The organism is Dysgonomonas sp. GY75, from assembly GCF_015234155.1.
Taxonomy (GTDB): domain Bacteria; phylum Bacteroidota; class Bacteroidia; order Bacteroidales; family Dysgonomonadaceae; genus Dysgonomonas; species Dysgonomonas gadei.
The window spans coordinates 569,561-627,231 of record NZ_JADCLQ010000003.1 but is presented as its reverse complement, the minus strand read 5'-3'; the positions used below and the strand labels follow the sequence as shown (position 1 = coordinate 627,231).

The following is a 57,671-nucleotide window of genomic DNA, read 5'->3' as shown; positions in this document are numbered from 1 at the left end:
ATATCATTATCCTGTATGCAGATCATCTTTTCACCGGCATTTTCTATTTCTTCCGTATTGAAGATACGCTCCAATGTTTCATCGGGAAAGCCCAACGACACGACTTCACACGAAAATGCCTTGACAAACTTTTTCTTCAGCCTGAACCCTGGCTTACGTTGCAAGACACGATAGGCTGACTGCTGGTAGGCTTTCCAGAAAATGCCTTCCCTGTAAAGAAAGATCCATGGCTCGAGAAGAGCCCCTTTTGCTAAAATTTCCGCTGTTGATGCCATAAATCATCAGTTTTACCGTTTTTTTTCAAAAATTTTTCGTCTTCGACCGCCTAACGGCGGTATATAGACCATCGGTGCTTTTAAATGCACCGATGGAATAAAGCAAATCAATCGGATACGCTCACTTTCAGTTCGCTTATTCTGCAATACAGCGAACAGCCAAGCCGCCCGCCCGGCTGCCGTTGTCACTTGGGTTCACGTAGCTACTGCTGAAGTCCAAGCCACAACCGTTCGTACCATTCGGTGACGACGACCAATAGCACCCGCCCGTACCCACGTCGTTCAACGCACCTGCGTTGTCATTGCGGCTCCCTGAAGCAGGGAAGAATGGTGTACCTATGGACTTTGACTTACGAACACCGTTCGGGAAGGTAGCAGTGCCACCGACATTAGCCGTTCCAGCTGTTCCAGACCACTCCCAAGCATAATCATCGCTATTGCTTGGAGTAAAATAAGTCGATGATTCTTCGCCCGGAACAACAGAATTGAATTCATTACTTGTAGGCATACGCCATTTTTTACCATATAATGTCCCGCCGTTCAACTCAGTCAGGTATTTACAAATATCGCCCTGGCCGTTAACTATGTTCGCAGGCGTATGGACTGTTTCGGTCAGATACTTCTGATCACGGTTCCCAGAGATACTACCGGGGTCCCAATAAGGGACAGACGACCAAGAAGAAGCAGTGTTAGGTACATAACCACCACTACCGTCAGGCACATAGACAATCGTAGAATTATCCGACCAATTACCCTGCGGTGAAATACCCCATAAACTTCCCCACTTAAAGTAAACACCCTGATAGGTTTCATGAGGAGATGGACCGGAGGTGGAAACATCGTCGAAAGTAAGACTACTACTCGTGCCGTCCCAATAAATATTACTACCCGCCCATTTGACTTGATAGGCCTTCTGATGAACCGATACCACATGAGAAAAGGAACCTGATGTTATTTTTATTATACCGATCCGTTCTGCCACAGTATTCTCGGTGAGTAAAACCGATACTTCTGTTGTCGTATAGCTTGAGCCGGAAGACATATCCACCGACAGCCAGCTGCCGGCAGGTGTTGTACCATCTGCCTCGAAACACTGGATCGTCCAGGCGGCGGTGGATTTAACGGTGATCTTATTGCCCGTGGAGGCGGCAGTAGCCGCTTCGTGGCTAAAATCAAAGTCTGGGGCATTAACCGCCAGGTAGTCCGAAGCATTGTAATAGACATCACTGAAGTCTTCGTCGATAACGAATGCGGAAACGGTTATATTGGTGATGACATCCGTCGAAGCCAGCGCGTCGGCAGCCGAGGCGAATCCCGGCCCGGTGACCTGTGAGATCGTGAATATGTACCGGTGGTTGCGCACCACGGGCATGAAGCTGCCTTTGGTGGTACCGCCAGTGCCGTCGTAGGTGAAATCCACAGGGTAGTAATAATCCACACCGTTGTAGGTACCTTTGATGACGATGCGTGGAGAGGTGGCAATGCTTGCCAAAGACGGCGGGCTTGACTCAAAAACATAGATCTCGCCTTCCAGGATGACCGGTACCGAATTGCATGCCATCGGCGAAGTCACCTTCTGTTCCGTTGTGGGTAAGTTAGGCTGCGCGGGGGAAGCCCCGTATTTTGTATTATCGTTGGCCAGCAGGCCGTTTTTATTGAAGTTGTACAGTATTACCTCTTGCAGGGTGAAAACGGCTGTGGCACCGTTGACGATATCCACGCGCGCCAGCATACGTACCAGCGACAAGCCGCTAAAGGTCTTCGACTGGCCCTGCACTATTTTGATGCCGTTGGTCGTGCCGGCTGCGGCTGTTACTTCACCCGTCATAGGGATATAAGCCGGAGTGGATGTATCCCACTTGCCGTCATGGGTGTACTCGATAGCGGACAGCTCGGACAGGGGGCTGTTTACTGTCAGTGAGCCGACCGCTGCATCAGCATTGGCGACCACCACCAGGCGGCTGTAATCTCCCGCGGGGATGGACAAAGACACCTTGATATTGACATTATCGGCCCCGCCGGATGTGATATCCGATGCTATGGCCACGATCTTCTCCTGAAGCTGTTCGCTGCCGCCGACATCCTTGTAGGCCAGCACGGTAAGCTCGTTCACATAGTTTTCCTGCGCCGCGGTCATGCCGTAGGTCGATGGCATCTTCACGCCCGGAATACGCACCTCAAGCACAACATTCTTTCCCGCAGGCAATAACGGCCCCTGAATATTACTGTTGGTATCTTCCGGGGTGCAGCCTCCAAACAAAGCCAGAAGCACCAACCATAACAGCGGGATACTTATATGTTTATATATTTTACAAATTTCCATTTTTTATTTTATTACTTATTACCGATCTTTTCGGTTAACTTAATAGGCCAAGCAACGAACAGACAAGCCGTACGTATAGGGCGTGATGTTGCCGGGGATTATGGTACTACTGTTGAAGGACAGGAGATAAGAGCTCGTACTATTACCACTCGGTGACGACGACCAATAGAACCCTTGCATACCCACGTAGCCCAACAGACCCGCGCTGCTGCTGCGGTACCCTGAAGCGGGGAAGAACGGTGTACCGATATCATCCGTTTTTCGCTTACCCATGGTATACAACTGCGTACCATCGGCAGATGTAGATGGCGTATCAGAATATGTACCACTGGATGAATAATCACTTGCAGTCTCAAATTCATTCGAAGTAGGCATACGCCATTTTTTACCATATAATGTCCCGCCGTTCAACTCAGTCAGGTATTTACAAATATCGCCCTGGCCGTTAACTATGTTCGCAGGCGTATGGACTGTTTCGGTCAGATACTTCTGATCACGGTTCCCAGAGATATTACCGGGGTCCCAATAAGGGACAGACAACCAAGAAGAAGCAATGCCAGATGTATAACCACCAACATTGTCAGGCACATAGACAATCGTAGAATTATCCGACCAATTACCCTGCGGTGAAATACCCCACAAGCTTCCCCACTTAAAGTAAACACCCTGATATTGTTCATTAAGAGACGAACCGGAGGTGGAAACATCGTCGAAAGTAAGACTACTACTCGTGCCGTCCCAATAGATATTACTACCCGCCCATTTGACTTGATATGCATCCTGGTTCACAGTAACCTTGTAGGTCAGGTTCCCGGCCTGGATATGGATGAAACCGGTCCGGGCGGCTCCTGAATTGTCCGTAACCGAAACCGATACATTTGTCGTGGCATTGGTCGCTCCCGACCGAACGTCGGTGGACAGCCATGAGGAAGCGTCTGCTCCGGCGCCGTCCACGATCTTGGTGACCGTCCATCCGCCGGGGTAATCGGAGAAAACAGAAAAGGTGGCGCTACCGAGTACATCTGTAAAAGCAAATGATCCGGGCAAGACTCTCAGGTGGAAGTTAGGATTTGTGATCACAGACCCGCCACGGTCGTTCCATTGCTGCACGGTGGCGTTGAAGACTGAATTCCCCTTAAAGGCGGCGTCCGGGTTGTCCGGTCCTTCGGTATCTATGTCGTTGATGGTTACGTTATATGAATAATTTCGCTTGACATCATAAAACACGCCGGTTGTATAATCCTTCAGGTCGATACGGTAATAGGACATGGTCCCGTTATACAAGCCTCCGACCACCAGGCAGGTGGCATCGAGCAGGGAAACCCCTGCCTGGGTGATGTTATCGGCCTCGAAGGTATAGATCTTATCCGTAATTTGTTCCGCTGCTGCGGCAAACGGCCCGAACACGGTTCCCTGCGCCATCTGCGCGCCCGTCACAGTAGTCACTGTCGTCACATCGCTGCCGGTCCAGTTATCGGGGATAACGCTCCCTTTCTGGCGGGGATTGTACAGGAAGGCCTCGCTGAGTGTGAAGTCGCCGTCGGTATCACTATTGGTTATATTGATCCTGGCCAGCATGCGGGTCAGGGTGACGTTCAGCGGGCCGGGACTGTACCCGGAGGTTACGGCCTGGTCGGTGATCTCGCCCCACATCGGGATGCCCGTCATCACAGAAGCGTCGAAAGCGGATGACTGCTCCAGCACAAGGCTGCTGATGACACTCGCTTTGGGCGTTCCCGTAGAGATGCTTCCAAGCAGGGTTTCCACCTGTGTGCGGCAGTTGGCAAGCACCACAAACGTCTGGTTGACGTCCAGCTCGGACAGGATAACGGTAAAGCTGTTATCGCCCGCCGTATGCCCTACGGTGGCCCGGTAGAGGAAAGTGCCCTTGTCCACATCAGTAGGATTGGCGGGGTCGGTTTGGAAGCACAGCACATCGATCGTATTAACGGTAGCCTCGTCTGCGGGCATGGCGTAGGTCTGGGTGCCGCCGGGCACGGTCAGCGAAATAGTCACCTGCTTGCTGCTCCCTTTCAGATCATAGGGCTCCTCGTTCCTGCACGAGGCGCAGGCCAGCATGAACAGGAATAATACTCCCAACCATAACAGCGGAATACTTATATGTTTATACATTTTACAAATTCCCATTTAATATTTTTATATCGTATTTTTGTATATTTCAATTTTTTATCACCGATCTTTTCGGTTAACTTAATAGGCCACGCAACGAACTGAAAGGCCAAAGTCGGGATTTAAGTCGATATTTATGTTTATAAAATTCTCACGAACGCGAAATAAAGCACCACTTGTGTTCGTAAAGCCTGCGCTAGAGGTCCAGTAATCCCCTGCATCGCCGTAGTACCCGATCGAGCCATTAGTCGCGTACCGATAGCCTGACGCAGGAAACCAGGGTTGGCCCAGCGCAAGGCTTTTTCTGACCCCGTTCGGAATCAGATCGATGCCATCAGGAGACATCGCACCCGAAGCTGATGAGCTCCAAGACGACCATACGTACTCAGTATTGTCCGAGGGCGAAATAGAGTTTAATGAACTATCTCCCGGCTTGAAGTCATTTGCGGTCGGAAGGCGCCAGCGTCGACCATGTAATGTCCCGCCGTTCAACTCGGTCAGATATTTACATATATCGCCGTAGCCGTTAGCTATGTTCGCGGCCGTATGGACTACATCTGTGATATAATGCTCGTCAGGGTCCGATATTAAGCCGCCTCGTACCCAATAAGGGACAGACGACCAAGAAGAAGCAATGTCAGATGTATAACCATTACCGTCAGGCACATAGACAACCGTAGAATTATCCGACCAATTACCCTGCGGTGAAATACCCCATAAACTTCCCCACTTAAAGTAAACACCCTGATAGGTCTCATGAGGGGATGGACCGGAGGTGGAAACATCGTCGAAAGTAAGACTCGTACCGTCCCAATAAATATTACTGCCTGCCCATTTGGCTTGATAGGCGTCCTGGTTCACAGTAACCTTGTAGGTCAGGTTCCCGGCTATAATATGGATGAAACCCTTCCGGGCGGCTCCATTATAGTCCGCAACCGAAACCGATACACTAGTCGTGGCATTGGTCGCTCCCGACCGAACGTCGGTGGACAGCCATGAGGAAGCGTCTGCTCCGGCGCCATCCACGATCTTGTCGACCGTCCATCCGCCGGGGTAATCGGTGTAAACGGAAAGTGTGGCGGTGTTGGCGAGTGAAGTAAAATCAAAGATGCCGGCCGAGACCCTCAGGTGGTTCTGTCCTCCGGTCACATCAGCATTACGGTCGTTCCATGCCGTCACTGTAGCTTTGATGATGGCTTTCCCCTTATAGGCGTCGTCCGGGTTGTCCGGTCCTTCGGTATCTATGTCGTTGATGGTTACGTTATATGAATAATTTCGCTTGACATCATAAAACACACCGGAGGCATAATCCTTCAGGTCGATACGGTAATAGGACTTGGTCACGCTACCGTTATACAAGCCTCCGACCACCAGGCAGGTGGCATCGAGCAGGGAAACCCCTGCCTGGGTGATGTTATCGGCCTCGAAGGTATAGATCTTATCCGTAATTTGTTCCGTTGTGGTGGTAAACGGCCCGAACTTGGTACCCTGCGCCATCTGCGCGCCCGTCACGGTAGTCACTGTCGTCACATCGGTACCGGTCCAGTTATCGGGGATAACGCTCCCTTTCTGGCGGGGATTGTACAGGTAGGCCTCCTGCAGGTTGAAGTCCGTCTCGGCATTGGTTATATTGATCCTGGCCAGCATGCGGGTCAGGGTGACGTTCAGCGGGCCGGGACTGTACCCGGAGGTTACGGCCTGATTGGTGATCTCGCCCCACATCGGGATGCCCGTCATCACAGAAGCGTCGAAAAAGGTTGGCTGAGACAGCAAAAGGCTGCTGATGACACTCGCTTTGGGCGTTCCCGTAGAGATGCTTCCAAGCAGGGTTTCCACCTCTGTGCGGCAGTTGGCAAGCACCACAAGCGTCTGGTTGACGGCCGGGCTGACGTCCAGCTCGGACAGGATAACGGTAAAGCTGTTATCGCCCGCCCTATGCCCTACGGTGGCCCGGTAGAGGAAGGTTCCCTTGTCCACATCAGTAGGATTGGAGGGGTCGGTTTGGAAGCACAGCACATCGATCGTATTAACGGTAGCCTCGTCTGCGGGCATGGCGTAGGTCTGGGTGCCGCCGGGCACGGTCAGTGAAATAGTCACCTGCTTGCTGCTCCCTTTCAGGTCATAGGGCTCCTCGTTCCTGCACGAGGAGCAGGCCAGCATGAACAGGAATAATACTCCCAACCATAACAGCGGGATACTTATATGTTTATACATTTTACAAATTCCCATTTAATATTTTTATATCGTATTTTTGTATATTTCAATTTTTTATTACCGATCTTTCCGGTTAGCTTAATAGTCTACTACGCAACGAACAGAGAAGCCTAGGCCCCTGTCGTTGGAGGCGTTTGAGATAATGCTAAAACTGGAAAAGCGCAAGCTAAAACCAGAGGAACCCGCCGATGTTGACGACCAATAATACCCGAACGAACCCGAGCCGTACCAGCCACCCGCCCTGAGATCGCGCTGCCCTGAAGCGGGGAAGAACGGTGTACCGATACTATTAGCATTTGTTTTGCGGATACCCATGGTATACGGCTGCGTACCATCGGCAGATGTAGATTCCGCATTAGTATATGTACCACTGGATGAATAATTACTTGCAGCCTCAAATTCATTCGAAGTAGGCATACGCCATTTTTTACCATATAATGTCCCGCCGGGAGCCAACTCGGTCAAATATTGACAAATATCGCCGTAGCCGTTAGCTATGTTCGCAGGCGTATGGACTGTTTTGGTCAGATACTTCTCGTCACGGCTCTGGTATACAGTACCGGGGTTCCAATAAAGGACAGACGACCAAGAAGAAGCAATGCCAGATGTATAACCACCAACATTGTCAGGCACATAGACAATCGTAGAATTATCCGACCAATTACCCTGCGGTGAAATACCCCACAAGCTTCCCCACTTAAAGTAAACACCCTGATAGGTTTCATGAAGGGATGGACCGGAGGTGGAAACATCGTCGAAAGTAAGACTCGTACCGTCCCAATAAATATTACTGCCTGCCCATATAACTATATAGGCCTTCTGATGAACTGATACCACATGCGAAAAGCCTTTGGCTGTGATTTTGATCTTTCCGTTCCGCTCGGCTATAGGATTATTTTCCGAAACCAAAACCGATACTTCTGTTGTCGTACCGGCTGAGCCGGAAGACATATCCACCGACAGCCAGCTGCCGGCAGGTGTTGTACCATCTGCCTCGAAACACTGGATCGTCCAGGCGGCGGTGGATTTAACGGTGATCTTATTGCCCGTGGAGGCGACAGTAGCCGCTTCGTGGCTAAAATCAAAGTCTGGGGCATTGACCGCCAGGCAGTCCGAAGCACTGTAATAGACATCCCTGAAGTCTTCGTCGATAACGAACGCGGTAGCGGTTATATTGGTGAAGACAGCCGTCGAAGACAGCGCGTCGATAGCCGAGGCGAAACCCGGCCCGGTGACCTGTGAGATCGTGAATATGTACCGGTGGTTGCGCACCACGGGCATGAAGCTGCCTTTGGTGGTACCGCTCACAGCGCCGTCGTAGGTGAAATCCACAGGGTAGTAATAATCCGCACCGTTGTAGGTACCTTTGATGACGATGCGGGGAGAGGTGGCAATGCTTGCCAAAGACGGCGGGCTTGACTCAAAAACATAGATCTCGCCTTCCAGGGTGGCCGGTACCGAATTGTATTGTATCGGGGAAGTCACCTTCTGTTCCGTTGTGGGTAAGTTAGGCTGCGCGGGGGAAGCCCCGTATTTTGTATTATCGTTGGCCAGCAGGCCGTTTTTATTGAAGTTGTACAGCATTACGTCTTTCAGGGTGAAAGCGCCTGTGGCACCGTTGACGATATCCACGCGCGCCAGCATACGTACCAGCGACAAGCCGCTAAAGGTCTTCGACTGGCCCTGCACTATTTTGATGCCGTTGGTCGTGCCGGCTGCGGCTGTTACTTCACCCGTCATAGGGATATAAGCCGGAGTGGATGCGGATGCATCCCACTTGCCGTCATAGGTGTATTCGATAGCGGACAGCTCGGACAGGGGGCTGTTTACTGTCAGTGAGCCGACCGCTGCATCAGCATTGGCGACCACCACCAGGCGGCTGTAATCTCCCGCGGGGATGGACAAAGACACCTTGATATTGACATTATCGGCCCCGCCGGATGTGATATCCGATGCTATGGCCACGATCTTCTCCTGAAGCTGTTCGCTGCCGCCGACATCCTTGTAGGCCAGCACGGTAAGCTCGTTCACATTGTTTTCCTGCGCTGCGGTCATGCCGTAGGTCGATGGCATCTTCACGCCCGGAATACGCACCTCAAGCACAACATTCTTTCCCGCAGGCAATAATGGCCCCTGAATATTACTGTTGGCATCTTCCGGGGTGCAGCCTCCAAACAAAGCCAGAAGCACCACCAAAGCGCAGGATATGAGGTTAGTCAATTTCATTTTATTGTGTTCCACTCTTTTAATTGTAATTTGTAATTGAATGCCGCTGTATTAAAGTTTACCGGGACTCACAGGGATATTACCCCAGTTATCGATCGGAGTGACGATAACCGTATTCCCTTCGAAGGATATGAGCACAGGTATGGTTACCTCTTTGCCATCGGCGATGACGATATTGTTGTCCTCTATGAACTGTTGCAGGTTAACGGTATGGAGGACCGTATTGTCCGTGCTGTTGTCCAGCACGTCTATCGTGACCGGGTTAACCGCGCCGAAGCGCAGCACGTTACAGAGGGCCTGCGCCAGTTTGTTGCCTGTATCTACCGTTAACGGCGGATAGTATGTTGTTGGGCTACCGTGGGTAACCATATTATAGTCGTATGCAGGTACAAGGTTGTTCACCCTGATATAGGGATAGCCGGAAGACGGCTCACTTTTGGCTGTGCTTGCCAGCCCTTTGATTTGTATGACGAACCGGATATAAGCCGGTGTGAATGCCACTGTTTCGCTACTGGCTGCGTCTTGTTTGACCGTAAAGGTATGTATGCCGTAATACAGGGCATCGTTGGTAGGTATGCGCGCAGAATTAAAGTAACCGGGATGGGCCACTTCCTGCTCATTGAGGCCGGCGCCCATGGACAGCCCGTTGATTTGGGTATTGTCAAAAGCGTTTGCCCAGCAGACAGCTGTATAATCACCTGCCGGCAGGTATAACCTGACACCCTGGAAAGCATCCAGATCGGCTTTTTCTACTTGCACCGTCTCCGCCAGCTTCCCGTTTTGATCGTATATCGCGACCGTCACCCGGCTGATCTTGTCTGAAAAGTTCAGGCTGGTAAACGCGAGCGTCAGATTCTGGTCCGGTAGGCAATCACTCAGGTCTTCACCGATACATCCGGTGAAAAATACGGACGCAACTAGCAGGATTAATGTCTTCAGCTGTTTCATAATGTGAATAATTCATTTTTGCAAGGCAATAAGCCTCTTATCTGTTGGCTTTATTTTTTTTATTTTGTCGTATCGGTTATTATACCGTTACAGTATCCGTATCCGGCAAGATGCTATGAACCGTTTTATAAACCTCCCGGGACAGGGCAGGCCCCGGTCCGTTACCCGGAACCCTTTCCCCATCCCTTATGAAGGTTTTTGATTGGTTTCCCGGAATTGGCCGAGCAGCGTATGCCGGTTCCTTCCGGGAAATGTTAATAGCTGTTAGTTAAAATTCAGGTGTAACAGTCTCTTCCGTCCATACAGTTACAGTAGCTGTTACAGAGATTTCCTCAGAGGCATTTGTCTCCGGTTTAGCAGATAAATTTTCACCTCCTATCGCAATGTTGGCGATGCTGTATACTTTTCCGGGTGCCAGCTCTGTTAACGATGTAGCACCTACTTTCAGGTCCTTGATAGTAACATAAGCAAGACTAGGAATAATATGACCGATAGCAGTCGCATTCTCTATTTTTAATACGATATGTGGAATCACAGATTGAGGTACACCGCCGATCGTTGTTCCCTCCCCAGCTGACGCTTTTACAGGCATCAGATAATAAGACCATAGATCGGTCGGTGCATACGATGTAGCTCCGCTAAATGTAGTAAACTCATCGCTGAAACGTGCAGGGTAAGAATTGTTGGTCCAAATGGCATTAGTCGCGTCATAGTTCAGGATATCACCAAACGGAGCCGGCGTGGTTACATAGTCCGTACCTAGCTTTGTGTAGGTATTGTTGATATAGATCCCTGTTAGGTCGAAACTATCCAACACGATGTTTGCAGCGGGGTTTGCACTTACCTGGGCAATCTCGTAACGTGAGATAGCAGGAGTCAGTATTACATTGGCTGTATATGCACCGGAGGTTCCGGTGATAGCAGCGCTGCCGAATAGGTTAACAGCTGTATCCGGATCAGTCTGATTGGCCTGTACGAACATCAGCTCGTTCAGTTTCGATAAAGGATTATACTGACTTATTGTGTTGATAGCATCATCCGTTGCTACCGTCGCAGCGTTAGCGACAATAATCACGTCGGTTGTGGCTCCCGGCACATTGGTAAATGTTTTAGCCGATCCCACTTCAGCGGTAGTCATAGTACCAACCTCCTGGATAATGCCGGCCCCGACGAAGAATACTGTCACATCAGTGACATCAGGCATCACTCCTACCGCTGAAGCCTCATCGGCATAGGTCGACGGTGCAGAGATACTGATGGTTACATTTTTAGGTGAATTGTCCACTTTCGGACCGCTCTCGTCATCACTCGAACAGCTACTGAAACCTAATAGCAAGGCTGTAGCTGCCATAATTGCATTTTTGAAATTTGTTTTCATTCTTTTTGTTTTAAAAATTTAATAAAATAAATAATCGTCTGTTTTTTCTTAATTATTAATCTAACTGTGTTTAAATGTTTCTACTCTATTACTGTCCCTTTCTTTAATTGGTTAATACTAATTATTTTATTACGTTGTTTTATTTTCATTATCCGGTATTCCTGTGAAGACCATTCGATTGCCTTCGATTGCCAGGTTTAATTGCTATGCCGCCAGGCCAAAGCCTCTTAGCGTTCCCCATATTTCGCGCTGTGCGCCGGGGTACAACGTACGCGCCGTTTTTTTAGGGAAGGGTTACCGGCTTTTATACCGTTCCATTTTCTTGTCATCGGCCCGTTTGACTTCTACTTCCTCCAGGTTGTGAGCCGCTTCCTTGCTGCCGGCTGTTTTCGCCCGGTTGAACAGGGCTCCGGCTTCATCCAGTTCCCCGGCCAGCAGGGCGATAACGCCCCGGTTGTTCAGTATGGTCGGATGGCCTGCACCACCAACTGTGGCTGCCTTGTCCAGCAGGCGCCCGGCGGTATTCAACTCTCCGTTCTCAATCAGGACAGCCGCCGCATTGACGTTTGCCGTCACATCGTCCGGATAATATTGGGGTATTGTCGCTATCAATATATCTGCATACTCTTTCGAGCCTTCGCCGTAACTTTGAGCCAGGTTGTAAAGTTCCAACTGCGATAAGTCTTCCGGCTTCCGGCTAAACAGCGATTTGCTCTCTTCTATCGTATAATCCCTGACCGTATAGTCGATCCGGTATTCCACCCTGCGGAGTTCCGGGAACATCTCGCGGAGCATCTGCCGGTAAGGTTCGCCCTGTGCCAGGCGCATCAGGGCGCCTTCACGCCCGGCCATGATCCCTGTGGTGGCAATAATATCCAGTATCCGGTCCTTGTATTCTATATTGGAGGCCAGTACCAGGGCGGCAAGACCGTCCCAGTCCTCGGCCACATGGCTTAGCCTGAAGAGGCCCTGGTCAAGGCCGAACTTGTTTTTCAGGTAATCCATCAGCGCCGCGGCACGTTCTTTCGATATGCGTTCGTTGGTGGCGTACAAACCTTCGGGTGACGTGTAGCCTTCAATTAAGAAGGCTGTAATTTTCACATCGGGGTTATCCCTTAAAACTGACATAACCGAGTCAAGCCTGGCCAATTCCTGTGAGTTTTGCCGGAAACCGGGATCAATGACAGTCTTGCTCGTCCGGAAGCCAATGAAATCCTTGACGGCGGATGTACGCGTCTTAATCTCTTCAGTGGGTACCAGGAAGGATACCAGGGGACGGACCGTATAAGGTTCGAAGGCTCCAACTTCCACCCGGTCACATAAGGCCAGCGGGGAGGGACGCGATCCCGGACGGCAGATCATCTGCGGGTAGAGCAACGAACGGGCGGAATCCATCCAGGACTCGTAAGGGATACGCGTCTCATAGACAAGCACCGTATCGGTGGATGGTATAATAGTTATCTCCATCAGCGGATGGTTACCGGTGAACGAGACGCCCTGTTTAGGCTTATCCGCGCCCGCAAGGGCGAAATAGCGTTCGTTCAGCTTCGGGCGGCTGTCCCCGTTGATCAGGATATAGGGGAAAAGCAGGGCTTTGCCGCCGGTGTTGTGCCCGGCCCTCAGCTCGGGTACCAGCATCATCGATTCGCAGCCCGATACGGCTTTGCCTTGTACGCGCACCGCGAAACGAAAGGACAGGCTGTCGCCCTCCTGTTTGAGCCCGGCCCTTTCGACCGACAGGCCTTTATGGGTATTTCCCTCCTGTGCCGGCAGGCTGAGCGACAACGGCAGAAGGAATAAAACCAATAGTAATATATGAGAAATAATAGGTCGTTTCATTTACTGTCCCTTTCTTTGTTTTACTTGATTATATAGATGAATGATATACCCGCCTTTGTCGGTCCGAAATAATGCTTGTTCCCGCTATCCAGCAGCTTGCCGCAGGTCTTGCACTCATACCTGTCATAATCCGTATATACATACCCGACACCGATAGTGGCTTCAAGGTTCCAGCGGGGGGAGAGCATCCAGTGGTAACCGTAGGAGATACCGGCCCCATAAAGGTTACCCCGGTAACGGCCCGTTTCCAGGCCGGGGAAAATATCCAGCGGCAGCTTGATATTCCCGGTATTGTAATTGGCATAGAGCGCGTGGACACCGATGAAATGACCGTAGAACGGCTCGCAACTCCAATAGCGGAGCTCCGGTTGCACCAGTATATGCTTCAGCTTCCTGTTGCCGCTATAGGTGAAAGGGTTGTAATTAACCGAAAGGTCCAATGTATAGCGGTTCTTCAGCCTGACTTCCAGCCCCAGGTTCAAGGTGGTGGTAGCATCGTACAGCAGATTGGTCTTGACGGCCAGGCGCGGTGCGGCCAGGGGCAGATAGCTCGCCTTATCCTGCCCCCGTGCGGGAAACAGGCATATCATCAGCAACAGCACAGTAAATACGGATTGTTTCATATAAATATTGTAGTGTATTATTTGTTTGACTTTGTTCGTTGATTATAGCTTAGCTTATTTGTTCACTGGTGCAGGATGCTTATTTCCGCACGGTCCATCCACTCCTCGTAATCCAGGGATATAAGGTAGGGGTAATCGATAACAGCCCCACCCGCTGCCTTCAACAGCTTTTTTATATGGTAAGCGCGCAGGATGCCCCTGCCCAGGCCCCATAAAGCGAGCCGCATGGACCGGTAACGCGACCGCCCGGCAACCAGAACTACGGGCAACTCCCGCCTCCTCTGCCCATCGGTTAAGACAGGGATGAACCAGTACGCCTGGTCGGCTGTTACCGTACGACAGGCAAAATGCATGTCCAGGCCGATATAAAACCGCCCGGACTGCCGCTCCGTTATTATCGGGGAATACTCTATCCTGCACATTCTTTGTATCGTTTTTGTTAAACTTTCTATCTATTATCGTCGTTCTGCTCTCCTTACACTGCTTACGCCAAACCATCCCCAGAATAAACCTGAGAAAAGAGCTTCGGATCGCAAGCCCATAACATATACCCGTTAATGCATTTACACACATTCTCTAGACTGACACTTACCAAGTGTCGGATAAGCCCGGAAATTATTTTTAACACATTAATTATTAACGCATTAACTGATATAAAATAAAAATTGAGGTAGGCTTATGACACAACTTATTAAACATGTGTGGCCTCCACCGAAAGAAAAATAGGAAGGCGGGTAGCTTTAACTGATTGGCAACCAATCGTTTCTTAGGCTTGAAACTGGCTTTACATAGCAAAAGCATCCTTAAACATAGATTAAACATACTTAAAACCAATTGAATATGAAATTATTACACCTTAGCGAACACGTAGCCTGCCACACTTGTCTGAACAGCGACAAAGGCGCAAATCCGTCCATTGAAATGAAAGAAGCCGGCAAAGGCATCCTGCTCGCTGAGCAGTCCGTGCAGCATATCATTATCTTCCTGCTTGAGGGGGAAGTCATCTATTCCTTCGGAATGTACCATGACCGCAGGATGCACAGCGGGCAGGTGCTTTACCTGCCGGTAGGTTATAACCTGAGTTACAGGGCCGAAGCCGGAGCCCGCCTCCTGTTCATACGCCTTGACTGCAAGCTGCAGTTCTGCGACCGTTACAGGCTGGAGGACCTGGTAGACGGGGCACGGGAAGTACAAACGCCTTTGGACACGAGAATGAATTCCCCCTGGCTGTTGAAAATGAACGGGGCGCTGAAGGCTTATGCGGATATGCTGGTGTACTGTATATCCAAAGAGCTGTGTTGCAGGTATTATAATGAGATAAAAATAAGTGAGCTGCTCTACCTGTTTGGGGAGTTTTACTCGCAGGAGGAGCTTGGATTGTTTTTCCGCGAAGCCCTCAGCCGCGACGCGGCATTCTCACATTTTGTGATGAACAATTGTCACAAGTACAATTCCCTTACCGCGCTGGCAACCGCTATGAATATGACCCTGTCAGGTATAGAGAAGCGTTTCAGGAAGGTGTTCAATACTTCCGGATATAAATGGATGAACGACCATAAGGCAAAAAAGATATACCATGCCCTCTGCACGGGCGACCATAACCTTAAAGTATTAAGCGCTGAATTCGGCTTTGCTTCTGATACCGCTTTCATCCGCTTTTGTAAGCAACATTTAGGTCAGACGCCGGGACAAATACGAAAAAAACACACTTAATTCAAAATTGATAGTAAAAGGGTAAAAATGGGTAGTGTTATTTTGTTAAATAACGTTTACCTTTGCATCTGTTTACATGTGTTAAGTAGGTAGATTCCGACACTTGGTAAGTGTCAGATGTTAAGACTAAACAGTAAAATTAACGCAAAATGTTCGGTTTTGTGTGATCCGGTTCCAAATTAGCCCCTCTTTTCCGCTTTTCAGTTAAAATATGATTGCAAATATAGAATATTTATTTTATATTCAGGTAGACACTAAAAAATATTTGCCACTATATGATATAGCAGCCAGTTTTATTTGATAAGATGCATAGCTTTTGTTTGTCAAAGCGTATAAACCGGGTTCAGCCCTACAGAGGGGCGAAGTCGACTGTCACAGCCGGCGGTGCTAACAGGGCCAGTGCGATCTGCTCGTTGGCCCGGTCCAGGGTCGAGCGGTCGAAGGAGGCCAGGTAGGTATAGGTCATCTTCTCCGAGGAGTGGCCCAGTCCCTCGCTGATCACCCACAGCGGCAGGTTCTGTTTCTTGCCGGTGGTAGCCCAGCTGTGGCGAGAGACATGGGTCGATAACTTCTCTCCGATACCCGCTAAAGCGGACAGCTTTTTCAGGCGTTTATTCTGCAGGCGCAGGCCATTCTCGTATTGCAGGCGCGCGGGTCTGCCCGCATCCCGGATGATGGGGAAAAGGTAGGGGCTGTGGCGGACCTCGCCGCTGAAGCTGTCGATCAGCCGCTGTAAGGACGGGGTGAGCGTTACCTCGATCTTCTGGCCAGTCTTTTTGCGGTAGTAGCTGATCACGCCCTGGCGAATATTTTCCTTGCGCAGGTAAGCCATATCGACAAAGCTCATCCCACGGGCATGGAAACAAAAGAAAAAGTAGCGCCACGAGGTATAAAGGCCGCTGTCTACAGCTTTATCCTCCTGCGGGGCTGCTTTGGGCTGCTTACCCGTATTTACGGGAGGCAGGGCCTGCTGTTCCAGCAAAGTGGAAAAATCAAGGCTGTTCAGCGCGCGGAGACTCTCGATATCCAACGCCCTTTTGCGGGTTTGCTGGAAGCCCGTGAATACATTTTCAAAAGGATTGTCACGTTTGGGTTCGGCCACTTTCTCCCTGATGGCCTTCCAATAGATAGCGCGCAGCACGCGCATATAGTAAGAGATCGTATTCATCGCCTTGCCACGTTCCTTCAGGTAGGTCTCGAACTCTTTCATCATACAGGCGTTGATATGGCTTAAGGGGAGGTCATGCCCCTTATTGAAGCGGATAAGACCGCGGCTGACGGTGCGGTAAGCACGCGCGGTACGCTCCTGACCGCTACGAAGCAGCTGACGGGCCTGCTGGTCGGCGAAGCCGTAAAGGTTACCCGGGCTATGGCCGCAACGGTAGTTATGCAGGATGTCATCAACCGTATAACGCCCCGCTTTCTCCAGCCGCCCGGCTATTTCTTTGAACTCCTGATGATAATTATTCAGCCTGTCGGCGGCCTTGCTTAAATACGGGTAACGCTCCGCGCTGTGATCGGGCAGCCGGATTTGTTGGGACTCTTCATCCCATTCATGGAGGTGAAGGCTGATGGGTACGGTCAGTACCTTGACCCTGCGTGAATGGATGATACGCACGCAAAGGCTACCGCAATGGGAGCTCCCACGGGTGGAATGCCGTAAGATGAATTTTAATGTTGCCATAATTGGTTGGTATTTGTTTTTATCGACACGAGTCTGTTTATATTTTATAGCAATAATTTTTCATATCTGTTTTTAGATAGATATTTTTCTTGAAGATTCAGCGGGCCGAATCAATAGGAAAAAGATTAAAATAAGCCAAAAAGAGCATAAAAAAAGTTTCCAGGAATTATTTGCCGGAACCTCTAATACTATTTTCGCTATAATTTAAACAAGCTCTTAATCGTTATCAGTACAAATGTAAAAACACCTGTCAAACTTTCAATAAAATAACTATCCGAAAATAACGAATAAAGGCAAGATATAACATTTACCGGAAAAAAGCTATCTGTAATCAGTTGAAAACGATTATACCTAGACACTCCCCGGTTAATGAAAACGTAAAAAAGCAGTCCCCCACCGAGATCTTCGGTTTGATAACCCGTTGCTTATATATCCGGATATTACCGCCAGATACAGTAAACAAATAAAAAAACGCGTCACCCTCAGTAATCGGGTTAAGCCAAGAGGTAAAAATGAAAAAGAAGTCCAAAAGAGCCAAATAGAGGATGACAAAGATGAAAATAGTTACTATAAAAATAGAATTGATAAATTTAGAATCTGTTTAAATTTTTCAAGAATATGATTTTGAAGGATAAAATTTCTGACAAGATAAGAGCCGTTTTAGATTCAAAATGCTTCATTGACTAAAATTTAAACAGTTTCTTAAACAGGCTCTTATATTTTACAAAAGTATATCCAAACAGTAGTTATCCTCGCTAGACCGTTGCTTTTCATTAGTACAAAGCCAAACCATTCCATTCCAACGCCACTCACTACCAGCTAATTACTATGTAAAACAAAGACATTCTTATCTGCCTATTTTCGTCCTGCATTCGTATTGATGCAATAATTAAACGACTGATTATGGACGAAAAATTAAAAAACAAAGAAACGCTTTTGGTCGTCAATAAGAGTGACGGCAACAAAGTAAAAGTAGTAAAAGGTGTGGACGACACGGGTAATCTCGATACTGTCGATGCAACAAAAGCCAATCAGGGACAATTCATCCGGATTGATGAGAAAGCAGGTGTTTTGGAGAATTTTTTCTCCAATCTCAAACGGGAATTTCAAGACCCTACCCATTTCAATTTCTTCCGTTCCCCGATTGAAAAAATCGAGAACATTGCTTCTGCTTTAAAGGAGATGTTTAAGGATGAAGCCGGGAATACCGCCTTTTTATCCCAAAGCCGTGTCAATCCGGAGGATTTTAACAAACAACAAAAAACACAAGACCAGTCTCAGGAGTATAAGCCTGTGGATGAAAGCCGTATCAATTGGAGGCAATTGGAGAAACTCGGCGTTACCCGCGAGATGCTGGAAGCACAGGGGAACCTCAAAGCTATGCTCAACTGGCATAAATCACCGAATCTGATACAAGTAAATCCCACTTACGAAGGAATTGCATTTCAGGTACAGGCACGATTATCCTTTGATGAAAATCCCGACGGCAGTATCCGGCTGAAAGCGGACAGCTACCAGCCTGCCTCGACTTTGGATATTCCTTTTCATGGAGCCACATTGACGGAAGAAGACAAAAAGAATCTGCTTGAAACATCCAATGCCGGAAGAATCATTGAGCTTACAGGAGACAAAGGGGAGAAAATACCCTCTTTCGTATCTCTTGATAAAGTAACAAACCGTCTGGAAGCAATACCTGTAGCCAATGTTGCTTTTAAGGATACCCTCAAAGAAGCCCCCCTTTCCTCTGAACAATTACAGTCATTGTATGAAGGTAAAAAGACGCTAGTCGAAGGTATGACATCAAAGAATGGAAAACCTTTCGATGGCTATGTCCAATTCAATGCGGCAAAAGGCTCTCTTGACTTCTCTTATGACGGATTGGACCGGAATAAATACAGGCAGGAAAACCAACAATCCCAAAATCAGGAGCCGCAGCAGAAAGTCCGTATTCCTACAAAATTGTTAGGAGTAGATCTGGATGAGAAACAACAAAGCTCACTTGGCGAAGGAAAAGCCATATATGTTCAGGGCATGATGAAAGACGGCCAGGATCAGCCTTTCAATGCTTATGTAAAGGTAAATGAAGAAAAAGGCAAACTCGACTTTTTCAAATGGAATCCCGACAAAGCCAAATCTCAGGGAGCCGAGGTAAAACCTGCCGAAGCAAATAAGACACAAGTTGCCGTCAATTCAGAAGGTAAGACCAGCGAGAGCCTGAAAAATGTAAAAGATCCGATAAAGCAGGGGCAAAGTTCACCGACAGAGAAACAGGCGGAAAAGCAAAAGGAAACGCAGCGTCCGGCCCGTACCGTCAAGAAAAGCGGTGGCGTGAAAATGTAGATCGTTCCGGTTATTTCATTTAACAGAATAATCCCCTGTTGTCGTAACTATTGTATAACAAAAGAGGCTGCGCCTCAAAATCCATAATAAAAATGAAAGTAATCATAGCAGAAAAGCCGTCGGTAGCCCGTGACATAGCGGCTATCGTTGGAGCCACCAGCCGTAAGGACGGCTATCTGGAAGGTAATAACTATGCAGTAACCTGGGCATTCGGTCATCTGATCGGACTTGCCATGCCTGAAGAGTACGGTATCAAAGGTTTTCAAAAAGAGAACCTGCCCATCCTGCCGGAAGATTTTAAGCTTATCCCCCGCCATATAAAAGAAGGGAAAGAATACAAACCCGATCCGAGAGCAATGAAGCAACTCAAAGTCATCCGTGAGTTATTCAATAAGAGCGAACGTATCATTGTCGCTACCGATGCGGGACGCGAAGGCGAGTTGATATTCAGGTATATCTATAATTATCTGTCATGCAGCAAGCCTTTCGACCGCCTTTGGATCAGTTCACTCACCGACCAGGCTATCCGTGGAGGGCTGGAGAACCTTCGTCCGGGTACACAATACGATACACTTTATCTCTCCGCCAAAGCACGGAGCCAGGCAGACTGGCTTGTGGGTATCAATGCATCACAAGCTTTGTCCATATCCGCCGGATCTGGCGTCTGGTCTTTAGGACGTGTCCAAACCCCGACTTTGGCAATGATCTGTTCCCGTTATCTGGAGAACAAAGATTTTGTGCCGCAGAAATACTGGCAGCACAAACTCAATCTATCAAAAGACGGTAATGTATTAACCCCTGTCTCCGAGGATAAATATAATGACCGTATAGATGCGGACAAGGTTACGCAAGATATATCACAAAACGGAATCGCAACTGTAAAATCCATAGAGAAGAAAACGGTAAAACAGGAACCTCCACTTCTCTATGACCTGACAGCTTTACAGAAGGAAGCCAACGGCAAACATTCTTTTTCCGCCGATAAGACCTTATCTATTGCACAAAAGCTATATGAAGGAAAACTGATAACCTATCCCCGTACCGGAAGCCGTTATCTTTCTGAAGATGTTTTCGAAACCGTTCCCGAACTACTCTCTGGTTTCAATGAACATACTTTATATGGTGAATCCGTGAAACGATTGAACGACCTGAATAAACGAAGTATCAACGATGCGAAAGTAACAGACCACCATGCCATCATTGTAACGGGAAATAAGCCGGGCAGCCTTCCAGGCGACGAGAAGCTGATCTTCGAAATGATCCTCTGCCGTATGCTGGAAGCTTTCTCTACCACCTGCATTAAAGAACAGACAACTGTCCGCTTCGAGGTACAGGAAAAAATATTCCTAGTCAAAGGAGCCATCATCAACCAGATAGGGTGGAGATCGGTCAGCGGAGTAATGGCAGATGAGAACGAGAAGGATGAAAACAGTACCCTGCCTCCTCTCAATGAAGGTGACCGGTGGAATGTCGACTCGACCGATACGCTCGAAAAGCAAACCAAGCCCCGTCCGTTACACACGGAGGCCAGTTTACTCTCTGTAATGGAAATACCGTGCCAACGAGAGCAGAGCCGAACTCGTTCGGATGTGGCGAGTGCAGCCGGTATTGGACAAAGCCAAACCTGCGGAAAGGAGCTTGCCGATGAAGCCGAACGCGAAGCTCTTAAAGAATCAGGTATTGGCACACCTGCTACCCGTGCGGCTATCATTGAAACGCTTTTCTCCCGAGAATATATTGTCAGGGATAAAAAAGCCCTTGTTCCTACCAATAAAGGATTAGTCGTCTATCTGGCTGTCAAAGACAAGAAGATTGCCGATGTCGCCATGACCGGATCATGGGAGAATGCCCTGAACAAGATAGCGACAGGAGAAATGAATGCTGCCGACTTCCATAAAGGTATTGAGGTCTATGCTGGACAGATCACAGCCGAACTTTTGACTATGCATTTGGAGCATAAAGACGAGAAAGCCGGATATCCCTGCCCCAAGTGTGGAAAAGAAAGAGTTGTTTTATATCCAAAGGTCGCTAAATGTAGAGATGAAGATTGCGGCTATGTTATTTTCCGCAATAAGAGCGGAAAAGACCTGAGCGATAAACACCTCATAGACCTGCTGACCAAAGGTAAAACCTCCCTGATAAAAGGCTTTAAAAGCAAAGCCGAAAAAACCTTTGATGCATTTTTACGGCTGGATGATACGTTAAAACCCGTATTTGAGTTTGATAATACAGGCAAAAAGAAGGGCGGGAAGGGATAAACCGATGTGCATATTGTTATCGACTTTTTGTAAATAACATTATCTTTGCCACTAAGAATCTTAGTCATTACGGAATTGTTTTTTGTTTTACTATGGATTTTTAGTGGTGCACTCGGAGAGGGATCTCCGGGTGCTTTGCGTTTCGACCCCTTCTCTTTATTGTAAACTACCATTATTTCCTCTTACATTTTTTGTAATCAACGATTTTGTATAACAAGAGGGGCTATGCCCCAAAATCCATAAACATATGAAACAAGAACAATCTCAGGGCTTGTCTTATTACAGGCTATCCCTGCTTTCTTTCCTGAAAGAATCACATCCCGAATTATTATCCGATTTTGATCTAATCACATCCCGAAGCGATTCTGCTGCCGAAGCCTATAGCGAAGCGATAAAGTCAGGACTTAGCCACATCCATGCAGAAGAAGTGGCCAATAATGTCCTTTATGAAGGCTTGCACTTTTCCCTGCTCGACACATTAATAACTATCCTGTGGAATGAGTTTTCCACAGAGATTCCCGAAGGTCAGGCCAGAGAGTTCGCCCTGCTATTATTGCCGCGCTGTTACGATCTACAGGAAAAGTATGCGTTATCCGACGACTTTTTAAACTCTCCCGATTTTGATCTGCTCTACACCGAATTAACCGGTTTTGTCTCACTCTATATCGAAGAAAATGGCTTACAATAAGAAAGAACGCCTGAAAGCCAATATAGATGCGATCAAAACCGCATTCATATTGGAAAAGGAGGGACGTCAGCCAACGAAAGAGGAGCAATTTTTATTGAAGCAATATGCGGGATTCGGGGGACTTAAATGTGTCCTGAATCCTGCAAACTCGCTGGCTGATACAGCGTATTGGGCAAAATCAGAACTGGAATTATTTCCTTTAGTGGCAGAGTTACACCGTGTTCTCAAAGAAAATACTGCAAATGAGAATGAATATAAACGCTATTTGAACAGTATCAAAAATTCTGTATTGACAGCGTTTTATACCCCAAAAGAAATTGTAAATGTACTGGTAAATGTTTTAAGTGATAGCGGAATCACCCCCTCCCGAATACTGGACCCTTCAGCCGGTACGGGAGAGTTCGCCAATGCCTTCCAACAGCAATCCGTAGAAGGAAAGAATGTTATTGCATTTGAGAAAGATTTATTGACCGGAAAAATATTATCTGCTCTTTCCCCTGATACAAAAGTCAATATCGAAGGCTTTGAAACCATCGAAAGCCGTTATAATAACTATTTCGATGTTGTATCAAGTAATATCCCATTCGGCGAGATGAATGTTTTTGATGCAGCCTTTATGAAGCAAGACCAACTGCATAAGGACTCTACCCGTGCCATACACAACTATTTCTTTATAAAAGGAGTGGAATCGCTTCGGGAGGGTGGAATTCTTGCCTTTATCACGTCACAAGGTGTGATGAACTCTCCGAACAATACACCGGTACGCAAATGGCTGATGGAGAATACGAATCTGGTATCGGCTATCCGCCTGCCCAATAACCTGTTTACCGATTATGCAGGAACAGAAGTCGGAAGTGACCTAATTATATTGCAGAAAAATACGGGTAAAGATCCGAAACTAAACTTCTGGGAGAATCTCTTTGTCGGCACAAGCCAATCCGAATTGACGGGCATCTATACGAATGATTACTTTTATAATAATGGAAGAGTAGTACATACCAAGGCATCCATCGGCACTGATCCATACGGCAAGCCTGCACAGGTTTTTGTCCATGAAGGCAGAGTTGAAGGGATGGCCGCCGATCTGAAAAAGATGCTGGAAAGCGATTTTAAAAGCTATCTGAATCCGGATTTATACAACAATCGTGTTATTACCCCAAAACAAACGAAACCTCAAACAGAAATATTATTCAATGCGGCTGTAAAAGAAGAGGTAAAGGAAAACAAACCTAAGTATTCCTTACAGGAGAAAGAAGTTTATCCGGACGATCTTGATCCATTTTGGCAAGCTGTCGAAGATCATTTCTTCCCCGAAGAAAAAGAATTTTGGAATAAGGAAGCGGAAACCATCTCCAAAGAACAAGCTAGTGAAAGTGCTTTGAATGTAGAGAAACTACAACCTGCTACACAAGCACCTGTGATGAGTTTATATGACCTGTTCGGTTTTACCGAACAAGAACGCTCACAAGTAAAACCTGTTCGGGGAGGAAAGAAAAAAAATACACCACCCCAAGGAAAACCCGTACAGCTTAGTATGTTTTCCAAAGGCAGCCCCCTAAATTTCTCAAGGGAGACTTCAAGTTCTACCACGGAGAAGCAACATACAGGAGAACAGGATAGAGCAATAAGCCCCTCCTCCGGAGGGGTTGGGGAGGCCCCCTTTGAGCTTCGCCCTTTTACGGGCGAACTCAAAGAATACCATAAGCAAGGATCATTGATCGAAGATCAGGGACAAATCGGCTACCTGAAGGAGCGTTATCGGGACGGAGCCGAATTCCAACCTCTGGACTTACCATTTGCCCAACGATCTAAAATCAGCCGTTATATAGAGCTCAGAGACTTTTACCATGAATTGTATAACCATGAGGCGAAACACCTGACGGTACATGAATCTCTGAGGAGTAATCTCAATCTTGTCTATGACAATTTTGTCCGTCGCTTCGGTAACCTGAACGACAAGAAAAATCTGGATGTCATCAAAATGGATGCGGGAGGAACTGAAATCCTTTCCCTTGAACGAGCCATTGACGGCAAACTGCAAAAAGCCGACATCTTTCACGGACCTGTCGCTTTCAATCCCAACGAACTGAAAGTTGCCGGGACTTCCGACGAAGCCCTGATTGCATCCCTGAATAAGTATGGAGAAGTCCGTTTAGATTATATGGTGTCCCTGATGACGGATAAAGGCAGGGAAGAGATGATCACCGACCTGCATGGACGTATCTTTTTCAATCCGCTTATTCAGAACTATGAGGTACAAGACCGTTTTATTGCAGGGAATGTCGTAGAAAAAGCGGAAGCTGTTGAAAGGTATTTACAGAATCATCCCGACGACTTGCCCGCACAGGAATCGCTGAAAGCCTTGCAGGAAGCTACTCCCGAGCCGATCAGATATGAGCAGCTCGACTTCAATTTTGGAGAAAGATGGATTGATATGTCCCTTTATGAGGACTATATCAGTAGACTGTTCGAAGCAAATGTTACCATAGATTATTATGCTTCCCGTGATGATTTTACGGTAAAAGCGGATAAGAGTAACCTGATAATCAACGAAAAGTTTGCCGTACAGGGTGAAAGCAAGCTCTATACAGGTATGCACCTGTTAAAGCATGCTTTGCTGAATACAACTCCCAATATTACCAAGACAATTCAAGTAAACGATCCCGAGACGGGAGAAGCCAGAGACGTCAAAGTACCGGACGGTCAGGCTATCCAAATGGCAAATACCAAGATCGATGAAATCAGGAGCGGCTTTAGCGATTGGCTCGATCAGCAATCCCCCGAATTTAAGAACAATCTGGCAGAAAAGTATAACCGGAGATTCAACTGCTTTGTGCGTCCGCAGTACGACGGATCGCACCAGTCTTTTCCAGGACTGGATTTAAAAGCACTCGGTATTCCCGATCTGTACCAGTCGCAGAAAGATTGTATCTGGATGATCAAGCAGAACGGTGGCGGGATCGGAGATCACGAGGTGGGGGCAGGCAAAACCCTTGTTATGTGTTGTGCCGCCTATGAAATGAAACGCCTGGGGATGGCAAACAAGCCGATGATTGTCGGGTTAAAAGCGAACGTCCATGAAATTGCGGCGACATTCAGGACTGCTTACCCCAACGCCAAGATATTATATCCCGGCAAGGAAGATTTTACGCCTAAAAAGCGGGTAAAGATCTTCAATGATATAAAGAATAACTCTTGGGACGCTGTTATTTTAACACACGACCAATTTGGTAAGATACCACAATCACCCGAAATGCAGCAACAGATATTCGAGGCGGAACTCGAATCTGTGGAAGCAAATCTTGATGTATTACGCAGTCAGGGAAAAGAAGTGTCCAGAAGGATGCTCAGGGGCTTGGAAATTCGCAAACAAAATTTGGAAGTCAAGCTGGATAATCTGGCCGACCAGATAAAAAACCGCACGGATGATGTGGTGGATTTTAAGATGATGGGTATTGACCACCTGCTCGTAGACGAGAGTCACCAGTTCAAAAACTTAATGTTTACCACCCGTCACGACCGTGTGGCAGGGCTTGGAAACCCCGAAGGAAGCCAACGGGCACTCAATATGCTCTTTGCCCTACGCACCATTCAGGAACGCAGCGGCAAAGATCTGGGAGCAACTTTTTTGTCAGGTACAACCATATCCAATTCCTTAACGGAACTATACCTCTTGTTCAAATACCTACGCCCCAAAGCGTTGGAAAAGCAGGGTATTAACACCTTTGATGCCTGGGCTGCCGTATTTGCAAAGAAGAGTACCGACTATGAATTTTCCGTTACCAATCAAATTGTAATGAAAGAACGCTTCCGATACTTTATCAAAGTGCCGGAACTAGCCGCATTCTATTCGGAAATAACAGACTTCAGGACAGCGAAGGATATCGGTATAGACCGTCCCGAAAAGAATGAAATCCTGTACAATATTCCGCCAACACCACAGCAGGAAGTGTTTATTGAGAAACTGATGAGATTCGCTGAGACAGGAGACGCTACTCTTTTGGGTAGAAGTAAACTGACGGAAAAAGAGGAAAAGGCAAAGATGTTGATCGCAACCGATTATGCCCGTAAGATGTCGCTCGATATGCGGATGATCAACATGGCATACGGCGACCATGTCGATAACAAAGCATCCCATTGTGCGGCTAAGATTGCAGAGTATTATAATAAATATGATTTTCAGAAGGGAACGCAGTTCGTATTCTCAGACTTGGGGACATACAAACCCGGAGAATGGAATCCGTATAGCGAGATAAAACGTAAACTGGTAGAAGATCATAAGATACCTGCCCATGAGATACGCTTTATACAGGAGGCTAAGACCGATAATGCAAGAAAGGCCCTGATCGCCGGAATGAACGAAGGACGTATCCGTGTTATATTCGGCTCGACATCTATGTTGGGAACAGGAGTAAATGCACAAAAAAGAGCTGTTGCCATTCATCATTTAGATACCCCCTGGGTGCGACACGAAGTCGCGTAAATGATTGTTTGAAGTTACTCCAAAGAGTTGGAGAACGCTCAAACCTGCTGTTCCGTCAGCAGTAGCCTACAACCAGATGCACCAAATAGTGATATAATGTATCGAGCTGGTTGGACAATGTACTCCTCCCGCAAGGGGCAGATAGAACCGTGAGGGGAAAATCAATGGCTGTTAGTATCATACAGTCGGGAGGCTAGGCTGAGTAGTATGGTTAGCATAATGCAAACTGTTGTGTAAACATCGTAATGTCGTAAAGGAGCGTAAGATACTATTTCAAGCTCCACCCAAAATGGGAAGCAGTCGGTTAATCCCCTCCACGGTGGGATTACACGGATATTAGCACTGCCGGTGGATGAGACAGAACCTAACCTACTCGTAAGTCATTCTACGTGGAACGTGGTAAGCCTGTATTTCTCCTGTCATCGTGACAGGTAAGCAAGCCGTAAGGTAAGCCGAATGGGATGCAGGTATAAGATTGCAGAAAAAGCGAATGTCGCCTTGTAATGAGGAGGATACGGATTGAGCCCTGTTTATGAATTGGACAGGACAACATCATCCGACACGAAAGTGGGCAGACTTCTGCGTTAGGTAATTCTTTACAATTAACTTTTAGAACTTTTGAAAGTGGAAAAGCAAATGAACGAAATTCAAACATCGTGTGCACCTGCTGATAATCAGCAAGTATCTTGGGACAGTATCAACTGGCTCAAGTGTGAACTGGCTATCAAAAAGCTACAAGCACGAATTGTAAAGGCTCAAAAAGAGGGCAGACATGGTAAAGTGAAAACTTTGCAATGGACGCTTACTCACTCGTTCTATGCCAAAGCGTTGGCAGTAAGAAGAGTAACTTCTAATAGCGGCAGTAAAACCGCAGGAGTCGACCATGTAACATGGGAAGACTCCGAAACAAAGTTTCAAGCAATAGGAATGCTCAAAAGACGTGGCTACCAACCACAACCTCTAAGACGGATTCATATTAAGAAAAGTAATGGTAAACTTCGGCCGTTGGGAATACCAACTATAAAAGACAGAGCCATGCAAGCCCTTTACCTAATGGCGTTGGAGCCTGTGGCAGAGACAACAGCAGATACCCGTTCGTATGGATTCCGCAAGGAACGCTGTACGATGGATGCTGTCGGGCAATGTCACAATGTTCTACGCAAAGGATATTCTCCCGAATGGATTTTGGAGGGAGATATAAAAGGATGCTTCGACCATATCAGCCATGAATGGTTGATGAACAATATCCCGATGGATAAAGTAATGCTCCACAAATGGTTGAAATGTGGCTTTGTATTTAATAAACAGTTGTTTCCGACAGAAGAAGGAACACCTCAGGGTGGTATTATTTCGCCTACTTTGGCTAATATGACCTTGGATGGTTTGCAGAAGATTCTTGCTGATAAGTATAAAAGAAGAACAATCAAAGGCAAACATTATTCACCGATGGTAAATCTAGTTCGCTATGCTGATGATTTTATTATTACGTCAGAGAACAGAGAGGTATTGGAAACAGAAATAAGACCATTGGTTACTGAATTTTTAGCCGAAAGAGGACTAACTCTCTCGGAAGAGAAAACAGTAATAACCAATATCAACGATGGTTTTGATTTTCTTGGATTCAATATCAGAAAGTACAAGAATCAGATATTGACAAAACCATCCAAGCCTGCACAAAAACGTTTTCTTGCTAAGGTTAGAAAGACCATCAAAAGCAATAAAGCATGCAAGCAAGAGTCATTGATACGGCTACTGAATCCGATGATAACAGGTTGGTGTAACTACTACAGGCATGGGGCTACGAGAGATGCATTCCACTGGGCAGACCATCAAATTTTCAAAGCAGTATGGCAATGGGCTAAACGCAGGCACTCTAAAAAGGGCAAGCGTTGGGTAGCTGATAGATATTGGCATGTGGCTAAAGGAAATGGGTGGCATTTTACATCGTACTTTAAGAAAGTAAATGGAAAACAGGATAGTTTGACTTTAAAACATCCGTCTAGTTTCCGCTATATGGATTATACACAAATTAAAGGAGATGCTAATCCGTTTGATCCAGAGCATGATAAATACTTCGATCAAAGGGAAACCCAGAAAATGCTTGTTACACTGAAGGGGAGAAATTCTTTGCTTTACTTATGGAAAAAGCAAGATAGGAAATGTCCTTTATGCGGTACGCCGATTGACCGTATTTTACCATGGAATGTAACCGAAAAAGTTATAAATGGCAGAATACAAAGGTCTTTGGTGCATGATAAATGTTACAAACAGTTTAGAAAACAACAAAATTAGAAGTTATGAGTCGGTTTCAATATACAAATAGAAACTTAGAATTGCTTGAGCCGTATGAGTGGAAACGCTCACGTACGGTTCTTAGGGGGGAAAGCTCCTGTAAGGGAGCTGACCTACCCGATCGGCCTTCAGACCTGAACCAGCGGGACGGAAGAGCCATTCGCAAAGGGAATGAAATAGCTAAATTATATGCTGATAATAAAGTTGATGTGTTGATTTATGCTGTAGAGAAAAGCCTTGATTCCTATAAATTCAACCTGCTACAAAATAAGCAGTTATTTATTAATCAGTTAAAGACAAACAATATGGCGACACGAACCATTGACGAGGGCAGTATGGACGAAGGTTCAGGGATGAATTTCTCAGAATATGTTGCTATTCTTTCGGGCAACACTGATTTATTGGAAAAAGCCAAGCTGGAAAAGAAGGTTACTGCTCTGGAGAGTGAACGGCAGGCTTTTAACCGTGGTAAGTCATCAGCTATCTATAAATACGAGGATGCTACCCGTACTATTGACAGTAATAACGAGATGATCTCCCGTATGTCGAGAGACCTTACGGCATTTAACGGGAAGGTACAGGTCGATAAAGAAGGTAATAAGTTAAATCCGATCCGTTTGGATAATTTAGATAGTAAAGACCCGAAGGTTATCGGAGAGAAGCTAAACCAACTTTCGGATAATGCACGAACGAACGGTGAGTATTTCAAGATAGGGGAACTATACGGCTTTAGAATCCTTGTTAAGACGGAAGAGAGCCAGAAAGAAGACTCTATGTTCAAAGACAACCGTTTCTTCATTGAAGGGGAGGGTAATATTAAGTACAGCTATAACAATGGGCATATTGCTGTCGATCCGCTTCTGGCATCGAAGAATTTCATCAATGCTTTGGAGAAAATACCGAACCTGATGGAGAAATATCAGGTGGATAATCAAAAACTGGAAAAGGATATACCCGTACTCAAAGAGGTAATCGATTCGACTTTTAAGAAGGAGCCGGAACTAAGGGAACTCAAATCGGAGTTGGATTCTTTAAACAGGCAAATCAACCTCACGCTGGCAAATAAAGATAAGCAGCCGGAGGAAGTTCTAAACAAAGAAATTGATCCTGTCGAAGTAAATCCACCTCAGAATAATACTCTTCCTTTAGAAACAATATCGAATGAACGCTCCGGACGCCCTATGAGTATAAAAGAGATTATAGATGCGAATAAAGACCGTATTATAATCGCTTCGGTGAGTAAACCAAAGGTAAATGAGGATACGGGTGACATTAAAAAGAAAGTATCCAAAGGAATAAAAATGTAGTAAAAACCCCGCCTTGTTATCACAACAAAACGGGGTGCAATGAAAAAATGGAAGACATAAACAGATAACAAATCAACCAAATATCAACTATCAACAGTCTCTTCTTCTAAATCTAAATTATCCGAATCGTTTCCTTTATCCTTACTGAAATTTAAGCGTATAAAATTGCTTACATCCGACTCTTTATAAAATGTTTTCTGATATAGAGTGTGGTATGGCAATTCACCCGAAGATCGGTATCGTTGCAATGTCCGTTTGCTGATATTAAGCAATTTACACAGATCATAATTGTCATAAAGCAATTCACCGTCAAGGTAACAACGCTGCTTTGCCATGCTTACCAGCGTTTTGTCTATTTTATCCAAACGCTTGATGATATACTGCATCTTTTTTTCAAAAAGTTCTCTTTCTATAAACATAATATTAGGCTTTAAAATGCGAAGTAATACCTCTATTCCCGGAATCTCAACGAATAGTTTCTTTTAAAATCGTCTATTGTAACAGGATCAGATTTGATAATCCGTTCATCCAGGCAACGCTCTATTTCTGAGAGCCTGTATAAACATCTGCCACGAAGCATAGAATAGCTTATAATATTCTCTTTTCGTAGACGTTGCAATGTCCGGGTACTGATGCGTAATAATTCAGCTACTTCATTACTATCCATCCAGATATCGTTATCTGAATCTTTGCCTTTGGATTGTTCTGCCTTTACAACAAAACTTGCAATCCTGTCTATTTTTGCTACCAGCTTCTTGAAAGCTTCACTGTCGATTGTTATAACTTCCATATTCTATTAATTTTGTTTCATACTGCAAATATGGAATGATTTGAAAAGCTAATTTTCATACTCGCTAGCGACTCGCCTAATTTTTTTTGAAAATGTTTGTTTAGCTTAACTATATCAAGGAAAAAGAAAGAAAAGTGATTTAAGACTTGTGTAATTAAAAAAAAGAGACTAATTTTGAACCCGAAAAGAAAAACAGGTTGCCAGAGGACGCTTGTATGACAATTTAAGACAGAAATAAGTAACTAAATCGCTACTTAGTCTTTAAGTTAATTTGGAAAAACGTTTATCTTCAACAATATAGCGAATAAGGGTTAAAGTCCCGTCTTTCGCTCATAATCTGAAAGTATCAGATAGAAAATAAGAATACTTTCCAATCTTTTGATCTGGAAGGTATTTTTTTTGATGCCTATTTTAATGTATAGGTTGAAGGCTCCTTTTGATCTATTTTAATTTTTATGAGAATCCTCTGCTTTTCTGTAGTAAGCAGGTGTCCAATGAATACTTAAAGGGGGTAGGAGTATGTATGGATTCAAATGTACCTGAGTTTTTTAGAGAAAACGACCATTTCATAAAACCAAATCCCAATTTAAATAAGCTATAAGTTTGCTATCAAAAAATATAAAATTTATATTTGATTACAAATAGCGTTGACTTATGTGTCTTTATATATACAACATATAATCTAAATATTCAGAAAACACAAAAGTCTGATTCTGATTACTAAAGTAATCATAGTAAGACTATAAATTTGATTGAGGATGTCTCAGGATTCATTTACACAAATAACCTCTGCTGAATTTGGAAAGTTATTTGAACAGTATAAGTCACAATTTGTGATAGTTGCTCGTTCATATGTCCGGGATGCTATGGTTGCAGAAGATTTGGTTATGGATTGCTTCATTTCTTTCTGGGAAAACAGAAACAAAACAGAAATAGTTCACAATATACCTTCATATATATTAATTTCGATAAAACGTCGCTGTCTAAACTGGTTGCGGGATCAGAGTATACATTTAAAAGCGCAAGAAGATATCCATTCAACGGCATTACGCGTAATATCGTCGCGTATAGCGACTATTGAGACAAACGATCCAAATGGCCTTTATGTGGATGAAATAGCTGCTATTATAAAGCAGGAATTGACAAACATGCCTAAACAAACACGTAAGGTATTCCTTGCCAATCGCTTTGATAATATGACTTATAAAGAAATCGGAGAAAAATTTGGCTTGTCTTTTAATCAGGTCAATTTTGAAATCCGGAAAGCAACCCAAATTCTTAGGTTATCATTGAGAGATTATCTACCATTACTTATGGTGCTGGGTATTAGACAGTTCTTTTTATAAAATCTTCGTAAAATAAAAAAATCTCTTTTTAATTGCAAACAACCAACCATTAAGTGTCTTTATTATAGTATGGAAAAAGAATTACTTATAAAGTTTTTAAAATGTGAAACGACACCGGAAGAAGAAAAGCTTTTGGTTGATTGGCTGGAAGCAGATCCTGAACATCGTAAGGAATTAGATTCGATGCAATTGATAATGGAGGGCATGGCCTTGTGTGTTCCAGAATTGCAGAATATGGATTCAGACAAAACTTCACATCGTGTTTCGCTATTTACAAAACTTACAAAAATATCTGTAGCTGCTTCAATAGCAATAATTATTGCAGCAGGTATAGGCTATAGTTACATTTCAGATAAATTGGATAACCTGTCTAACCAAAAGACAATGGTAGAAGTACCCGGAGGACAACGGATATGTATAACATTAGGTGATGGCACTGAAGTTTGGCTTAATTCGAGTGCAAAGCTGGAATACCCATCTGTTTTTTCAGGTAATCAGCGCATTGTAAAATTATCAGGTGAGGCAATGTTCAATGTTAAACACGATGAGAAACATCCTTTTATAGTAGAAACTTACGCTTGTAATATTGAGGTGCTTGGCACAAGATTTAATGTTAATGCCAATGAATCATTAAACAGTTTTTCTACCGCACTAATGGCTGGTTCAATAAAACTAACGAACAAGCTTAATCCTGAGAGTTCTATTATAATGAAGGTTAATGAAGAAGTAACCCTTAAAGACGGATACTTACAACTGGAAAACATTAAAAATCACGATGAATACCTTTGGCCTGAGGGAATTATAAGTATCCATGATACAACATTTGAAGAGCTTATGGCCAAATTTGAACAAATCTTTAATGTCCAGATAGAAATACGAAGTAAAAAAATCCCGAGTATTAATTATAATCGTGGTAAAATTCGAGTTTCTGATGGGATCGATCATGCTTTAAAAATATTACAATTGTCATCAGACTTTACTTATAAAAGAGATACGGAGACAGGGGTAATAACAATTCTATAATGATTTTATCAACAAAACCTTAATATGCCTATGGAATAAAAAAGAGAAACCTAACCAGAATCTGCCATTTACATAATAAAAACCTGCCAATGCTGTAACATCGACAGGTCTCGTGGATCGCAGTTAATTAACTTTAAAGTTCTAACTACTAATGATTCTTATTTCACAAAGTTATGGATAAAAAAAGTATTCAGCAAAAAAAATGGATTTTTACCACAATCTTAGCCATTTGTTTTTTTCTGATCAATCAACAATCTATTCTTGCACAAAATATCCGGGTGACTATAAATATGCAGAATGTCCCGATGGAAAGTGTAATGAATGAAATCGAAAAACAAACCAAATACCTCTTTATATCAGATAAAGAAGTAGATATCAAACAAAATGTAAGCGTTAACACGCAAAATAAGCCACTTAGTGAAGCTCTGTCGCAAATGGTAAAAGGAACAGATATTACTTATAAAATAAGTAGCTCTAACATCCTTTTATCTAAGCAAGTCGTCCCGGTTGATAAAGTTGAAACTCTATCAGGGATTGTATATGATGAGTACGGAGAACCCGTTATCGGAGCCTCTGTTGCAATAGACGGCACTACAAACGGGACTCTGACAGATATAGATGGTGCTTTCTCCTTACGGGCTTCCATTTCCCGAAACACATCCCTGCGAGTTTCTTTTGTAGGTTATGAACCTGTTATAGTATCAGTTGGTAATAAAACTCAGTTCAACGTTACACTTCAGGGAAAGGATAATATTTTAGATGCTGTAGTTGTCACAGCTTTGGGTATCAAGCGTTCGGAAAAAGCGTTGAGTTACAATGTAACGCAGATAGATGCCGAGTCCGCGTTGACTGTGAAAAGTGCCAATTTTATCAACTCTCTGAGTGGTAAAGTTGCCGGTTTGAACATCAATGCGTCCTCTTCCGGTATTGGCGGTGCCAGTAAGGTTGTGATGCGCGGTTCTCGTGGAATCGAGCAGTCTAGCAATGCTCTTTATGTAATAGATGGCATCCCTATGTACAATCTTAGTGCCGCAGGAGGAAGCGAGGAATTCCAATCGCAAGGATCCAGTGAAGCCATCGCCGATATCAATCCCGAAGATATTGAATCCATGTCTGTTTTGTCGGGTGCAGCTGCTGCAGCTCTTTATGGTAGCAATGCTTCGAATGGAGCTATCCTTATTACAACAAAAAAAGGGCATATAGGCCGTACTACAGTTACTGTATCAAGCAATACAGAGATGTTGAATCCTTTTGTCATGCATAAGTTTCAGGATAGGTACGGAACTTCCGGCACTGAAGCCAGTTGGGGCGCACGCCTGAACGCAGGCAACTACTATGGATACAACCCGAAAGATGATTATTTCCAAACAGGCCTTATTGGCACGGAAACAGTTACGCTGTCCACAGGTTCTCAGCAAAATCAGACTTATCTGTCAGTTGCTGCTGTAAATTCACGGGGAATAGTGCCTAATAATAAATACGATCGTTATAATTTCACATTCCGTAATACGACATCTTTCCTGAATGATAAAATGAAACTTGATGTGGGTATGCAGTATATCATACAGAAAGACGATAATATGGTGAACCAGGGAGTATATGCCAATCCGCTGGCATCTGCTTATTTGTTTCCGCGGGGAAACGACTGGGAAGAATATAAAATGTTCGAACGTTTCGACCCTGCCCGTAATTTATATACTCAGTATTGGCCTCAGGGCGGCGGTTCGTTTCGTTTGCAAAACCCATATTGGATAAATTATCGCAACTTGCGTGAGAATGATAAAGACCGTTACATGCTTAGTGCCGCACTGTCTTATGATATTCTAAGTTGGTTAAATGTATCCGGACGGGTTCGCGTGGATAACTCTACAAATACATATAAACAGAAATATTATGCCAGTACCGAACCTGTTATCGCCGAAGGTTCGCAAAACGGTTACTATGGTGTAACCAATACGGGTGACAAACAAACATATGCAGATATCCTAATGAATGTCAACAAGCATTTTGGAGAAGATTGGTCATTAACAGCGAATGTCGGTGCTTCATACTCCGATAATCGCTCAGATGCTCTCTCTGTTTCGGGGCCTATACCTGCAGATGGACTTGCCAATTATTTCACTATTGCCCAGCTAGACAAAGCGACAACTAAACGGTCGGAAAACGGTTACCATGAACAAACTCAATCTGTTTTTGCTTCGGCTGAAGTCGGTTACCAGAGTACATATTATCTGACGCTCACCGGACGTAACGATTGGCCTTCACAGCTTGCCGGTCCCCGTTCTGCGCAAAAATCGTTCTTCTACCCATCTGTAGGAGGCTCGATTATTTTATCTGAACTTTTGACCTTACCTCAAGATATATCCTATCTGAAACTACGCAGTTCATGGGCATCGGTAGGTCTTCCGTTTGCACGTTTTCTGGCTTATCCTACTTTTTCGTGGGATGATTCAAAAGGGGGCTTTACTTCACAATCAGCTTATCCGTTGTATAACCTGAAACCGGAACGGACGAATTCCTGGGAGATAGGTCTTACCACCCATTTCTTTAAGAATTTTAATCTGGATGTGTCATATTATAATACAAAAACCTATAATCAAACAATGAATGCTAATTTATCTCCTACAGGTGGTTATAGTACATTCTATGCGCAAACTGGTGATGTAAGCAATCATGGTATAGAACTTTCTTTGGGTTACAAAAACACATGGAATAAATTTACCTGGAGTTCCAACTATACTTTTAGCGCCAATAAGAACAATATTAATAACCTGATAGATGGATACATACATCCGTTGACCGGAGAAACAATCACTAAAGAAGAAATGAATGTAGGCGGTTTGTCTAAAGCACGCTTCATTTTGAAGAAAGGTGGTTCGTTAGGAGATTTATATTCTATGGCCGATTTGAAACGTGATGCAAACAACAATATTTATGTAGATGCAAACGGTGCTGTAAAGGTGAATGACCTGGCAGAAGGTATCTATCTGGGTTCTGTCTTTCCTAAATCAAATATGGCATGGCGCAATGACTTCTCGTTGGGCAATTTCGGATTAGGATTCCTCGTTTCAGCGCGTTTTGGAGGCGTTGTTTATTCAGCGACACAAGCTGTACTTGACTCTTACGGGGTATCTGAAGCAACAGGAAATGCCCGCGACAACGGGGGGGTAGTTATCAATGGTAATGATGTATTGGATGCACAACAATGGTACTCATTAATTGGTGCCGACAGTGGCATTCCTTTATTCTACACTTATAGCGCTACGAATATACGTTTACAGGAAGCTTCTTTCAGCTATACGATCCCTCGTGCAAAGATTAATAATATTGCAGATGTTACACTTTCATTGGTAGGTCGCAACCTGTTTATGTTCTATTGCAAGGCTCCGTTCGATCCTGAGGCTGTTGCCACCACCGGTAATTACTATCAGGGTATTGACTATTTTATGATGCCAAGTTTGCGCAGCATAGGACTCAATGTAAAACTTAAATTCTAAAACTCAGAAAGTATGGAATTACATAAAACCATAGCAAAGTTTATCATGATCGGCGCAATCCTTTTTGGTATAGCCGCTTGCACATCGAATTTCGAAGATTATAATAAGAATCCTTATGAACCGGATGTTGACGATATGATGGCAGACGGGTACTTAGTCAGAGCACTTGTATTGAATATGCAGGATGTGATGATGCCCGAGAATGAGAATTTCTCTCAATATGTAGACTGTCTGATGCCAGGTGGATTTTCCGGATATATAGCCGATTCTAATCTGGGTACCGGCTGGTCAGGACGTTTTGCGACTTACAACCCATCGGAAAACTGGTCGAGAGTTCCTTTTGGAGATTTCTATGAAAAGTTCTATCCTGATTATTTTCAGTTAGTAAACCAGAGCGAAGATGAACTTTTTCTTTCATTGGCCGAATTGTATCGCATTGCTGTAATGCTTCGCGTAACTGATACTTACGGCCCTATCCCTTACTCAAAAGTGGGTGTCGACAATGCTATTAAGTCTCCTTACGATTCGCAAAAAGACATATATACGAAAATGTTCGAAGACCTGGATAATACCATTACAGTACTCACCAGATTGTCCACCCAACAGTTCAATGCAGGAGCAGACCGCATCTTTGGAGGTAATATCGCTTCCTGGGCAAAGTTTGCGAATTCGCTGAAACTTCGTATGGCTATGCGTATCGTGTACGCTGATGCAGCCTTGGCAAAAACAAAAGCAGAAGAAGCTGTAAATTCTGAATTGGGTGTAATGACAGTATCTACTGATGGTGCTTTCCGCAAAGTAGCCGATCATAATCCGTGGGAACGCTTCATGCCTAACTGGTCTGATGCCCGTATTTCCGCCGATTTGGTTTGCTACATGAATGGATTTAACGATCCTCGTCGTACGGTATATTATAACAAGTCGACCTTTGGTACGACTTCGAATGGAGGTTACACCGATGCGGAAGATTATGTGGGTTTGCGTCGTGGTATCAGGCAGGGAGAATTTAATTCATGGTCTCATGGCTATTCTTGCATGAATGTTACCACCGAAGATGACATCCTTGTTTTTCCGGCATCCGAAGCCACTTTTTTGCGTGCTGAAGGTGCTCTTCGAGGATGGAATATGGGAGGTACTGCACAGGCTCTCTACGAGGAAGGTATCCGTATGTCGTTCGCTGAACGGAATGCTACAGGGGTTGATGCTTATATCGCAAATGCTACGGGAAAAGTAACAGCATACAGAGACCCTCTAGCCAGAAAATCCGGACAAATCTATGATTATTCCGGCTCTATAGTGTCCAATGTGACTGTTGCATGGGATGAGAGCTTTGATTTTGAGACAAAACTGGAGAAAATAATTACCCAAAAATGGATAGCTATATTCCCTAATTGTATGGAAGCCTGGTCGGAATACCGCCGTACAGGATATCCTAAGTTGATGCCGATGGCAGTCAACCTGAGCGGAGGAATCGTCAATGATGCTGAAGGGATAGCCCGTCTGGCTTATCCTACGAATGAGTATCGGGAAAACAGGGAAAATGTAGAAGCTGCGGTTAGCTTGTTGACAAAGGAATCGAACAACAAAAAGGGAGATTCCATGGCTACCCGTGTATGGTGGGATTGCAAACCTGGTAAATAATCCGTTTTAATTAAGAATAATTATGAAAAAATATAAGAAAAGTAATATTTCTCTAATGCTGTTATCCATACTGGCAGCCATACTGATGGTATCCTGCGATGATTGGACAGAGGTAGAAACAATCGATCTCAATAAGGCGGATGTAGCAGAAGAGAACCCGGAGCTTTATGCCCAATACCTGGAAAACCTGAGAGAGTATAAAGAATCAGATCATGTTTTGGTATATGCCTGGGTTGATAACAGTGAAAAGAAACCTTACACCCGGGCACATCACATCATCGACCTTCCCGACAGCGTAGATATAATTGGGCTTATGCATCCCGACAAACTCGCCAGCTGGGAGTTGGAAGATATAAACAAAGTGCGTAGCGAGAAGGGAACAAAGGTTATCTACACGATAGACTTTGAAACAATCAAAGCCGCATATAACGCCAAGCTTGAATTAGCCACCGAAGAAGAACCTGTTGCATTGGAATTTCTTGACTTTCTGACCGATTCTTTGGAATATTCGCTTAGTCTGGTGAATAAATACAACTATGATGGTATTTGTATCGGTTATGCCGGAAAATCACGGATTCATATGCGTCCTGATGAATTGAAACAATATATCGAAAACGAAACCGCTTTCATCAATATTATGAGGGATTGGAAAAGACGTAATCCGGGGAAAATAACAATATACGAAGGAAAGCCTCAAAACCTGATAGATTCTTCATTACTCGATGATTGCCTGTCTATCCTTATTTCAGGAAAAACGGCGACAGCAAAGGATGAATTGACTTATACGTTGCTACTTGCCAACATAGATAATATTGCAAAAGATCGCTTTGGAATGGTAGTAATGGCTATCGACCTGAATGATCCGAACAAAACTATTGGATATTTTGCTGATGGAACAGTGACGATGGAAGGACTCGCCGATTGGGCACCGGTTTCGCACGGAGGAATAAAAGTAAATGCTGTGGGTGTTTACAATGTATCTACCGATTACCATACCACTGTAAAGGATTATTACTACCTGAGAAAAATTATTTCGAGCGTTAATCCATCCGTAAAATAAAAGAAGAAATGATTATGAAAAACAGAATCAATAATTTAGTACTTTCATTTTTTGTAGCGTTCTTGGCTTGCGGTGCATTGACATCCTGCGGAGACGATGCGGAAAATTATGATAATAAAGCTTTTACCACTTCGGAGAAAGTTGGTTCTATACTGCAGATGGGAACTAATGAAACAGAGAGCAGAACCATTCAGACTTCTATTGCCAAGCCTGAAGGATCTGATATTGTGGTGACCTATAAAGTGGATGAGTCTTTGGTGAGCCAATATAATATGACATATGTAGATAATGCCATTATCCTTCCCGGTGAATATTATGAACTTACAGAGGCAGTATCCACCATCGCAGCTGGTACGGTGAAAGGTAATGATGTGGAAATAAGTTTCAAAAATCTTTCCGGCTTAGATCGTGATTTAGTTTATGTATTACCAATAACCGTAGCTAACTCAAATATTGAATTCCTGAAAAGCGCCCGTAATACTTACTTTGTAATTAGAGGTGCTGCCCTGATTAATACTGTAGCCGATATTACAGAAAATTACCTTTCGTTACAGAATCCGGGAACTTCTTCCCTGAAAGGTATGAATGAAGTATCCATAGAAGCATTGTTATATATAAATAAGTTTGGTAAACTAATTAGTACAGTGATGGGTATAGAAGGAAGTTTCCTCTTCCGTGTTGGTGATGCGGGGCTTCCTGACAATCAGCTCCAGTTAGCTACTTCCAGTGGAAATATTACAGATGCAGCCTGGCAGTTGCCGACCAATGTATGGGTACATCTCGCCGCTACTTACAACTCGGCCGATGGTGCAGTGAATGTTTATATCAATGGCGTCAAAAAAGGGGATACTAAAACAACAAATTATCGGAACAGCGTGAACTGGGCTACATCAAGTTTCTTTGTCGGAAAATCGTATGACGACAATCGTTACATGGAAGGAACTATATCTGAGTGCCGGGTGTGGAGCCGTGTGCTTACTGCAGATGAAATTCAAGGGAAAGATCATTTCTATGTGGTAGCGACTGACAGTCCGGGTTTAGCAGCATACTGGAAGTTCAACGAAGGGAGCGGACAGATAATAGCCGATCATACGGGTAATGAGAATACCATAGTTGCAAATAAGACAATTACATGGATGCCGGTTTCGTTGCCTAAATAACAGTTTTATAACTTTTAAGGAAAAAAATATGAAATATTTAAAATCTAAATATTGGATTGCAGCCTTTATACTGGCAGGCGGTCTGCTCACAGCCTGCTCCGAAGATATTACTGTAGGAACTCTCGATGAAAACAGATATTCTACAGGGGACGGTTCTGTAATGGGCTACATTAATGACAACAACGGGAAGCGGATGTTCTCCAATGTAGAGTTCCGCGATGCAGGCGATATGTACCTGCAACTGAAGACGACAGCGAAACTTGTCTCGGAAGCTACAGTAACCGTAAGCTATGACGAAACTGTACTTACCGCATATAATAATACCTACGGTACTACATACGAGGCTTTTCCTCAGGCAAAAGTGACATTGGCTGATGGTGGAACCATTAATCTGAATAAAGGTTCGGAGCAATCAGCCGCCATGAAGGTATCATATACTTCTGATGGTAGCCTTTCTACAGACAAAAGCTATGTTATTCCTTTGCGTATGAAGGTTACTTCGGGAGATTTTAAATTGGCGGAAGCCGATCAAACCCGAATGATATTCGTAAAAGACCTGACCGGAATTCCTGACTGTACCAAATACATAGATGGCGCCCCGGGTGTTAAGGTATTCAGCTGTATGGAGGTTAATGATACCAATCCGCTAAATAATCTTAGCTTTACGTTGGCCAGTAACGGTAAACCATTAGTAGATGCTTTGATTATTTTCTCCGCGAATATCAACTATAACGAAGAAACCGGACGGGTATATATCTTCAACAATGAAAATGTAAAAGCCATTCTGGATAACCGTGAGAAATACCTGAAGCCATTACAGGAAAGAGGTATAAAGATTATATTAGGGCTTTTAGGAAACCATGACCGGTCAGGTATTGCAAATATGAGTAAAGAAACAGCTCAGGAGTTTGCCAGGGAAGTAAAAGCAATGTGTGATGCTTACCAGCTGGATGGAATTTTTGTAGATGATGAATATTCAAAATATGAGACTAGTAATATAACTCCCGGATTTGTATATCCAGGCAAGGAGCCGGCAGCACGCCTCTGCTATGAGGTAAAGAAAATACAACCCGAGCGATGGGTGGTTGCCTATGCTTATAGCACAACATACGGCCTGCCCGCTATTGATGGTATGAATTCCGGCGAATTTGTTGATTATGCATTACATGATTATGGTGGTTCTTCGGATTTAACCTCTTATTTCCCAGGAATGCCTAAAGCTAATATGGGCCTGTATTCACAAGAGTTTTCGCAAGGACGTACAGCAAGCGAAACCAACCTGAAAAGAATGCGCGACAATGGGTATTTGTCACATATGATCTTTGCTATGGATCCTAACCGTTCCAACTTTAACTCATCACAGCTACCCGCAATGCAAAGAATGGCAAGAGCATTCTATGACGATGAACTGGTATTCGATGGTATTAAATATCCGAAAGACTGGAGATAGGAAACCGTACTAATCATTTAAATGTAAAATGAATTATGAAAACCATAAATAAAATAATACAGATGTTGCTCGTAGTCGTGTTGTTACCCATTGGGTTTGCAGGATGCAGCGACGACGATGAAACGATAAATCCCGGAGGTGAAACCGAAGTTCCCACATTTACACTTGGACAGGAATCCATCCGGGTAAAAGTAGGCGCTGAAAATAAAATAACTGTGGATGTAAAAGAAGGAGGAGGAGAATACGATGCATTTATATTGAATGCAGATATAGCCAAGGCTGAGACTGTAGACGGAGTAGTGAAAGTAGAAGGAGTTGCTAATGGGCAGACCTCATTGATCGTTTCTGATAAGTATAACCGCTATCGTAAAGTACCGGTTAGTGTGTACACCACCGATAAGCTCCAGCTAAGCCATGAAACTTTTGACTTGACAACTGTATTGGGTAATTCGAAAACTCTGACAGCTAATGTAGTGTTAGGCAACGGCGGATACGAAGTGGCATCAGACAATCCAGCCGTAACAGTCAGTGTGAATGAAGAAGGGGTTATCAGTATGACTGCCGTTTCCAAGAAAATAGAATTTACAGCTATAGTTACAGTAACGGACTGTACCGGGTTGTCGGAGGATATCGCGGTTACAGTAACGGCATCTATGAATCCTTTTACGGATGCAGAGTTGGAAACTATCATGCTTGACAATACCCGACGTTATTTTTATAACGGTTCTAGAACGGATTCCTCATATTATACATATCTGAATGAAGTAACCAGCCAAGGTAAGCAAAGATATGGCTGGGATTACTATTCATATTATTGGTATAAACTGGAATTTAAGGGCGGTAAGGATGTAGGAACCAAAGAAGACGCTGTGTTTGATTATTACTATTATAGTACCGGCTCTGTCAGTGCTCCTGTCGCAATGAAAATCATCAAAAACGATGGAGTCAATATTTGGGGAGTATTCTCATACGTAAATGACGAGCAGGAGAAATTATATACAGGATACTTCTGTTCACCTATATAAAAAGGGTAATCTAAAGTATTATAAACAATAAAGAGCCGCACAGGCGAAGGAGGATAACCTTTGTCCGTGCGGCTTCCTTTAGATAATAAAACTATCGAATCCATGAAATGTTTTTTGTGGCCTGTAGGTCTTATACCTTAACCAATCTGAAAAGGAAACATAATAAATTGCTATAAACGCTATTTTGTATTGTACATCAGGAGTTCGATAGCTTTATTTTAAAACTCATTTGAATGACATGAAATATTCTATATCTAAGGCTGGATCTCCTCTGTTTTGGGTTCCTACGGTTTATTTTGGAATGGGCTTACCGTTCGTTATGGTACAGCTTGTGTCGGTAATCATGTTTTCCGAAATGGGGATATCTGACGCCACAGTTGCTTTCTGGACATCGCTCGTTATACTTCCGTGGAGTTTGAAACCTTTATGGAGTCCTTTTCTGGAAATGTTTAAAACAAAGAAATACTTTGTGGTCGGCACCCAACTGATCACCGGGCTTTGTTTTGCCTTGGTAGCTCTGAGTCTTCCTCTGCCCGATTTCTTTACCTATACCATTGCTCTGATGGGAATGATCGCATTTAGCGGGGCTACACACGATATAGCTACCGATGGGGTATATATGACAGAGTTGGATACAAAGACTCAGGCTAAATATATCGGATGGCAGGGTGCTTTCTTCAATATAGCAAAGGTTGTAGCTAACGGAGGATTGGTATTCCTTGCCGGAACACTGAAAAATACAATGGGGGTTGTCAATGCGTGGATGCTTATAATGGGAGTAGTTGCTGCCATAATGATTCTTTTGAGCTTGTGGCATAGTCGTATGCTTCCGTCCGGAGGAGTTTCTGCAACTAAAATTAATTCAGTCAGAGAGGGATGGAATTCTTTTAAGAATGTATTTGTAACATTCTTCCAGAAGAAGAACATTGTTTATTATATCATATTTATCATATTATACAGGCTGGGCGAAGGTCTGGCTATTAAGATATTACCACTCTTTCTGAAAGCTCCTGTAGAAAATGGAGGTCTGGGCCTTGAAGTAAGCCGGATAGGGCTTATAAACGGTACATTCGGAACGGTGGCATTTATTCTGGGTTCGATACTTGCAGGGTATTACATCTCCCGTAAAGGATTACAAAAAACATTATTCATACTTTGTTGTGCTATTAATTTGCCATTCCTTATTTATTTGCTGTTGGCCATATTCCAACCTTCAAATATATTCCTCATAGGCTCGGCCGTTATATGTGAATACTTTGGCTATGGTTTTGGTTTTGTTGGCCTCACTCTGTTTATGATGCAACAGGTAGCACCGGGAGCGCACAAAATGGCGCATTATGCTTTTGCATCGGGAGTAATGAACCTTGGGTACATGTGTGCCGGGATGGTCAGCGGTATATTAAGCGACTGGTTGGGATACAAGCAATTCTTTGTGATTGTAGCCGTTGCAATGGTACCGGCTTTGGTTATTTCCCGCATAATTCCGTTTAAATACCCGGATAGAAAGGAAAGTGAGGGCGAAATATTAACAGAAGAATAAATCTACGATAAAATAATAATACAATTATGTCAAGTGAATTAAAAATAGAAGGTCAATCTTTACCCGGTATGCCTTGGGAAGAACGTCCGGCAGGATGTAAAGATGTGATGTGGCGTTATTCTGCCAACCCGATTATTGGCCGTGATGCCCTTAGTACGTCGAACAGTATTTTCAATAGCGCCGTTGTGCCTTTCGGCGATGGTTATGCCGGAGTATTCCGTTGCGATGATACTAATCGCCGGATGAGGCTTCATGCCGGGTTCAGTAAAGACGGGATCAATTGGGACATTAAAGAAGAAGATATCGCATTTACCGGAGCCGATGTCGAGATTGGTGAATGGGTTTATGGCTACGATCCTCGCGTGGTCTGGATCGAAGACCGTTATTATGTGACATGGTGTAACGGCTATCACGGGCCTACTATTGGTTGTGCATGGACGAAAGATTTCAAAACATTTCACCAACTGGAGAATGCTTTTATACCATTCAACCGCAATGGGGTAATGTTTCCGCGTAAGATAAACGGACGTTTTGCCATGCTTAGCCGTCCGAGCGATAACGGGCACACAGCTTTCGGCGATATATTCTACAGCGAATCTCCCGACATGGAGTTCTGGGGACGTCACAGGCATGTTATGTCACCCGCCGCATTCGAACACAGTGCCTGGCAGTGTATGAAAATAGGAGCCGGTCCTATTCCTATCGAAACATCAGAGGGCTGGCTGATGATATATCATGGTGTGTTGCGTTCGTGTAACGGCTATGTTTACAGCTTTGGGTCAGCATTATTGGATAAGGATGAGCCGTGGAAAGTAATCGCCCGTAGCGGCGCATACCTTATTGCTCCACGGGAATTGTACGAATTGACAGGCGATGTGCCTAATGTTACATTCCCTTGTGCAGCATTGCACGACTCCGAGACCAGGCGCATTGCTGTATATTACGGATGTGCTGATACCGTTACCGGGCTGGCATTTGGCTATATAGACGGAATAATAGAATTTACGAAACAAACAAATATTCTATAATATTGTAATGAAAAGACGTGTCACTCTAATAATAATATTCACCATTGTCGCAGCTTCCTTATATCCACAGGAAAAACAGCCTGTCGATTGGGTCGATCCCTTCATTGGAACAACAAATTTCGGCGCTACCAATCCCGGGGCTGTTGTTCCCAATGGAATGATGTCAGTTGTACCTTTCAATGTAATGGGTAGTAAAGACAATGCATTCGATAAAGATACACGCTGGTGGTCGACTCCGTATGAATATAACAATGTTTTTTTTACAGGCTACTCACATGTAAACCTGAGTGGGGTAGGTTGTCCCGATTTAGGATCATTATTGATAATGCCAACAATGGGGGAGTTGGATGTGGATTATCATCATTATGGTAGTCGCTACATCAGGGAGGAAGCTACACCGGGATATTATTCCAATCGGTTGACAAAATATGATATTCTAACAGAAGTTACATCTACAACCCGTGTGGGCGTACACCGTTATACATTTCCAAAAGGGCAAGCGAATATATTACTCAATCTGGGGCAGGGACTAACCAATGAATCAGGAGCTTTTGTCCGTTTCAATGGGAGTGACGAAGTAGAAGGAATGAAAATGTTGGGTACATTCTGCTATAATTCGCAAGCTGTTTTTCCTGTCTATTTTGTGATGCGTATTGCAAAAACTCCTTCTCAAAGCGGATTATGGAAAAAACAACGTCTGATGGACGGAGTTAAAGCCCAATGGGACCCTGATCATGGGAGGTACAAAATATATGATGGATACCAAAAGGATATTGCAGGAGATGATGTCGGTGCATGGTTTAGTTTCGATTTACCGGAAGAAGAACAAATAGAAGTACAAATAGGTGTTTCATTTGTCAGTATAGAAAATGCCCGGCTTAATCTTGATAAGGAGACTAAAGATAAAAATTTTGATACCATATATGCCGGAGCCAGAGAGAAATGGAATAATGATTTGTCTCGCATTCTGGTTGAAGGCGGGACAGATGAACAAAAGACAGTTTTTTACACAGCCCTTTATCATACGTTGATACATCCGAATGTGCTGAACGATGTGAATGGAGAATATCCCGCTATGGAGGGTAATAAGATACTGAAGACTGATAATACCCGTTATACGGTTTTTTCTCTTTGGGATACCTACCGCAACCTGCACCAACTGATGACTCTTGTCTGGCCTGACCGCCAGATGGATATGGTACGGTCTATGATAGATATGTACAAAGAATGGGGGTGGATGCCAAAATGGGAACTATACGGGCGTGAGACCTGGACGATGGAAGGAGACCCTTCAATTCCTGTTATCACAGACACATGGCTGAAAGGGTTACGTGATTTTGAGATTGAAACAGCATACAAAGCATTTTATAAATCGGCAACTATGGAGGGTATATCTTATTCTACCGATACAATACGGAAAGGAGGGGCACTACCTGATTCTTACTATGCATCATTAAAAGGAGATTTTAATCGTATGCGCCCCGATAATAGTGATTATATGCGGTTAGGGTATGTTCCTCTACGAAGTGAGTTTGACAATTCGGTATCCCATGCCTTGGAATATTATGTAGCCGATCATTCGCTGTCCCGTTTGGCTGAAGCCCTTGACAAAAAGGAAGATGCTGACCTCTTCAGACAACGTTCTTTAGGCTACAAGAACTATTACTCATCCGAATATGGAACTTTCCGTCCTAAGCTTGTGAATGAGACTTTCTTATATCCTTTCAATCCTGATCAGGGTATGAATTTTGAGGAAAATCCGGGCTTCCATGAAGGAAGCGCATGGAATTATACTTTTTATGTACCGTATGATGTAGAAGGGCTTGCAAAACTTATGGGCGGAAAAAGAAAGTTTATAGATAAACTTGAAATGGTCTTTGATAAAGGTTATTACGATCCTGCTAATGAGCCGGACATTGCATACCCTTATCTTTTCAGTTATTTTAAAGGAGAGGAGTGGCGCACACAACGTCATGTGCATCGCCTGTTAGATAAACACTATACCACTAAGCCCGACGGGATTCCGGGAAATGACGATGCCGGCACCATGTCTGCGTGGGCGGTGTTTAGTATGATGGGTTTTTATCCGGACTGTCCAGGCGAGCCTTCTTATACACTGACAAGTCCTGTGTTTGACAGGATAACAATAAAGCTTGACGAACGCTACTGGAAGCAGGGAGAGCTGGTTATAGAATCGAATCGCAATAATGAGTCAGCTATATATATAAAGAATATAGCTGTAGGAGGAAAACCATTTGGAAATTACCGTATATCTCATCAGGAACTCATAAATGCGGGGAAAATTACTCTTAACCTGAAGCAAGAAAAATAAATAAAAAAAATCAGATCAGAAAATGAAAGGAAATCATATTCAGATAAAGAAGTTTGGAGTATTAGGCTATGTATTGTTTGGTTTGGCTGTGCTTGCCTCTTCCTGTAAAAATATAGATCAACACATTGAAGAAAATGATTTTGCAAAATATGTTGATCAGCGTATTGGCACTGGCGGGCACGGCCATGTTTTTATGGGGGCGAATGTCCCTTTCGGATTGGTACAATTGGGACCGATAAGTATTCCTCAAACATGGGACTGGACATCCGGTTATCATATATCCGACACAACGGTTATCGGATTCAGCCATTTGCATCTGAGTGGTACCGGTATAGGAGACCTGAGTGATATCGTACTGATGCCTGCAACAGGCACAGTAAATCATAACCGTGGCACACATGATAGTTATGATACGGGAATGTGGTCTTACTTCAGTCATGCTAATGAACGTTTTGCTCCCGGTTATTACGCCACATTCCTTGATCGCTACAATGTAAATGTAGAGCTGACAGCGACTCAAAGAGTGGGATTCCACAAATATACTTTTGAAGAGGGAACCAATAATGCCCGTATTGTCATAGATATGGAAAACGGGACATGCTGGGATAGCCCGGTAGAAGGAAACCTGACAGTATTAAATAATAGCACCGTTGCCGGATATCGGTATTCGAAAGGCTGGGCTAATGATCAGCGGATATACTTTGTTGTGGAATTTTCCCGCCCTTTTAATAAATTCCAACTCTATGATAAAAATGTACTGAAAGAAGATAAATCATTTACCTCGAAGCAAGTATATGGGGAAGCAATGTATGGAAATATAGGTTCAGAACCACTTTTTGTTAAAGTGGCTTTATCTCCGGTAAGTATCGAGAATGCAATGCTGAATATGAAGGCTGAACTTCCTGCATGGGATTTCGACCAAGTAAAACAAAATGCCTATAATACATGGAACGGTGAATTGTCGAAAATAAAGATAAAAAACGAAGATGAGAATGTAAAGAAGATATTTTATACTGCGTTTTACCATACAATGATTGCCCCGTCGATTTTTAATGATGTAAATGGTGATTACCGCGGAGCTGATGGTAAATCTCATCGGGATGCCGGATTTACCAATTATACTACCTTTTCGTTGTGGGATACATACCGTGCGGCACATCCGTTGATGACAATAATCCATCCTGAAAAAGTGCCTGATATAATAAATACGATGCTACATATATATAAACAACAGGGCAAGCTTCCGGTTTGGCATCTGATGGGATGCGAAACTAACTGTATGGTTGGCAATCCGGCTATTCCAGTTGTTGCAGATGCTATATTAAAGAATTTTACCGGATTTGATCACGATCTGGCATATGACGCCATGAAGATATCGGCCACGTTGGATGAACGGGGATTGGACTTATACAAAAAGTATGGTTATATCCCGTTTGATAAATACAATGAATCGGTAGCGACATGTCTCGAATATGCATTGGCTGACTGGTCCTTAGCTCAGGTGGCACAAAAAAATGATAAGAAAATGGACTACCAATACTTTAATAACAGAAGCAAAGCATATCGGTATTATTTTGATACGCAAAGTCATTTTTTAAGAGGACTTTCTTCTGATGGTAAATGGCGTACTCCATTCAATCCTATTCATTCTACCCATAGGGAAGACGACTATACCGAAGGTAATGCATGGCAGTATACATGGCTGGTACCTCACGACATAGAGGGACTTGCCGGACTATTCGGCTCTCGTGAGAATTTTCATCAGAAACTCGATTCTTTGTTTATCATCGAAGGGGATATGGGAGAAGAAGCATCCCCCGATATCAGTGGACTAATAGGACAATATGCCCATGGTAACGAACCTAGCCATCATGTGCTTTACCTATATACAATGACAGGACAACCATGGAAAACAGCCGATTTAGTAAGACGGGTACTGGCGGAACTTTACCATAATCAACCGGATGGATTATCTGGGAATGAGGATGTGGGTCAAATGTCGGCTTGGTATATCTTATCTGCTCTCGGATTTTATCAGGTCGAACCTGCCGGTGGTCGTTATTATTTTGGGTCGCCAATAGTTGATGAGGCTATATTGAATGTAGGAAAGGATAGATCGTTTACCATTATCGCCCATAATAACTCAACAGAAAATAAATATATTCAATCTTTGAAACTTAATGGAAAGCCATATCGGTTGCCATATATTAATTTTTCCGACATATCGAATGGAGGAAAACTGGAATTTGAAATGGGTACAAAACCTGCTGTATGGTTTGAGTAACAGGGAAATTAACTATAAATAAACAGACAAAATGAACCCGAGACTATTTATATTATTTTTATTGTTTTCAACATTAGGAGCTCTTTCATTAAAGGCTCAAATTTCATCTGATTATGTTTCTCAACGGAAACCATTGGAAAAGAGGTTTTTCACATCACAGGCGATAGAGGATGAAATAATCCGGATAACAAATTTATTAACCAATCCTAAGTTGAGATGGATGTTTGAGAACTGTTTTCCCAATACACTGGAGACTACAGTTCATTTCCGGATGACAGACAGTATACCCGACACATTTGTGTATACAGGCGACATTCATGCTATGTGGCTACGTGATTCGGGGGCTCAGGTATGGCCTTATGTACAATTTGCCAACCGTGACCCGAAACTTAAACAGATGCTTGCCGGGGTTATCAACCGCCAGTTTATTTGCCTTACTATAGATCCATATGCTAATGCTTTCAACGATGGTCCGGTGAAAAACAGCCGTTGGGCAAGCGATGTAACTAACGAACCGGCAAACCCTCTTGTTTACGAACGTAAATGGGAGATAGACTCACACTGTTATCCTATCCGCTTAGCCTATGAGTACTGGAAAACCACAGGAGATACAGATATTTTCGGTGAGACTTGGATAAGGGCAATGGAAAATGTATTGAAAACAATGAAAGAACAGCAGCGCAAAGAAGATCCTGGAGAATATTTCTTTTTACGAATAACCGACCGTCAGCTCGATACTAAGAACAACCGGGGTTGGGGAAATCCGGTAAAACCTGTTGGACTGATCGCTTCATCTTTTCGTCCGTCAGACGATGCCACATCTTATGAGTTTCTTATTCCATCCAATTTTATGGCGGTAACAACATTACGTAGAGCAGCCGAGATACTTGTATCTGTAAACAAGAATAGCGATCTGGCTGGGCAATGTAAAGCCTTGGCTGACGAAGTTGAAACTGCATTGGAAAAATATGCCGTATATGAACATCCGAAATATGGACCGATATATGCGTATGAAGTAGATGGTTTTGGAAATTATAGCCTTATGGATGATCCGAATGTCCCAAGCCTGTTGGCAATGCCCTATCTTGGCGATGTAGATATCAATGATCCTGTTTATCAGAATACCCGCCGTTTTATATGGAGTGATGATAATCCATATTTTTTCAAAGGAAGAGCCGGGGAAGGAATCGGTAGTCCACATATAGGACGATATGACATGATATGGCCCATGAGCATTATGATGAAAGCCTTCACCTCTCGGGATGATATGGAAATTAAGATGTGTATAGAATCTCTCCTGAATACAGATGCCGGAAAAGGATTTATACACGAATCGTTCCATAAAGATGATCCTAATGAATTTACCCGTGAATGGTTCGCCTGGCAGAATACACTTTTTGGGGAACTAATTATAAAAATTATTAACGATGGAAAACTTGATATTCTCAACTCAATAGATTAATTATTCAAAGAAAATATTCTGTATATATTATTGGTTATTGTATATAAATGTATCTTGTATTAAAACAATAAATATAGAATAAGAAAGAAGATACCTGCCTGATAATACATGTACTAACGGAGATATCCCGGATAATTTCTGTAATAGGGATGCTTCTTTCTATTTACGAAATACTATAGAGCATTTAAGCGATCTGTTAGTGAACGTTAATATGAGTCTTGGAAAGATATTTAATGTCAATATTCAATTATAATCCTTTAACATCTGAGATATAATAACATACATCCATTACGCCTGAATAAATACTCTATAGCTGAATTAAATTAAATTCTTATAAGGATGTGGATAGTCACTACCCATTGCCTTTTTATATTCCGTAATAAAAGCTTGATATCTGATCCGGGCTTCGTCATTCATTTTTAGTTTCTGTAAGGCTTTAGTCTGGTAGACTAGCGCTTCGTCATTCAATGGATCTATAGAGAATAAGATATCTGTAAGGTCGATCGTTACCTGATAGGTTTCTGCTATGAAACTTTTTTCTACCTCTCTTAACAATGCAGGCTCTAGCTTTTGTTCCATTTCTACTTTAAATGGATCAAACACGGCCTCATCCGAAGATTTCAAAAACTTTCCACGTGTTAATATGGCTATCAGTTCTTCCCTGTTCTCATCTATTTTATTTGCTGAAATGATATCAAAACACTTTACAAAATCACAATAGCATTCCTGCTCTAATACGATTTTGAAAGAACCTTTATCATGAATAAATTCAATACCATCAAGTTCTCCCAGAGCTTTGCGTAAATGATTAATAGTCACATTTCTGGAGTTTTTAACCTTATCCTTGGGTCTGTCGGGCCATAATATATCGCTGAGTCGCTGCGATGTGATACCACCTTCCATACTATATTGGAGAATCAGGCAAAACATTTGTTTCAGCCGTACCGAAAACATGTAGGTTATATCCTTACCCGATCTGTCCCGTACAGTAAAATCACCGAACAGGTAAATCGAATTAGGCCGAAGGATTGTTTGTCCTGCTTTCTTATTATTGGGCTGATGTTTTATATTGTGTACTTTTTTATAAGATTTTCGCTTAAAAAACAGAATTGTAATAGTTATAATTACCACACAGGATATAACGATTATAAGTATTGCACTTTTTTCAGTATAATGATTATAACTGACCAGATCTTCAGCTGTTATAGGCGGAAATGCAAGAGAATAAACCTTCAGGTCGGAAACAATATCATCATCAAATTCCTGAACAATGGCATACAGGCAATTGAGTTGCTTGTCATAATACAGGTTGGCATTTGTGGTAATACGGTCCGAATGTATTGGGATTGAATTACCGAGAATCTTATAACTCCCGTCTTTCAGTGAGAACTGATAAAGCCTGAGGTATGAGTCGGAAAAATGTTCCGGATAACATAATGTATAAAAACAGGAATCATTGAGTATTACCATTCCCCTCACAGGGACCACGTTATCTTCAGTCCATGGTATTTCCCAGCGCTTTATAACCCGGTTTGTGGTCAGGTTAATCTCATGCAGATCATAAAAATATTTCCGCCCTACGACTTGTTCCCCGGATTCATTTCCCATACCTCCGAATATATATATGGAATTTGTTTTCTCCAGATATCCAAGTGATGAGAAATACCGTGGAAAGATAGTATCTCCTTTAAAATCTTCAAGTATTTCCCATTTTCTGGAATTTAAATCGAAAGAATAAAAATTCTTACTATAATGCATATTACCGAATCCCCCGAATATTGTATACCGGGAAGTGGAAGGATCTAAATAAGAATCATGATGATGTAGCTGAGACAGAAGTTCGTCTGTAGATTCAGTTTCCCAGTTTTCAAGATTGGTTAAATCTACGCTCGCCATGGTCACCTCCTCCGGCACTCTCTCGTTGTATACTTCGTATGCGTATAGTCTGTTATTATCCGTATTAATAAAATTTGTCCCTAAAGCCAGCCGTACCGGGCATTTGTTACTGAAAGCCCTCATACTTGTCTTTCTAGATCTCACATTATATATATAAATAGAATCCCGGTTAAAATAATATATTTCTTTCTTTTCTCTATTATAATTAGCCCCAGCTACGGTTTTAGATTTAAATGATGCTAAAAATGACCAATGGTACGAGTCATTGATCAACCATCTTGGATTTGAAACTTCACCTAAAGCCTTACCATTCGAATCATGGACAATATTACCTTCGTTCTCCTTTAATGGAAAAGAATACATTTCCTGATTTCCCGCCGCCAGGTCTTTAATAGCAAAAGAGGGTACATCAATAATGTGATCACTCTTACCGAAGACAATGACAGGATAATACTTATCAGGGAGATTCGCATTTCCTATACCAAATGTATGATTATGGATGGTGAGCTTTATCGAATCATTTTTCAGGTCAAAGAATATTTTCATTTTAAACCAGTGAACATTGAGGAGTTCATCCATGTCTATCTCGGCAGTTATGAGACTACTCTTTCCTTCTTCATTAAATCGGAAAATATGGTTTTGACCCTGACCGTCATAAAACAGATTATAGATTTTATTGCTATTCTCATTCTTGATCCGTATAATATATCCTATTTGTGTATCAGGATAAAGAGATAAATTACACTCAATATTAAAATATTGTGAAAATTCGACAGCTTTATTACTAAAGACATTATACGATGTGCGTTTATCTATTGGTACTTCTCCGCCACTAAATTTCAGCCCTTGAGAAAATGTTTCAGGCGAAATTAAATAACCTAAAATGAGGAATATATAACACAGATATTTGCAAAGAGAAGTTTTTGCGACTGCTATTATTTTTATCATGGCTATGTAATAACTGAAATCAGAAATTGATTTTAGCGATAAAGATATTAAAAATCCTTTAAATCGAAAGAACTGAATATAGCCTTATACAAATGGAAAGTGTAAAATAGGCAGGTTAATGATTTTTTGTGGTTAATAACCCACTTTTAACCCAAAAATTAACCATTGAGCTATAATATTTGACGCAAAAATACTATGTAGCTGACTTCGGCTAATTCTAAACTGAAAACTAAAACGCATTGTATCTAATACTTTATTTTTTTAATCAACTCCTTATATTAAGTGAATAACATGAAACTAGTGAAAATTTTAAGAGTTTTTATGTTTATCGTCTTGCTTGGTACTATAACTAGTGCTTGTAGCAATGATGACGAACAGGTTAATATCGGTGCAGGTACTGTTACCGGTATTGTAACGGACGAGACAGGGTCTCCTATCGCCGGGGTCACGGTTGCCGTATCCGGTAAAGATGAGACTGTGAGCAGTGGTATCGATGGAAAATACACAATTCAGAATGTATCGATGGAATCCCATGCCGTAGTTTTTGTTAAAACGGGATGGCAAACAATCAGTGCAACAGTTACAGCGAAAAAATTTGTTGGTAGTGTAGCCACTGTAAACATTACAATGGTGAATGCTTCTGCAAAGATCAGTGGTATCATTATCGATGCTAAAAATGGCGGAGTTCCTCTCTCTGGAGTTACAGTAAGCATTGGTCCGGCAGGTACGGTTACCACAGGAACCGACGGGAAATACCTCTTCGAAAATCTGGTCGCCGATGAGTATACTGTGACTTTTACCAAAGCAAATTATGTAACTATCACCAAAACGGTGACTAAGGCCAGTTTTGAAGATGGGGCAGTGATTCTGGATTTACAGATGGGTGGAACTGAACTTTTGCGCGGATTGACCAGGGACGATCTGTTAAATGCTGATAAGTGGTACTACAATGAGTACCGTGGTGGAGGTAATGCTGATGCATATCCTCATTGGGACTGGGCTTGTGACTATATGTGTTCTCTCAGTTTCTGGGGCAATAGAGAAGAGCAATGGGAAGGAACCACATTGCGTACTCGTAATGATGAAGCAGACCGGAAGAATCCTGCCGACCTTAATGTATTTGATTCGTATACATGGGGTAGTAAAAAAATTACAGCGGACAATAAGATTCTTTCGCTGAGAGTGCGTACACATGATGCCGATGCATCTGCTCCTGCATATTTCGGTGTACAGGTAGTCGATCTTTCTGCAGCTGAGCCTGTGACCGAAAAAATTGGAGATGTAAGGACTCATGGTTCCGGGAATTATGCAGATTATCATTTCGATCTGAGTCAGTATATTGGCAAAGAAGTGATCGTCGCTATTGGTATTTATCGTAATGCGACAGGAAACTACTGGAAGCAGCTGGTACTTCGCCGTGTTGCTTTTGCTCAGGAAAATGTAACCAATTGGGATTGGATTCCGGGAAATGAAGTGATAGACGGCTGGAAACTGACTCACGAAATGGTTCGTTCCACGATGATACATACCAAAAAGTCATTTACAGGAATCAGCCCTATCAGTGCAGGACGTGATGTGAATATGACAACCGGTTATCCGGCAGCATACAGGGCTTGGCGAAATGTAGCACATATAGGACATGAATGGGCATTTGTACCATTACATAAAGACCCCGAAGTATTTCCATCCGAAGGTTACCTTATCAAGACCAGAGGCAGTGGTACTCAGGTGAACACTAAGGAGCCGGAAGCATATTTCTACTCTAAATTTGCTATCGCACCGGGTAGTAACCAATTAACGCTGAAGACCCGAAATTTCGGAAGCAATTACACTTTCTTCAAATTGACAGCAATAAAAGAAGACGGTACGATTGTGCATGTAGCTCCAAAATCGAATACAGCTCAGGACGCTGCCGCTGCTGCCGATGGTTGCTGGAAATTTAAGCACGGTTCGGGTGGAGCAGGAGACCCGGATGGATATGCTTCATTTGTATATGACCTGTCTCAATTTAACGGAAACGATGTGATGTTGATATTTGGTGTGTACAAAGGAGAAAGTAATGGAGATGAGAGTAAACTTGTATTCTATAATATTAACCTGAATTAAAAAACGAAAAAACTGCGCCCTTAGTGAATCCTCTGCATATCTCGATACTTCAGTATGTATTGTATATGCAGCGGATACACAGAGGGACAGGAATAAGAATGAAATGAAAAAAATATTTACAACTATTTTTTGTACACTCTTAGTGGTGACTGTTGCATGTAGTGATAATAATGAAGTAGATGGCAACGGAGGCGGCAATAATTCCGGAATTATCAAAACTGATAACCTTGCGGAGCAAAATATCCTTCGGTCGATGCAGTTGGTTGACAGTGCGGTGTCCTACCACTTTAAGGGAGAAGGTATGGCAATGTCAAGATATTACAATCCTTATACAAATTCGAATGTGAATAAGGAGGGAGCTG

At 43.5% G+C, this 57,671-nt stretch carries 34 protein-coding genes and 2 pseudogenes (2 of these 36 running past the window's edge); 22 read left to right on the top strand and 14 right to left on the bottom strand.

Going from position 1 to position 57,671, the window contains the following annotated elements; translation table 11 throughout:
* The 10 genes from IR083_RS03480 to IR083_RS24545 all read right to left on the bottom strand — a co-directional run.
* Positions 1-275, bottom strand: partial view of a hypothetical protein gene (locus IR083_RS03480; RefSeq protein WP_194223241.1) — the 5' portion only. Its footprint begins 214 nt before the window's first position; 275 of the gene's 489 nt are visible here — the first part of the coding sequence; its start codon is at positions 273-275; its stop codon lies beyond the left edge, outside the window.
* A gap of 136 nt (positions 276-411) precedes the next feature.
* Entirely contained in the window at positions 412-2,598 is a 2,187-nt protein-coding gene (locus IR083_RS03475) for a BACON domain-containing protein (RefSeq protein ID WP_194223240.1), read from the bottom strand.
* A gap of 39 nt (positions 2,599-2,637) precedes the next feature.
* The gene (locus tag IR083_RS03470; protein ID WP_410492842.1) at positions 2,638-4,005 is read right to left on the bottom strand and encodes a BACON domain-containing protein; all 1,368 of its coding nucleotides are present in this window, start codon (positions 4,003-4,005) and stop codon (positions 2,638-2,640) included.
* Positions 4,006-4,809: 804 nt separating this feature from the next.
* Complete coding sequence (locus tag IR083_RS03465; RefSeq protein ID WP_194223238.1) at positions 4,810-6,957, bottom strand: DUF4906 domain-containing protein; 2,148 nt, start codon at positions 6,955-6,957, stop codon at positions 4,810-4,812.
* A 63-nt stretch (positions 6,958-7,020) separates the two neighbouring features.
* Positions 7,021-8,574 (bottom strand): BACON domain-containing protein, encoded by a 1,554-nt coding sequence (locus tag IR083_RS24555; protein WP_206759846.1) that lies wholly within the window; start codon positions 8,572-8,574, stop codon positions 7,021-7,023.
* 645 nt (positions 8,575-9,219) lie between these two features.
* Positions 9,220-10,116 carry a FimB/Mfa2 family fimbrial subunit gene (locus IR083_RS03455; RefSeq protein WP_194223236.1) on the bottom strand — a complete coding sequence of 299 codons (897 nt, stop codon included), beginning with the start codon at positions 10,114-10,116 and terminating at the stop codon, positions 9,220-9,222.
* Positions 10,117-10,384: 268 nt separating this feature from the next.
* Complete coding sequence (locus tag IR083_RS03450; RefSeq protein WP_194223235.1) at positions 10,385-11,494, bottom strand: hypothetical protein; 1,110 nt, start codon at positions 11,492-11,494, stop codon at positions 10,385-10,387.
* A gap of 294 nt (positions 11,495-11,788) precedes the next feature.
* The gene (locus IR083_RS24550) at positions 11,789-12,856 is read right to left on the bottom strand and encodes an OmpA family protein (protein ID WP_262893146.1); all 1,068 of its coding nucleotides are present in this window, start codon (positions 12,854-12,856) and stop codon (positions 11,789-11,791) included.
* Between the two features lie 497 nt (positions 12,857-13,353).
* A complete protein-coding gene (locus tag IR083_RS03440; protein WP_194223233.1) occupies positions 13,354-13,956 on the bottom strand; it encodes a DUF3575 domain-containing protein in 603 nt (200 codons plus the stop codon).
* Positions 13,957-14,018: 62 nt separating this feature from the next.
* A complete protein-coding gene (locus tag IR083_RS24545; RefSeq protein WP_242052343.1) occupies positions 14,019-14,183 on the bottom strand; it encodes a hypothetical protein in 165 nt (54 codons plus the stop codon).
* Positions 14,184-14,796: 613 nt separating this feature from the next.
* Between IR083_RS24545 and IR083_RS03430 the strand changes: the two genes are divergently transcribed.
* Positions 14,797-15,669, top strand: a complete 873-nt coding sequence (locus IR083_RS03430; protein ID WP_194223231.1) for a helix-turn-helix domain-containing protein — start codon at positions 14,797-14,799, stop codon at positions 15,667-15,669.
* Between the two features lie 349 nt (positions 15,670-16,018).
* Here the strand turns inward: IR083_RS03430 and IR083_RS03425 are convergent, their stop codons facing one another.
* Positions 16,019-17,353, bottom strand: a complete 1,335-nt coding sequence (locus IR083_RS03425; RefSeq protein WP_194223230.1) for a site-specific integrase — start codon at positions 17,351-17,353, stop codon at positions 16,019-16,021.
* A gap of 903 nt (positions 17,354-18,256) precedes the next feature.
* Here IR083_RS03425 and IR083_RS03420 point away from each other — a divergent pair.
* The 6 genes and pseudogenes from IR083_RS03420 to IR083_RS03395 all read left to right on the top strand — a co-directional run.
* Positions 18,257-19,693 carry a DUF4099 domain-containing protein gene (locus IR083_RS03420; RefSeq protein ID WP_194223229.1) on the top strand — a complete coding sequence of 479 codons (1,437 nt, stop codon included), beginning with the start codon at positions 18,257-18,259 and terminating at the stop codon, positions 19,691-19,693.
* 92 nt (positions 19,694-19,785) lie between these two features.
* Positions 19,786-21,951, top strand: coding sequence for a type IA DNA topoisomerase (gene topB / locus IR083_RS03415; protein WP_194223228.1), 2,166 nt, complete (start codon positions 19,786-19,788; stop codon positions 21,949-21,951).
* Positions 21,952-22,198: 247 nt separating this feature from the next.
* Positions 22,199-22,639, top strand: a complete 441-nt coding sequence (locus tag IR083_RS03410; protein WP_194223227.1) for a DUF1896 domain-containing protein — start codon at positions 22,199-22,201, stop codon at positions 22,637-22,639.
* Positions 22,626-27,101, top strand: a pseudogene (locus IR083_RS03405) (N-6 DNA methylase); the annotation flags it as partial. The gene IR083_RS03410 and the pseudogene IR083_RS03405, both read left to right, overlap by 14 nt.
* A gap of 657 nt (positions 27,102-27,758) precedes the next feature.
* Positions 27,759-29,414, top strand: coding sequence for a group II intron reverse transcriptase/maturase (ltrA, locus tag IR083_RS03400; RefSeq protein ID WP_194223225.1), 1,656 nt, complete (start codon positions 27,759-27,761; stop codon positions 29,412-29,414).
* A 110-nt stretch (positions 29,415-29,524) separates the two neighbouring features.
* Positions 29,525-30,721, top strand: a pseudogene (locus IR083_RS03395) (DNA methylase); the annotation flags it as partial.
* Positions 30,722-30,804: 83 nt separating this feature from the next.
* Here the strand turns inward: IR083_RS03395 and IR083_RS03390 are convergent.
* Together IR083_RS03390 and IR083_RS03385 are read right to left on the bottom strand one after the other, a co-directional pair.
* Positions 30,805-31,140 carry a helix-turn-helix domain-containing protein gene (locus tag IR083_RS03390; protein WP_194223224.1) on the bottom strand — a complete coding sequence of 112 codons (336 nt, stop codon included), beginning with the start codon at positions 31,138-31,140 and terminating at the stop codon, positions 30,805-30,807.
* A gap of 32 nt (positions 31,141-31,172) precedes the next feature.
* Positions 31,173-31,511: a helix-turn-helix domain-containing protein gene (locus tag IR083_RS03385; RefSeq protein WP_194223223.1), complete on the bottom strand. Its 339-nt coding sequence runs from the start codon at positions 31,509-31,511 to the stop codon at positions 31,173-31,175.
* Positions 31,512-32,269: 758 nt separating this feature from the next.
* Here IR083_RS03385 and IR083_RS03380 point away from each other — a divergent pair.
* From IR083_RS03380 to IR083_RS03320, 13 genes are all read left to right on the top strand, one after another.
* Complete coding sequence (locus IR083_RS03380; protein ID WP_194223222.1) at positions 32,270-32,857, top strand: RNA polymerase sigma-70 factor; 588 nt, start codon at positions 32,270-32,272, stop codon at positions 32,855-32,857.
* Positions 32,858-32,926: 69 nt separating this feature from the next.
* Positions 32,927-33,880, top strand: coding sequence for a FecR family protein (locus IR083_RS03375; RefSeq protein WP_006797608.1), 954 nt, complete (start codon positions 32,927-32,929; stop codon positions 33,878-33,880).
* Positions 33,881-34,053: 173 nt separating this feature from the next.
* On the top strand, positions 34,054-37,377 hold the full coding sequence (locus IR083_RS03370; protein WP_194223221.1) for a SusC/RagA family TonB-linked outer membrane protein: 3,324 nt from the start codon (positions 34,054-34,056) through the stop codon (positions 37,375-37,377).
* A 12-nt stretch (positions 37,378-37,389) separates the two neighbouring features.
* Positions 37,390-39,018, top strand: coding sequence for a SusD/RagB family nutrient-binding outer membrane lipoprotein (locus IR083_RS03365; RefSeq protein WP_006797610.1), 1,629 nt, complete (start codon positions 37,390-37,392; stop codon positions 39,016-39,018).
* Between the two features lie 22 nt (positions 39,019-39,040).
* Positions 39,041-40,078 carry a glycoside hydrolase family 18 gene (locus IR083_RS03360; RefSeq protein ID WP_194223220.1) on the top strand — a complete coding sequence of 346 codons (1,038 nt, stop codon included), beginning with the start codon at positions 39,041-39,043 and terminating at the stop codon, positions 40,076-40,078.
* A gap of 14 nt (positions 40,079-40,092) precedes the next feature.
* The gene (locus IR083_RS03355) at positions 40,093-41,238 is read left to right on the top strand and encodes a DUF1735 and LamG domain-containing protein (protein WP_242052341.1); all 1,146 of its coding nucleotides are present in this window, start codon (positions 40,093-40,095) and stop codon (positions 41,236-41,238) included.
* A gap of 28 nt (positions 41,239-41,266) precedes the next feature.
* Positions 41,267-42,688: a BT_3987 domain-containing protein gene (locus tag IR083_RS03350; RefSeq protein WP_194223218.1), complete on the top strand. Its 1,422-nt coding sequence runs from the start codon at positions 41,267-41,269 to the stop codon at positions 42,686-42,688.
* Between the two features lie 35 nt (positions 42,689-42,723).
* Positions 42,724-43,713, top strand: a complete 990-nt coding sequence (locus tag IR083_RS03345) for a hypothetical protein (protein ID WP_194223217.1) — start codon at positions 42,724-42,726, stop codon at positions 43,711-43,713.
* Positions 43,714-43,951: 238 nt separating this feature from the next.
* Positions 43,952-45,253 carry an MFS transporter gene (locus tag IR083_RS03340; protein WP_194223216.1) on the top strand — a complete coding sequence of 434 codons (1,302 nt, stop codon included), beginning with the start codon at positions 43,952-43,954 and terminating at the stop codon, positions 45,251-45,253.
* 26 nt (positions 45,254-45,279) lie between these two features.
* Positions 45,280-46,281 carry a glycoside hydrolase family 130 protein gene (locus IR083_RS03335; RefSeq protein WP_006797616.1) on the top strand — a complete coding sequence of 334 codons (1,002 nt, stop codon included), beginning with the start codon at positions 45,280-45,282 and terminating at the stop codon, positions 46,279-46,281.
* A 7-nt stretch (positions 46,282-46,288) separates the two neighbouring features.
* Positions 46,289-48,613: a GH92 family glycosyl hydrolase gene (locus IR083_RS03330; protein ID WP_194223215.1), complete on the top strand. Its 2,325-nt coding sequence runs from the start codon at positions 46,289-46,291 to the stop codon at positions 48,611-48,613.
* 22 nt (positions 48,614-48,635) lie between these two features.
* Entirely contained in the window at positions 48,636-50,897 is a 2,262-nt protein-coding gene (locus tag IR083_RS03325; protein ID WP_194223214.1) for a GH92 family glycosyl hydrolase, read from the top strand.
* 31 nt (positions 50,898-50,928) lie between these two features.
* Positions 50,929-52,359, top strand: coding sequence for a glycoside hydrolase family 125 protein (locus IR083_RS03320; protein WP_194223213.1), 1,431 nt, complete (start codon positions 50,929-50,931; stop codon positions 52,357-52,359).
* 318 nt (positions 52,360-52,677) lie between these two features.
* Here IR083_RS03320 and IR083_RS03315 read toward each other — a convergent pair whose 3' ends face one another.
* A complete protein-coding gene (locus IR083_RS03315) occupies positions 52,678-55,203 on the bottom strand; it encodes a DNA-binding transcriptional activator (protein ID WP_242052340.1) in 2,526 nt (841 codons plus the stop codon).
* Between the two features lie 291 nt (positions 55,204-55,494).
* Here IR083_RS03315 and IR083_RS03305 point away from each other — a divergent pair, with 291 nt between their 5' ends.
* Together IR083_RS03305 and IR083_RS03300 are read left to right on the top strand one after the other, a co-directional pair.
* Positions 55,495-57,309: a collagen binding domain-containing protein gene (locus tag IR083_RS03305; RefSeq protein ID WP_194223211.1), complete on the top strand. Its 1,815-nt coding sequence runs from the start codon at positions 55,495-55,497 to the stop codon at positions 57,307-57,309.
* Positions 57,310-57,412: 103 nt separating this feature from the next.
* Positions 57,413-57,671: the beginning of a glycoside hydrolase family 76 protein gene (locus IR083_RS03300; RefSeq protein ID WP_006797622.1), read on the top strand. The gene runs 1,211 nt beyond the window's last position; 259 of the gene's 1,470 nt are visible here — the first part of the coding sequence; its start codon is at positions 57,413-57,415; its stop codon lies beyond the right edge, outside the window.

Excerpts from the sequence above, each read along its gene's own strand:
- IR083_RS03475 (WP_194223240.1), bottom strand. The coding sequence starts at position 2,598 with ATGGAAATTTGTAAAATATATAAACATATAAGTATCCCGCTGTTATGG.
- IR083_RS03465 (WP_194223238.1), bottom strand. The coding sequence starts at position 6,957 with ATGGGAATTTGTAAAATGTATAAACATATAAGTATCCCGCTGTTATGG.
- IR083_RS03455 (WP_194223236.1), bottom strand. The coding sequence starts at position 10,116 with ATGAAACAGCTGAAGACATTAATCCTGCTAGTTGCGTCCGTATTTTTC.
- IR083_RS03450 (WP_194223235.1), bottom strand. The coding sequence starts at position 11,494 with ATGAAAACAAATTTCAAAAATGCAATTATGGCAGCTACAGCCTTGCTA.
- IR083_RS24550 (WP_262893146.1), bottom strand. The coding sequence starts at position 12,856 with ATGATCTGCCGTCCGGGATCGCGTCCCTCCCCGCTGGCCTTATGTGAC.
- IR083_RS03440 (WP_194223233.1), bottom strand. The coding sequence starts at position 13,956 with ATGAAACAATCCGTATTTACTGTGCTGTTGCTGATGATATGCCTGTTT.
- IR083_RS24545 (WP_242052343.1), bottom strand. The coding sequence starts at position 14,183 with ATGCGGCTCGCTTTATGGGGCCTGGGCAGGGGCATCCTGCGCGCTTAC.
- IR083_RS03430 (WP_194223231.1), top strand. The coding sequence starts at position 14,797 with ATGAAATTATTACACCTTAGCGAACACGTAGCCTGCCACACTTGTCTG.
- IR083_RS03425 (WP_194223230.1), bottom strand. The coding sequence starts at position 17,353 with ATGGCAACATTAAAATTCATCTTACGGCATTCCACCCGTGGGAGCTCC.
- IR083_RS03420 (WP_194223229.1), top strand. The coding sequence starts at position 18,257 with ATGGACGAAAAATTAAAAAACAAAGAAACGCTTTTGGTCGTCAATAAG.
- topB (WP_194223228.1), top strand. The coding sequence starts at position 19,786 with ATGAAAGTAATCATAGCAGAAAAGCCGTCGGTAGCCCGTGACATAGCG.
- IR083_RS03410 (WP_194223227.1), top strand. The coding sequence starts at position 22,199 with ATGAAACAAGAACAATCTCAGGGCTTGTCTTATTACAGGCTATCCCTG.
- ltrA (WP_194223225.1), top strand. The coding sequence starts at position 27,759 with ATGAACGAAATTCAAACATCGTGTGCACCTGCTGATAATCAGCAAGTA.
- IR083_RS03390 (WP_194223224.1), bottom strand. The coding sequence starts at position 31,140 with ATGTTTATAGAAAGAGAACTTTTTGAAAAAAAGATGCAGTATATCATC.
- IR083_RS03385 (WP_194223223.1), bottom strand. The coding sequence starts at position 31,511 with ATGGAAGTTATAACAATCGACAGTGAAGCTTTCAAGAAGCTGGTAGCA.
- IR083_RS03380 (WP_194223222.1), top strand. The coding sequence starts at position 32,270 with ATGTCTCAGGATTCATTTACACAAATAACCTCTGCTGAATTTGGAAAG.
- IR083_RS03375 (WP_006797608.1), top strand. The coding sequence starts at position 32,927 with ATGGAAAAAGAATTACTTATAAAGTTTTTAAAATGTGAAACGACACCG.
- IR083_RS03370 (WP_194223221.1), top strand. The coding sequence starts at position 34,054 with ATGGATAAAAAAAGTATTCAGCAAAAAAAATGGATTTTTACCACAATC.
- IR083_RS03365 (WP_006797610.1), top strand. The coding sequence starts at position 37,390 with ATGGAATTACATAAAACCATAGCAAAGTTTATCATGATCGGCGCAATC.
- IR083_RS03360 (WP_194223220.1), top strand. The coding sequence starts at position 39,041 with ATGAAAAAATATAAGAAAAGTAATATTTCTCTAATGCTGTTATCCATA.
- IR083_RS03355 (WP_242052341.1), top strand. The coding sequence starts at position 40,093 with ATGAAAAACAGAATCAATAATTTAGTACTTTCATTTTTTGTAGCGTTC.
- IR083_RS03350 (WP_194223218.1), top strand. The coding sequence starts at position 41,267 with ATGAAATATTTAAAATCTAAATATTGGATTGCAGCCTTTATACTGGCA.
- IR083_RS03345 (WP_194223217.1), top strand. The coding sequence starts at position 42,724 with ATGAAAACCATAAATAAAATAATACAGATGTTGCTCGTAGTCGTGTTG.
- IR083_RS03340 (WP_194223216.1), top strand. The coding sequence starts at position 43,952 with ATGAAATATTCTATATCTAAGGCTGGATCTCCTCTGTTTTGGGTTCCT.
- IR083_RS03335 (WP_006797616.1), top strand. The coding sequence starts at position 45,280 with ATGTCAAGTGAATTAAAAATAGAAGGTCAATCTTTACCCGGTATGCCT.
- IR083_RS03330 (WP_194223215.1), top strand. The coding sequence starts at position 46,289 with ATGAAAAGACGTGTCACTCTAATAATAATATTCACCATTGTCGCAGCT.
- IR083_RS03325 (WP_194223214.1), top strand. The coding sequence starts at position 48,636 with ATGAAAGGAAATCATATTCAGATAAAGAAGTTTGGAGTATTAGGCTAT.
- IR083_RS03320 (WP_194223213.1), top strand. The coding sequence starts at position 50,929 with ATGAACCCGAGACTATTTATATTATTTTTATTGTTTTCAACATTAGGA.
- IR083_RS03315 (WP_242052340.1), bottom strand. The coding sequence starts at position 55,203 with ATGATAAAAATAATAGCAGTCGCAAAAACTTCTCTTTGCAAATATCTG.
- IR083_RS03305 (WP_194223211.1), top strand. The coding sequence starts at position 55,495 with ATGAAACTAGTGAAAATTTTAAGAGTTTTTATGTTTATCGTCTTGCTT.